Source organism: Streptantibioticus silvisoli (genome assembly GCF_027947535.2).
Taxonomy (GTDB): Bacteria; Actinomycetota; Actinomycetes; order Streptomycetales; family Streptomycetaceae; genus Streptantibioticus_C; species Streptantibioticus_C silvisoli.
Genome location: NZ_JAAGKO020000021.1, coordinates 57,672 through 114,754, shown reverse-complemented (window position 1 = coordinate 114,754; position 57,083 = coordinate 57,672). Strand labels below are relative to the sequence as shown.

Below are 57,083 nucleotides of genomic sequence, written 5' to 3'. Positions count from 1 at the left end.
TCAGCGCCGGCAGCGGGGTCGGCGGCAAGGCCGCGGTGCTGGGCAGGCCGGTCTCCGTCAGCGACTACCGGCGCTCGCGCACCATCAGCCACGAGTACGACACCGCGGTGGCCGCCGAGGGCCTGCACTCGGTGCTGGCCGTGCCCGTCGTGGTGCGGCGCCGGGTGCGCGCGGTGCTCTACGCGGCGCTGCGCCAGCCGCTGTCGCTGGGCGACCGCAGTCTCACCGTCGCGCAGGACGCCGCCCGGGAGCTGGAACGCGACATCGCCGGCCGCGACGAGGTGGCCCGGCCGCCGGCGGCGGGCGCCGGCGACGGCCCGGACCCGGAGTGGGGCGAGCGGGGCGCGCCGCCCGCCGCGTGGGAGGAGGTGCGCACCGCGCACGCCGACCTGCGCGCGCTGGCCGGCCGCGTTCCGGACGCGGCCCTGCGCGCCGACCTGCTGTCCGCGTGCGCCCGGCTGGAGACCGCCTGGTCCCCGGCGACCCCGGCCGCGGCGGCGCTGCTGACCCCGCGCGAGACCGACGTGCTGGCCTGCGTGGCCTCCGGCGCCACCAACTGCGCCGTCGCCGCCCGGCTCGGCGTCCGCCCGGAGACCGTCAAGGCCTACCTGCGCTCCGCCATGCGCAAGCTCGGCGCCCACACCCGGCTGGAGGCGGTGGTCGCCGCCCGCCGCGCGGGACTGCTGCCTTAGCCCGGGGCCGGTGCGGGGCTGCTTCCCCGGGCGGGGCCGTCAACCGCCGGGCGGTGTCGGCGTGTCGCGGGTCAGGGCGTGTCGGTGATGTGCTCCGGGCGGACCGGGACGCGGGTCAGGGCGCGGCCGGTCGCGGCGCGGATGGCGGAGACCACGGCGGGGGTGGAGGACAGGGTGGGGGCCTCGCCGGCGCCGCGCAGGCCGTAGGGGGCGTGGTGGTCGGCGAGTTCGAGGATGTCGACGGGCAGCGTGGGGGTGTCGAGGATGGTGGGGATGAGGTAGTCGGTGAAGGAGGGGTTGCGGACCTTGGCGTCCGGGCCGACCAGGATCTCCTCCATGACGGCCAGGCCCAGGCCCTGCACGGTGCCGCCCTGGATCTGGCCGGCCACCGCCTGCGGGTTGACCGCCTTGCCGACGTCCTGGGCGCAGGCGAGTTCGACGACCTTGACCAGGCCGAGTTCGGTGTCGACCTCGACGACCGCGCGGTGGGCGGCGAACGAGTACTGCACGTGGCCGAAGCCCTGCCCCGTCATGCGGTCGAACGGCTGGGTGGGCCGGTGCCTGAACTCCTGCTCGATGTCGATGGCCTGCCCGTCCAGGACGTCGGCGAGCGCGGCCAGCACCTCGCCGGCCTCGGTGACGACCTTGCCGTCCTCCAGCAGCAGTTCGGCGTGCTCCCAGGCCGGGTGCGTGCCGCCGAACCGGGCGCGGCCGAGGGCGAGGACCCGTTCGCGGATCGCCTCGCAGGTGTGGCGGACGGCGCCGCCGGTCATGTACGTCTGGCGGGAGGCGGAGGTGGAGCCGGCCGAGCCGACCCGGGTGTCGGCGGGCTGGATGGTGACCTGCTGGACGCCGAGTTCGGTGCGGACGATCTGCGCCTGGACGGTGACGCCGCCCTGGCCGACCTCGGCGGCCGCGGTGTGCACGGTGGCGACCGGTTCGCCGCCGGCCACCTCCAGCCGGACCCGGGCGGTGGAGTAGTCGTCGAAGCCCTCGGAGAAGCCGACGTTCTTGATGCCGACCGCGTAGCCGACGCCGCGCACCACGCCCTCGCCGTGCGTGGTGTTGGACAGCCCGCCGGGCAGCGCCCGCACGTCGGGCGCGGCGCCGGCGGTCTCCCACTGGCGTTCCGGCGGCAGGGGCAGCGCCTTGACGCGGCGCAGGAGTTCGGCGACCGGGGCGGGTGCGTCGACGACCTGCCCGGTGGGCAGCCGGCTGCCCTGGGACATGGCGTTGCGGCGGCGGAACTCCACCGGGTCCAGGCCCAGTTCGGCGGCGAGCTTGTCCATCTGGGACTCGTAGGCGAAGCACGCCTGGACCGCGCCGAAGCCGCGCATGGCCCCGCAGGGCGGGTTGTTGGTGTAGAGGGCGAGCGCCTCGATGTCGACGTGGTCGACGACGTAGGGGCCGGCCGACAAGGACGCGGCGTTGCCGACGACGGCCGGCGAGGAGGAGGCGTAGGCGCCGCCGTCCAGCACGATGCGGCACCGCATGTGGGTGAGCAGGCCCTCGCGGGTGGCGCCGTGTTCGTACCACAGGGTCGCCGGGTGGCGGTGGACGTGGCCGAAGAAGGACTGGAAGCGGTCGTAGACCATCTTGACCGGCTTGCCGGTGCGCAGCGCCAGCAGGCAGCCGTGGATCTGCATGGACAGGTCCTCGCGTCCGCCGAAGGCGCCGCCGACGCCGGACAGCGTCATGCGGACCTTGTCCTCGGGCAGGCCCAGGACCGGGGCGATCTGCCGCAGGTCGGAGTGCAGCCACTGGGTGGCGACGTAGAGGTCGACGCCGCCGTCCTCGGCGGGCACCGCGAGCCCGGACTCCGGGCCGAGGAAGGCCTGGTCCTGCATGCCGACGGTGTAGGTGCCGGTGACGATCACGTCGGCGCGGGCCGCGGCGGCGTCCGGGTCGCCGCGCCGGACGGGCTGGCGGTGCACGATGTTGGGGTGCCGCACGTGCGGGGCGTGGTGGTCGTCGCGGTGCGGGTGCAGCACGGGCGCGTCGTCGGCGAGGGCGGTGGCCTCGTCGTGGACGACGGGCAGCGGTTCGTAGTCGACGGCGATCCGGGCGGCGGCGCGGCGGGCGGTCTCGGGGTGGTCGGCGGCGACCAGCGCGACCGGTTCGCCGTGGTGGCGTACGACGCCGTCGGCGAGGACGGGGGTGTCGAGGCACTCCAGCCCGTAGCGGGTCTGCGAGGTGGGCAGGTCGTCGTGGGTGAGGACGGCGTAGACGCCGGGGACGGCCAGGGCGGCGGCGATGTCGATGGACAGCACGCGGGCGTGGGCGTGCGGGCTGCGCAGGGTGTGGCCCCAGAGCATGTCCTCGTGCCACATGTCGGAGGCGTAGGCGAACTCGCCGGTGACCTTCAAGGTGCCGTCGGGGCGGGCGACGCTGACCCCGACGCCCTGGGCCGCGCGGGGGGCGCGGGTCAGCCGGCGCGGGCCGCGGGTGGGCTCGGCGGTCATCGCTCACCCGCCGTCTCACCGCTGCGGGCGGCGGCCAGCCGGACCGCGTCGAGGATCTTCTCGTAGCCGGTGCAGCGGCACAGGTTGCCCGACAGCGCCTCGCGGATGTCGGCGTCGGTGGGCTGCGGGCAGTGGCGCAGCAGGTCGTCGGTGGCGACGAGCAGGCCGGGGGTGCAGAAGCCGCACTGGACGGCGCCGGCGTCGAGGAACGCCTGCTGGACGGGGGCGAGTCCGGTGCCGGGGTCGGCCAGGCCCTCGACGGTGACGACGTCGCGGTCCTGGGCCTGGCCGGCGGCCACCAGGCACGAGCAGACCGGCACGTCGTCCAGCCGGACCGTGCACGAGCCGCATTCGCCCTGTTCGCAGGCGTTCTTCGAGCCGGGCAGCCCGAGGCGTTCGCGCAGCACGTACAGCAGGCTCTCGCCCTCCCAGACGTCGTCGGCCTGGTGCCGGCGGCCGTTGACGGTGAGTGTCACGCGCATGCGGGGCTCCTGTCCTGCTCGCGGTAGGCCTGCCAGGTCCAGCCGAGGGTGCGGCGGGCCAGGACGCCGAGGGCGTGACGCCGGTAGGCGGCGGTGCCGCGGACGTCGTCGATGGGGTTGGCGGCGCCGGCCACCAGGCGGGCGAACTCGGCGGCGACCGACGGGGCGGGCGGGCGGCCGCTGTCCCAGTGGCCGCCGTCGGCGAGGGCGGCGGTCAGGAAGTCCTCGGCGACCCGGGCGCGCACCGGGGTGGGCGCGGCCGAGCCGATGCCGGTGCGCACGGTGCGGCGGTCGGGGTGCAGGGCCAGGCCGAACGCGCAGACGGCGATGACCATGGCGTTGCGGGTGCCGACCTTGGCGAACGCCTGGGGCCCGGTGGCCTTCGGCAGGTGGACGGCGCGGATCAGCTCGTCGGGGGCGAGGGCGTTGCGTTTGACGCCGAGGTAGAAGTCGTCGACGTCGATCATGCGGGTGCCGCGGACCGAGACCGCCTCGATGCGGGCGCCGGAGGCGAGCAGCGCGGGGTGGGCGTCACCGGCCGGCGAGGCGGTGCCGAGGTTGCCGCCGACCCCGCCGCGGTTGCGGATCTGCGGGGAGGCCACGGTGTGCGCGGCCTGGGCGAGGCCGGGCAGTTCGGCGCGCAGGTGCTCCATGATGCGGCTGTACGGCACCGAGGCGCCGAGCCGCACGGTCTGCCGGCCGGTCTCCCACTCCCGCAGTTCGGTGATCCGGTTGAGGTCGAGCAGCGCGTCGGGCCTGCGGTGGTCGAAGTTGATCTCGACCATCAGGTCGGTGCCGCCCGCGATCGGCACCGCGGTGGGGTACTCGGCCTTCGCGGCGAGTGCCTCCTGCCAGCTGGCGGGACGCAGGAAGTCCATGGGGTCTCTTCTCGGCGGGGGTGGGACGCGGGACGCTTCGGCGCCGCCGCGGCGGCTGCCCGGCGGGCGGGCCGGGGCGGGTGCCGGTCGGCGGGCCGGGGTGCCGGGGTGGCCGACGGGTCCGGCGCCTCGCGCGGGGACCGGTTTTTCCGGTCCTGTCAGTCCTCTACACACTGGGTGCCTCCAGTACACGGCCTCACCCCCGGTTGGGTGCAGTCACCGAAGGCACCAATCGCCCGACCGGCCCGGCGGCCGACCTTGTAGATTCCTCCGAAACAGCTATTCGGTCCGGGCGTCCCGCGGGGGCGGCCGGGGGAGGCGAGGCGGACGGCGATGCGGCTGCGTGCGCTGCTGGACGAGGAGGGCCTGGGGCTGCGGCTGCTCGGCGGCGCCGGCGAACTGGACCGGGCGGTGCGCGGGGTGATGACCACCGACCTGCGGGACCCCAGCCGGTACCTGTCCGGCGGCGAGCTGGTGCTGACCGGGCTGGCGTGGCGGCGCGGTCCGGAGGACTGCGAGCCGTTCGTGCGCCGGGTGGCGGCGGCCGGGGCGGTGGCGCTGGCGGCCGGTGAGGCGGAGATCGGCGGGGTGCCGGACGACCTGGTGGCCGCGTGCGCCCGGCACCGGCTGCCGGTGTTCGCGGTGGACGAGCGGGTCGCGTTCGCCACCATCACCGAGTACGTGGTGCGCCGGGTCTCCGGCGGCCGGGCCCGGGAGCTGGCCGCGGTGGTGGAACGGCACCGGCGGCTGATGGCGTCCGGCACCGGCGGCGGCGGTCCGGACGCGGTGCTCGACCTGCTGGCCGGCGACCTCGACCTGCGCGCCTGGGTGCTGTCGTGCACCGGCCGCCCGGTCGCCGGGCCGGTGCCCGGTCCGGCGCCGCAGGTACGGGCGCGGCTGGCCGGCGATCTGCTGGCCGCGGCCCGGGTCGGCCATCCGGTGCCGCTGCGGGTGGAGGCCGGCGGCCGGGTCCACGCGCTCTTCCCGGTCACGCCGGGCGGCGTCCCGGACACGGTCGCCCGGCCGGCCGCCGGGCCGCCGCGGGCGGACTGGCTGCTGGCGGTGGAGTCGGACCCGGCGGACTGGCCGGCCGAGCGCCTGGAGCTGCTGGGCGGGGTGACCCGGCTGATCGCGGCGGGACGCGAACGCCGGGACGCCGCCGCGGCGGTCCGCGACCGGCTGGCCGACGAGGTGCTGGCGCTGGTACGGGCCGGGGCCGCGCCCGCCGAGGTGGACGCGCGGCTGCGGGCCGCGGCCCCGGTGATGGTGCCGGCCGCCGCGCCGGACACCCGCTGGCAGGTGGTGACCGCCCGGCTGGACCCGGCCGGCGAGGGCGCGGCGGCGCGTCCGCTGCTGGAGGAGGTCGTCGCGACGGCGCTGGGACGGCGCGCGGAGCTGGACGGCACCCCGGACGCCGCGGCCGACAGTCGCGGCGTGGTGGGGGTCGACGGCGGTGAGGCGGTGGCGTTGCTCGCGCTGCCGGGGCCGCGGGCGCTGACGGCCGGTGAGGTGCTGGCGGCGGTCGGCGGACCGCTGGCGCGCGGCCTGGAGGGCGTGGGCCGGCTGACCGTGGGCCTCAGTTCGGGGGTGGGCTCGGCGGAGGGGCTGCGCGGGGCGCTGGAGGAGGCCCGGCACGCCCGCAGGGTGGCGGCGGCCCGGCCGGGCGCGGTCGGCGCGGCCGGTCACGAGGAGCTGGCGTCGCACGTGCTGCTGCTGCCGTTCGTACCGGACGACGTGCGGCGGGCGTTCACCGCGCGGCTGCTGGACCCCCTGGCGGACTACGACCGGCGGCACCGCGCCGAACTGGTCCCGACCCTGGAGGCGTTCCTCGACTGCGACGGCTCGTGGACCCGGTGCGCGGCCCGGCTGCACCTGCACGTCAACACGCTGCGCTACCGCATCGGCCGCATCGAGGCGCTCACCGGCCGGGAACTGTCCCGCCTGGAGGACAAGGTCGACTTCTTCCTGGCGCTGCGCGTGCGGTGAGGCTGCGTGCGGTGCGGCGGGGTGCGGGGGCGCCTTGCGGGGGGCGCCTTGTGCGGTGCGGCGTCTTGCGGGCGGTGGGTGCGGGTCGGCAGGGGCGGCCGGGGCTGCGGGGGCGGGCGGCGAGGCGCTGTCAGGTCACGGGGCCGACCGGGTCGGCGGGGCGGGCTCGGGCGATCGTGCCGTGCGGCTGTGCGGCCGCATCGTGCGGGTGGGCGCGTTCCGCGGGTTCGCAGGTCGTCGCGGGGGCGGGTCGGCGGACCGCGCCCGGGGGGCCGTTGTCAAGACCGCGCCGGTCTGGGCGTTTGTGAATCCGTTCACCAAGTTCCCGCACGACCCTATCCGTGGTGGTTCGCTCCGTGCTGAACTGCGTCGGACGCTTCCGGCCGGTTCAGGGAGGGGACTGTGGGGGAATCCTTCTCGGCGTACCCGGAGCGGACCGGCCCGGCCGACGTGGGGGCCGGTCAGGACCCTCCGGGCGTGTGGCGGCTGCGGTCGCGCGGCTGCTGGACCGAGGCCGCGGCCCTGCTGGCGGAACGCGGCGGCACCGACGCGGGGACCGCGCTGCGCCGGGCGCGGCTGCTGATCGAACGGTGCGTGTTCACCGCGGAGGGCTGGGCGGAGGCGGAGGACGCGCTGCGTACGGCCGAGGCGCTGGCGGCCACCGACGCCGAACGCGGCCGGGCCGCCTGCGAACGCGGTCAACTCGCCTACGTCTGCACGCTGTTGAGGGTGCACGACCGGGCCGACGAAGCACGTTCCGCACTCGGGCGCAGCGCGGCGCTGCTGCCGCCGGGGACGCCGGACCGGGCGCTGCTGGACTTCCGGCGCGGCCTGATCACCGAACACCTGGCGCACGATCCGGCCGGCGCCCGTCCGGCGTTCCGGCGCGCGCACGCGCGGGCCACCGCGCTGGGCGACCGGCTGCTGTGCTCCTACACCTGGCGGCACCTGGCCGCGATCGCGCTGCGGGACGGGGAGATCGCGGAGGCCCGGCACGGCTTCAGCGAGTCGCTGCGCCTGCGCGAGGAGCTGGGCTACCTCATCGGCACTCCCCCGGCGCTGGTGTCGCTGGCGGAGGTGGCGCCGGACCCCGAGGCGGCCCGGCTGCGGGCGGAGGCGTCCCGGCTGTACCGGCTGCTGGGCGGCCTGCCGGTCTGGCTGGCGGACGTACTGGGCGGGAACGCGGTCAGCGGGGACGCGATCGGCTGAGGGGCGGTCGGCGCAGGGGCGCCGCCTGACGTAGCGCCGTACGCGGGACGTCCCACCGCACGCAGCAGCAACCGCACCGCACGCAACCGCACCGGGACGTCGGCACCGCACGCCACCTCACCGCACCCCGCAGCACCGCACCGCAAGCAACCTCACCGCACCGCACCCCGCAGCACCGCACGCAGCCGCACCGCACCCCGCGACACCGCCCCCGCAGCACCGCACCGCAAGCCACCCCACCGCACCCCGCAACACCTACCCCCAGGACCCGGCATCGCCCTTCGCACGAACACCGTGCCGGACGCAAGCCGGACGGCGGGAATCCGGCCGTTTCAGCCACCGCGCCGCCGGAGCCGTGGCCGGAGCGGGGGCCGGAACCTGAGCGGAAGTGGGAGCCGGAGCCGGAGCCGCGCGGACCGGTGCGGACCGGTCGCGGTCACGTGCCGGGGACGCCGGAGAAGTGCTCGCGCACCAGCGACTCCACCGTGGGCAGGTCGCGGGCCACCAGCGCGTCGAGCAGGACGGCGTGTTCGGTGGCGTCGGCCAGCAGCTGGGCGGGGTGCGGGCCGGGGCCGTGCGCGGCGGGCCACTGGGCGCGGCCGTGCAGTTCACCGGCGACGGCGACCAGCTGGGCGTTGCCGCCGAGGCCGAGCAGGGCGGCATGGAAGGCCCGGTCGGCGTCGGCGTAGGCGGCCCGGTCGCCGGCGCCGGCGGCGACGACGGTGTCCTGGGCGAGCGGGCGCAGCGGCTCCCAGCACTCGGGCCGCACGGTACGGGCCAGCCGGAGCATGACCGGGACCTCGATCAGCGCGCGGACCTCGGCGAGTTCGGCCAGGTCGCGGACGCTGCGCGAGGCGACGCGGAAGCCGCGGTTGTGCACGACCTCGACGGCGCCCTCGCGGACCAGCTGCTGCATGGCCTCGCGGACCGGGGTGGCCGAGACGTCGAACCGCAGGGCGAGCGCCGGCGCGGAGTAGACGGTGCCGGGGCACAGTTCCCCGGTCACCAGGGCGCCGCGCAGCGCGCACAGCACCTGGTCGCGCAGCGAGTACCGCAGCGGCGGGCGGCGCTCGCCGGGCGCGTCGCTCTGCGCGGGCAGCCGTTCGCGTACCTGGTCCACCGGGTCTCCTCCTCCGTGGCCGGCGTTCCCGTCAAGGCGATCGACCGGCCTTCACCTACATCGTTCGGGCGAATGCCCCCTATTTCACCACTCAACCCCCGGCTCCGCTGCGGCGCGGCCCGTCTCATCACGGCACACCCCGACAACGCGGAGCTGATGTGGAGATTTCATGAAGACATCGGCACGTTCACAACAACACCGGCACCCGCGGGGGGTTTCGGGGCCACCTGATAGGGTGCCGCGGATTGGATCAACTCCCCATTAGTCACACGGGAGTTCGATACTTCGGCAACGCTCCTCCGGTCAAGACCCGCTCATTGGCGTTGTCTTGTCCCGAAACCCCCTCAGGGCCGCGGGGCATTCGTCAGGATGGCGCGCAGCGCGAAGACATAGCGACAGCTAAAGGGACCCACCAGATGAAACTTACGGACATATCGCTGGATTGGACGCTGTCGGGCGCCGTGGGCATCGCGGTGGCGATCGTGGCGGTGATCATGATGCTCAAGGGCCGCAAGGCCAGGGCGGCGGGGGCGTCGATGGATTCCTGGGAGCGCGGCGAGGAACGCCGGCGGCAGAAGGAGGCGCTGTACGGCAGCGCCTCCTACGTGCTGCTGTTCTGCTGCGCCGGGGTGGCCGCGGCGCTGTCCTTCCACGGGCTGGTCGGCTTCGGCCGGGAGAACCTGGACCTGGCCGGCGGCTGGGAGTACCTGGTGCCGTTCGGCCTGGACGGCGCGGCCATGTTCTGCTCGGTGCTGGCCGTGCGTGAGGCGAGCCACGGCGACGCGGCGCTCGGTTCCCGCCTGCTGGTGTGGACCTTCGCGTCGGCCTCGGCGTGGTTCAACTGGGTGCACGCCCCGCGCGGCTTCGGCCACGCCGGCGCCCCCGAGTTCTTCGCCGGCATGTCGATGTCGGCGGCGGTGCTGTTCGACCGCGCGCTGAAGCAGACCCGCCGCGCGGCGCTGCGCGAGCAGGGCCTGGTGCCGCGTCCGCTGCCGCAGATCCGGATGGTCCGCTGGATCCGCGCGCCGCGTGAGACGTACAAGGCGTGGTCGCTGATGCTGCTGGAGAACGTGCGCACCCTGGACGAGGCGGTCGAGGAGGTCCGCGACGACCAGCGCCAGCAGGAGCAGACCCGGCTGGCCCGGCGCGACCACGACCGCATGGAGCGCGCCCGCATCAAGGCCATCTCCCGGCAGCACCGCGGCTGGGGCGGCCGGCCGCGCGGCGGCGGACGCCAGGTGGAACTCCCGTCGGCCCACCAGTCCAGCGCCGCCAGCGGCGAAGTTGCGGAGCCTGCTATAGGCGACTCCACCGAGCTTCCCGCAGCCCAGCAGCGTCCGGCGCTCCAGCCGGTGCGCGGTGAGCGCACCAGCGTCGTCGACCTCACCGCCGAGGACGACACGCAGACCCTGCCCCGCCTGGACTCCCTGGAGGCCAAGCTGAAGGACCTGGAGCGGCAGTTCGGCTGACCGAACCCGCCCCGGAGCCCTGAGAACGCCGAGCCCCGCCGCCGTCACCGGCGCGCGGGGCTCGGCGCTTTCCTGGACCCGTCCGCCAGCGGGCGCACCGGGTCGTCCGGCGCGTTCAGCGACGCGTGCGCCGCGTTCAGCGGTCCGTGCGGGACGTTCACCGGGTCGTCCGGTACGTGCGGCGCCGTGTCCGGCACGTGCAGCGCCGCGGTCGGCGCGTTCACCCGTGCGTGCGGCGCGTTCACCGGCTGACCGGCCGGTATCATCGTGTTCCACAACCGGCTGACCGGCACGGTCCGTCCGCCGCGCCGCTCACCCGGGGTCGCCGGTGAGCTCGAACCAGACGGATTTACCGACCGGTTGCGGGCGTACGCCCCACGCGTCGGCGAGGGCGCGGACGATCAGCAGGCCGCGGCCGCCGGAGGCGTCGTCGGAGGCGGGCCGGGGGTAGGGGCGGTGCGGGGCGTCGTCCTGCACCTCGACCCGTAATCGGGTGCGCTGCCCCTGGGTGAGCAGGGTGGCGGTCAGCAGCGCGCCGCCGCCGGTGTGCACCAGGGCGTTGGTCACCACCTCGCTGAGCAGCAGTTCCGCGGTGTCGCGCAGGTCCGGCACGCCCCAGTCGGCGAGGCGTCGGCGCAGCAGGCCGCGGGCCTCGGCGACCGCGCTCAGGTCGGCGTGCCGCAGCCGGCGCCGTAACTCCCGGGTCACGGTCGTCTCCGCGGCACCCCGGACCGGCCGTGCCTCGGGACGTCTGTCCATCGGTTCCGTTTCGGCGCCCGTCACAAGTCCCCCTTAGAACGGCGTCGCGAGATGCATTTCCCGTCCACACCTCCCCCACGCGCGGTGTCGGCGGGAAATCGCGGGTGCGGACCGCGCGCGGGCGGGGAACGGAAGCACCGCGGGGCGCGCGGTCGGCGAACGGATGCACGGGAGGGCGCACGCCGGGGCGCTCCGGGGGGCGATCCCGGCGGAAATCGCGGCGTGGCGGCGGCCGGTCGGTGCGCGGCGGGCGTGATCGGGGAAGGGTGGCAGGTGCACGCACGCGCCGCCGCAGCCGAAGCGAGGGAACCGCATGCACGACGACCGCACCCTGGTCGAAGGGCGCCTTGAGCGCGCCCTGGACCAGTTCATCAGGCCCGCCCAGTACACCGACCGGGCACCGCTGTCCGTCCGCGCCTGGCACGTGCGCGGTGAACCGGTGCCGGTGGCCGAGGCGTTGCGGGCGGCCTACGAGCCGTTCGAGCCGGGGACCGCGTGGGGCTCCCCGTGGTCGACCAGCTGGTTCCGGATCGAGGGCGAGGTGCCGGCCGGCTGGGCCGGGCGGCGGGTGGAGGCCGTGCTGGACATCGGCTACAGCGCCGAGGAGCCGGGGTTCCAGGCGGAGGGCCTGGTCCACGACGAGGCCGGGGTGCCCATCAAGGGCGTGCACCCGCGCAACCGGTACGTGCCGGTCGGCTCGCCGGCCGCGGGCGGTGAACCGGTGCGGCTGCTGCTGGAGGCGGCGGCCAACCCGGCGGTGCTGAACGGCTTCCGGCCCACCGCGCTGGGCGACGTGCTGACCGCGGGCGACGCGCCGCTGTACCGCTTCGGCTCCGCCACGCTGGCGGTGCTGGACGAGGACGTCTGGCACCTGGTGTTCGACATCGATGTCCTCAACGAGCTGATGCGCGAGCTGAGCGCCGCCGACCCGCGCCGGCACGAGATCCTGCGGGCGCTGGAGTTCGCGCTGGACGCCCTCGACCTGCACGACGTGCCGGCCACCGCCGCCGCGGCCCGCGCCGAGCTGGCCGGCGTGCTGTCCCGCCCGGCCCACGCCAGCGCGCACCGGCTGTCGGCGGCCGGGCACGCGCACATCGACTCCGCCTGGCTGTGGCCGTTGCGCGAGACCGTGCGCAAGGCGTCGCGGACCTTCGCCAACGTCACGCAACTGGCCAAGGAGTACCCGGAGTTGGTGTTCGCCTGTTCGCAGGCGCAGCAGTACGCGTGGGTCAAGGAGCACCAGCCGCACATCTGGGAGCGCATCAAGGAGGCGGTGCGGGAGGGCAACTGGGCGCCGGTGGGCTCGATGTGGGTGGAGTCGGACGCCAACATGCCGGGCGGTGAGGCGCTGGCCCGGCAGATCACGCACGGGAAGCGGTTCTTCCGCGAGGAGTTGGGGGTCGACACCGAGGAGATCTGGCTGCCGGACTCGTTCGGCTACACCGCCGCGTTCCCCCAACTGGCCAAGCTGGCCGGGGTGCGCTGGTTCCTGACCCAGAAGATGTCGTGGAACCAGACCAACAAGATGCCGCACCACTCGTTCTGGTGGGAGGGCATCGACGGCACCCGGGTCTTCACCCACTTCCCGCCGGTCGACACCTACAACGCCACCTTCCACGCCAGTGAACTCGCCCACGCGGTGGCCAACTTCGCGGACAAGGGGCTGGCGACCCGGTCGCTGGTGCCGTTCGGCTACGGCGACGGCGGCGGCGGTCCCACCCGCGAGATGCTGGAGAAGGCCCGGCGGCTGCGGTCGCTGGAGGGGTCGCCGCGAGTGGAGATCGAGAAGCCGGCGGCGTTCTTCGAGGCGGCGGAGGCGGAGTACGGCCAGCGCGCGCCGGTGTGGTCGGGCGAGATGTACCTGGAGCTGCACCGGGCGACCTACACCACGCAGGCCAAGACCAAGCAGGGCAACCGGCGCAGTGAACACCTGTTGCGCGAGGCGGAGTTGTGGGCGACCCGGGCGGCACTGTCCGCACCGGGCTACGTCTACCCGTACGAGGAGCTGGACCGGATCTGGAAGACGGTGCTGCTGCACCAGTTCCACGACATCCTGCCCGGCTCGTCGATCGCCTGGGTGCACCGCGAGGCCCGGCAGACCTACGAACGGGTGCGCGAGGAGCTGGAGGCGATCACCGCGCGGGCGGCGCACGCGCTGGGCGCGGCGGCCGACGCGGCGCCGGGCGACGGCCCGGTGCTGCTGAACGCCTCGCCGTACCCGCGTGCCGAGCCGGTGACGCTGCCGGACGGCGGCACCGGATGGGTCGAGGCCCCGGCGCTGGGCGCGGCCCGGCCGGCGTCCGCACCGCGGGACGCGCGGGTCACCGCGACCGCCGAGGGCGGCGGATACCTGCTGGAGAACGCGCTGTTGCGGGTCGTGGTCGACGGTGAGGGACTGCTGGCGTCGGTGCACGACAAGACGGCCCGGCGCGAGGTGCTGGCGCCCGGCGCCCGGGGCAACCTGCTGCAACTGCACCCGGACCACCCCAACCAGTGGGACGCCTGGGACATCGACCGGCACTACCGGCGCCGGCACACCGACCTGACGCAGGCGGAGTCGGTCGACCTGGTCGAGTCCGGACCGCTGCGCGCGGTGGTGCGGGTCACCCGGGCGTTCGGCGCCGGTTCACGCGTGGTGCAGGACGTCACGCTGAGCGCCGGCAGCCGCCGGATCGACGTGGTCACCGAGATCGACTGGAAGGAGTCGGAGAAGGTCCTCAAGGCCGCCTTCCCGCTCGACGTGCACGCCGAACGGGCCACCTCCGAGGTGCAGTTCGGCCACGTCCACCGGCCGACCCACACCAACACCAGCTGGGAGGCCGCCCGGTTCGAGACCTGCGCCCACCGCTGGACGCACGTCGCGGAACCCGGCTACGGCGTCGCCGTCCTCAACGACTCCACCTACGGCCACGACACCACCCGCGTCCGGCACGAGCAGGGCGCCGGCACCACCGTGCGGCTGACCCTGCTGCGCGCACCGCACAGCCCCGACCCGGAGACCGACCAGGGCACCCACCGCTTCACCTACGCGCTGCTGCCCGGCGCCGACCCGGGCGACGCGGTGGCCGCGGGCCTCGCCCTCAACCTGCCGCTGCGCCAGGTGGGTTGGGGCTCGGAGCCGCTGCCGCAGCCGGTGGTACGGGTCGACCACCCGGCGGTCACCGTGGAGGCCGTCAAGCTCGCCGACGACCGCTCCGGCGACGTGGTGGTCCGGCTGTACGAGTCGCACGGCGGCCGGGCGTCGGCCACCGTGACGGCCGGCTTCCCGGTGGAACGGGCGTCGGTGACCGACCTGTTGGAGCAGCCGCTGCACCTGGCGCCGGCCCCGGACGGCCCGGACGCCGGGATCGCCGTGGAGCTGCGGCCGTTCCAGATCCTCACCCTGCGGCTGTCGGTACGCGCCCGGGCCGGCCGCTGACCGCCGGGACGCGCCGGGTCAGCCCGCCTCCGGCGCGTCCCAGACCGCGACGGCGCTGCGGTCACCGGTGTGGCCGGGCACCGGCAGGCTGAGGTCGGCCAGGAACCCGGCGCCGTTCGGCGGCGCGGCCGGCGGTGCCCAGCGCGCCGCCAGCCGCGCCGCCAGCCGGGGCGCGCCGCGCAGGGCCCCGGCCAGCCCCGGCCCGTACAGCAGCGTCACGTCGCCGGGCCGCCCGAGGTCGGCGGTCAGCCGGAAGGCGCCCTCGGGCGTGCCGGGGGCCAGCGGCCGCCAGACACCGCCGCGCATCCGCAGCGGCACGCCGGGGCCGACCCCGAAGTACACCCGGGCCGCGCTGACGGTGCCGACCGGCAGCAGGGCGGCGGACAGCGGGCTGTCGCCGGAGGTGGACCGCACGCGTTCGGTGATCCGCCGCAGCCCGGCCCGCAGCGCCTGTTCGCGGCCGGCCCGCAGGTCGTCGAGCAACGGCACGCGGTGGTTGCCGACGGCCTCACCCAGCGCCCGCAGCACGGCCGCCGACGCCGGATGGCCACCGCCCGGACCGCCGTCGCCGGCCAGCGCGAGCAGCAGCACGGCGTCCTCCCCCTCGCCGAACCGGGCGGTCAGCAGCGCCTCCCCGCGCGGTGCGCCCAGGGCCCGGGCGTCGTCACCGCGCACGGACAGCGCCCGCACGGTCAGCCGTCCGTAGCCGGCCCCGTCCAGCACGGTGTCCGGCACCAGGTCCGCCAGCCGGTCCGGGTCGGCGGCCGGCCACAGCGCCGGCGCCGTCGGGCGCAGCCCGGCGTGCGCGGTCGCGACCTGCGCCCAGCCGGCCGGCAACGCGGGCACCGGCGAGTCGGCCGCCGGCTCCGGCGGCGCCGGCACCCGCGCCGGCACGTAGGGCCGCGCCGGATCACGTTCCCCGCTGGCCCGCGGCACGGCCCCGACCTGCCACCCGAAGGCCCCGTCCCCGCGCTCACCACCCGCCGGGGACGACGGGACGACCGGCGGCGGGGTTACGGGCCGCGGGGCTATGGACGGAGGCGGGGGCGGGGGCCAGGCGGCGGCGGGGGGATCGGTCGGGGGCACGGTGGGTGAGGCGGCGGGGAGCGGGGGTGCGGTCGGGGGCGCAGTCGGGCCGGCGGGGGGCGTGACCGGCGGACCGGCCGGGGGCGGAGGCGCGTCCGACGGTGCGGAGGGGGAGGCGTCCGCCGGTGAAACGGCCGGGGGCGCGTCCGACGGTGAAACGGCCGGGGGCAGAGGCGGAGCCAGAGCCGGAGTCGGGGTCGGAGCCGGAGACGGGGTCGGGGTCGGGCTTGGGGTCGTAGGGCCGGTCGGAGGCGCGGTCGGAGGTATGGACGGTGAACCGGCGGAGGACGAGGGCGGATTCGGAGGACCGGCCGGGGGCACGGAGGGTGCACCGGCGGAGGCCGGAGGCACGGACGGCCGACCGGCCGGAGGTGCGGACTGCGGACCGATCCGGGTCGGAGGCGGGGTCAGCGGACCGATCCGGGCCGGAGGCCGGATCGGCGAACCGGCCGGAGACGCGGATTGCGGACCGGCCGGCGACGGAGCCGGAGGACCGGCCGACGCCGGAGCCGGAGGAGCGGCCGACGCCGGAGCCGTAGGACCGGCCGGAGCCGATGGACCGGCCGGAGACGCGGCCGGCGGACCGGTCCGGGCCGGAGGCGGAGAGCCGGCCGGGGGCGTGCTCGGCGAACCGGCTGGGGCTGGAGACGCGGCCGGCAACCCGGCCGAAGGCGAAGTCGGAGGCGGAGGCGAAGTCGGAGTCACGGTCGGCGCGGTCGGCGCGGTCGGCGCGGTCGGCGCGGTCGGTCGGCGCAACGTGAGCGGCGGCATGACGGGCGGCCGGCGGACCGCCGGGCGCGGCGGGGCGGAGGGGGATGTCCCGGCCGAGCGCGGCGGATCGGCCGGGGGCGCGGACGCCGCCTGACGCGGCGGATCGGCCTGGACCGGCGGAACGGCCCCGGCCGGCGGCGGCATGGGACCGGGGTCGGCGCCCGCACCGGGAGACGGTGGGGCCGGGGGGCGCGGGGACGCGGGACTCGCTGCCCGGGAGGACGGGGGCGCCGCCTTGTCGAGGGACGTCCTCCGGTCCGCGGAGGGCGGGTCGGGGGGCGGCGGCACGGGCTGCGACGGCACCGCGGGCGGCACGTCGAAGGACGGCGGCGAAGGCCAGGAGGGCGCGGCGGGCGACGCCGGCGTGGTCTCGAAGGGCCCGGAGGAAGGCGGCTCCGCCCAACCGGGAGCAGCGGGAGACGGCGGTGCGGCCTGCCACGACACGTCCGGCGACGGCGACGCGGACCACAGCGGCACGTCCGGTGCAGGCGGGCCCGGCTGCGGCGGCACGTCCGCCGACGGCGGCTTGGACCGGACCGGCGCCGGGGAAGACGGCCCCGGCCGACCAGGAGTGCCCGGAGAGGGCGGCGCGGGCGGCGACGACACGTCCGGCGCTCCCGGCGCAGGCCACGACGACGTCGACCCCGACCGACCAGAAGCAGCAGAACCAGGAGCAGCAGCAGACGATGGCGGCGGCGCGGCCTGCGAGGACACGCCGGACGACCCCGGCACAGGCCACGACGACGGCCCCGACCGACCGGGAGCGGCCGGAGACGGCGACGCGGGCGGCGACGGCGCGTCGGACGACGGCGACGCGGACCACCACGGCGGCACGTCCGACGACGGCGGGCCCGGTTGCGGCGGCCCGTCCGGCGACGGCGGCTCGGAGCGGAACGGCTCCGGCGACCGTGGCCCGGGCCCGTCAGGAGCGGCGGGAGGTGGCGGCACCGGCCCCCACGGCGCGCCCGACGAGGGCGGCGCGGGTTGCGACGGCGCGTCCGGCGGGGGCGCGGACCAGGGCCTGGGGGGCTCGGGGGGCGCGGCGCGGTTGCGGGGCCACGGCAGGACGTCCGGCGCCGACAGCGGGATGTTCTCGCGGAAGGAGAACGTGGGCGGGGTCGGGCGCGGCTCGGGGGCGGCCGGTGGCGGCTCGGCGGACGGGTCACCGTAGAGGTCCCCCCACCATTCGTCCTCGGTCGGATGTCCGCTCTCCCAGGTGGCACTCATCCCTTCATCGTGCCCAGCGTTGGCCATGGCTCAACCGCGACCACGACCGGGCGGGGCGCGGGCTTGTCGGGCAGTCTGGAGGCATGGGGTCGCTGCAGCTGTGCCTGGTGGGTCTGGCCATGCTGGCCGGGCTGCTCGCCGTGGCGGTGCCCGGTGTCCCGGCGCCGCTGGTGTGCTGGGCGGTGGTGCTGTGGTGGGCGTCGGCGGTGCACACCGCGACCGCCTGGTACGTGCTGTTCGGCTCGGCGGTGGTGCTGGCGCTGGGCCAGGTGCTGCGCCGGCTGGCGCCCGGCCGCCGGCTGCGGGACTCCGGGATCGACCGGCAGACCCTGGTCACCTGCGTGATCTGCGGCATCGGCGGTTTCGTCGTGCTGCCGGTCGTCGGCGGACCGCTGGGGTTCGTGGCCGGGATGTACGCGCAGTCGCGGCCCCGCGGCGGCGGCCACCGGGCGGCGGTGGCGGCCACCCGGACCGCGATGCGCGCGGTGGGACTGTCCGTGCTGGCGGAGCTGTTCACCTGCCTGCTGGTGGCCGGCGCCTGGCTGGTCGCAGCGGTGACCAGCTGAGACGGCGGGCGCCGGGACGGCGGACGGCCGGCGCGAAAACCGCCGGTGCGGAGACCGGCGGCACGAAGGACGCCGGTGCGGAGACCGCCGGTGGCGCGGGCATCCGGTGGCGGACGGCCCGTTCATCGCCTGGTTCAAGGACCCGGCGGGCAACGTGCTGTCGGTTCTCCAGGAACGGTGAGCGCCGCAGCGGCAGTTGGTGAGCGTGCCGTCAACAATCCGTGCAGCAGGGATCGTTGACGGCACGCGTGTGCCACGAACGCCAGCGGGCCGTGGCGGCACCCGGGTTGGGGCGGACGTTCCCCCTCCGCCAGGCACCGGCGCCGCGGCGGGAGCGAACCCGCGTGCGAAGGAAAAAGGGTGTGGAACCGCCCCGGCGAGGGAAGGTCACGGGCAGATAGCAACCGTGAAGAGCGCGTGAACGCCCTGTCAATTCGCTGGAGGAGCACATGCTTTACTCGATCGTGCTGGGCATAGTCATCGTCGCGCTGGGCGCCGGCAGCGTGGTCTACACCTTCTGGCACGAAGGTGACCCGATCCAGCCGCGCCGACGGCGCCGCAACGCGAGCTGACCATCCGTCAGCGGCGGCCGTCCCCGGCGCGTCCCGCGCGCCCCTGACGCTCGCCGCGCTTGGCCTCGCCCGTCAGCCGGCCCTCGGCGGAACGCCGCTTCCACACGCGGCGCTGTTCCGCCCGCAGCCGGGCGTCGGTGCGCGAGGCGATCCACGCGTTCTCACGCAGCAGTTTGCGGTAGCTGTCCAGCCGTCGGACCGGCAACGTGCCGTCGCCGACGGCTGCCAGCACCGCGCAGCCGGGTTCCGCGGTGTGGCCGCAGTCGTGGAAGCGGCAGCGCGCGGCGAACTCCTCGATCTCGGCGAAGACCTGCCCGACCCCGTCGCCGGCGTCGAACATGCCGACCCCGCGCACCCCCGGGGTGTCGATGAGGCAGCCGCCGCCGGGCAGCGGCAGCAGGTCCCGGGTGGTCGTGGTGTGCCGCCCCTTGCCGTCGGCGTCGCGGACGTCGTTGACCGCCTGGGCCCGGCTGCCGACCAGGGCGTTGGTGAGGGTGGACTTGCCCGCGCCGGACTGGCCGATCAGCACCGTGGTGCCGCCGGACAGCGCGGCGGTGAGCACGTCCGTCCCGGCGCCGGTGGCGGCGCTGACCGCGAGCACGGTCACGCCGGGCGCGGCCGCCGCGGTGTCGGCGACCAGCTGGCCGAGGCCGGGCTCGGGGAGCAGGTCGCACTTGGTGAGCACGACCAGCGGTTCGGCACCGGACTCCCAGGCCAGGGCGAGGAAGCGTTCGACGCGGCCGAGGTCGACGTCGCCGCAGGCGGCCACCGCGATGACCACCCGGTCGACGTTGGCGGCCAGCACCTGGCCCTCGGAGCGTTTGCTGGAGGTGCTGCGGACCATGACGTTGCGGCGCGGGAGCAGCGCGCGCAGCACGGCCGGGTCGCCGGCGGCGTCCAGCGCCGCCCAGTCGCCGGCCGTGACCCAGTCCAGCGGGTCGCGGGCGCTGAGCGGGGTGAGGTCGGCGCGGACCGTGCCGTGCGCGGTGACCGCGTCGCACAGGGTGCCGAAGACCCGCAGCACGCGGGCCGGGAGGAGTCCTGCCGCGGCGTGCGGGGCGAAGGCGTCAGCGCGCTGTTCGTCCCAGCCGTAGGCGGACAGGGAGATCGGGGTGTTCACGGTGGAAGCCCTTCGAGGCAACGAGATGGGGAGAACGGCTCGAACGGACGCGGGCGGCGTCCGGCAGGGTGACGGCCATGGTCCGCACCTCCCAACTCACCTTGAACGTATGCCCCACTGACCTGGGACGACAGGGACGCTACCGGTCGCCCCCGGGGCCGTCCACCGGTTTTCCACCGGCCCCCTCGCCGCCGTCCCGACCGCCCCGGCGACCGTCCGCCCCGTCCTCCGCCGGCCCCTTCGCCGACCCCTTCGCCGCATCCCCGGCACCGGCCGCACCGGTCTCGGCGCCCCCGCCGCCGTCGCCCCCGTCGGCGGCCCCGCGTTCCGCCCGCTCCGCGCGGGCCGTGGCGGTGGCGGCCGAGGGCCATACGCGGTCGATGGAGGCGTTGACGGCGGCGCCGATGAGCACCGCGAACGCGGAGACGCCGATCCACAGCAGGACGGCGACCGGCGCGGCCAGCGAACCGTAGATCGTCGGGCCCTCCACCGCGTGCTCGAGGTAGATGCGCAGCAGGAAACTGCCCAGCACCCACATCAGCAGCGCCACCAGCGCGCCGGGCACGTCCTCCAGCCAGCGCGAGCGCACCGGGACCGAGACGTGGTAGAGCGTGGTCAGGAAGGCCACCGACAGCACCAGCACCACCGGCCAGTACAGGACCTCGACCGTGCCGGCGCTGTGCGGGATCCAGTCGCGGACCGCGTCCGGGCCCGCCACCACCAGCGGCAGCACGATGGCGCCGACGATCAGCGCGACGACGTACAGCCCGAAGGACAGCAGCCGGGTGCGGACGATGCCGCGGCGGCCCTCCAGGCCGTACATGATGGTGATGGTGTCGACGAAGACGTTGACCGCGCGGGAGCCGGACCACAGGGCGATGACGAAGCCCAGCGAGATGATGTCGGGGCGGCCGCCGCGGAAGGCGGTGTCGACCAGCGGGCGCACCAGCTGGTCCACGCCGTTGTCGGACAGGACGGTGGCCGACGCGCTCAGGATGTTGTCGCGGATGTGGTCGATGGTGTCGGCGCCGACCGCCTCGTCGAGGTAGCCGAGCGCGCCGACCAGGCCGAGCAGCAGCGGCGGCAGCGACAGCAGGACGAAGAAGGCCGCCTCGGCCGCGAGCCCGGTGACCCGGTACTCCACGCAGGTGTGGAAGGTGTCCTTGACCAGCAGCCGGAGCATCCGGCGCTGCCGCAGACCGCGCAGGACCGCGCGGGCGCGGGGGTGGCGGCTGCGACCCGGAGGCGGTGGGGGTGTTCCATCGTCGGCCTGCACCTGCCTACCGTAGCTGTCATGGCAGTCCCCACACATACCGTGACCAACCAGGTCCCGACGCTGGTCGCGTACGACGTATACGGCGGCGACCCGGTGCTGACCGAGGGCGTCGCGCGGCACGCCGCGCCGGAACGCCTCGACGAGATCACCACCGAGCTGAGCGAGCTGGGCCGGTCGGCCGGCTCCGCGCAGGCGCAGCGCTGGGGCGAGGAGGCGAACGCGAACGAACCGGTGCTGCGCAGTCACGACCGCTACGGCCACCGGATCGACGAGGTCGACTTCCACCCGAGCTGGCACCGGCTGCTCGGGCACGCGGTCTCCGCCGGGCTGACCGGGGCCTGGTCGCGGCCGGACGGGCACCTGCGGCGGGCGGCCGGCTTCATCACCTGGACCCAGGCGGAGGCCGGCCACGGCTGCCCGCTGTCGATGACCCACGCGGCGGTGCCGGCGCTGCGCCACGAGCCGGCGCTGGCCGAGCTGTGGGAGCCGCTGCTGACCTCCCGGGTCTACCAGCCCGAGCTGCTGCCGGCCGCGGAGAAGTCCGGCGCGCTGTTCGGCATGGGCATGACGGAGAAGCAGGGCGGCTCCGACGTGCGGGCCAACACCACCCGGGCGGTGCCACTGGCGGAGGACGGCACCTACGCGCTGACCGGCCACAAGTGGTTCTGCTCGGCCCCGATGTCGGACGGCTTCCTGGTGCTGGCCCAGGCCCCCGGCGGCCTGACCTGCTTCCTGCTGCCCCGGGTGCTGCCGGACGGCACCCGCAACACCTTCGCCGTGCAGCGGCTGAAGGACAAGCTCGGCAACCGCTCCAACGCCTCCTCCGAGGTGGAGTTCTCCGACACCTGGGTACGCCGGGTGGGTGACGAGGGCCGCGGGGTGGCCACCATCATCGAGATGGTCGCCGCCACCCGGCTGGACTGCGTGTCCGGCTCGGCGGCCACCATGCGGCAGGCGGTCGCGCAGGCCGTGCACCACGCCACGTACCGCGAGGCCTTCGGCGGCCGGCTCGCCGACAAGCCGCTGATGCGCAACGTGCTGGCCGACCTCGCGCTGGAGTCCGAGGCGGCCACCACGACCGCGCTGCGGCTGGCGGCCTCCTGCGACCTCGACGACGAGCACGAGCGGGCGCTGCGCCGGATCGCGGTGCCGGTGGCCAAGTACTGGGTGACCAAGCGCTGCCCGGCGGTGGCCTACGAGGCGCTGGAGTGCCTGGGCGGCAACGGCTACGTCGAGGAGTCGGGCATGCCCCGGCTGTTCCGCGAGTCGCCGGTCAACGCCATCTGGGAGGGGTCGGGCAACGTCCAGGCGCTGGACGTGCTGCGGGCGCTGGGCCGTGAACCGCGGGCGCTGGAGGCGTTCTTGACCGAGGTCGGCCGGGCGCGCGGCGCCGACCACCGGCTGGACGGCGCCGTCAAGGACCTGCTGCACGAGCTGGCCGACCTGGAGGGCGTCGAGGGGCGGGCCCGGCGGCTGGTGGAGCGGATGGCCCTGGTCCTTCAGGGCTCGCTGCTGGTGCGGTACGCGCCGTCGGCGGTGGCCGACGCCTTCTGCGCCTCCCGGCTGGGCGGCGACTGGGGCAGCGCCTTCGGCACCCTGCCGCACACCTTGGACCTGGCCGCGGTGGTGGACCGGGCGCGGCCGGCGCTGGACTGACCCCGGTGGGGTGGGTGGTGCCGCGCCGACTCGGCACCACCCCGGGCCGCACGACCGGTTCGCCCGGGGGCGAGGGCCGGCGCGAGCCCGGTTCACTCTGCGTCAAAGGCGAGCGGCCGCACAATGGTTGCAGTACGTTGCAACCTTCCCGCGGGACACGGCGGTCGGCGCCGTCGCGCGGGGTGGCGTGGCGTCGTCCGGACCGGAGAGACCGCAGGTGAACCGATCGAACGTCCCTCGGCGCGGCGAGGCCCCGCCCTCCCGGGCCGAGGTGCGGCGCGGAAATCTGACGTATCAGCAACTGATGGACCATGCGGGCCCGTCGGCGAAGCAGAACGGGCAACTACGCCCGCTGATAGGTGAGTCGTGGCACCGGGTGCTGCGGGTGGGGATCGACCCGGACCGCGGCGGCCCGCCCGACGGGCTGCTGAGCGCCGAGGAGTTGGAGCACCGGCGGACCACCAGCCGGATCGGCGAGGTGCTCGGCACGCTGCGCGAGGGACTGTCGGCGCTGGCCGGCACCGAGACGACGATGCTGGTGGTCTGCGACGCCGAGGGGCGGGTGCTGTGGCGGGACGGCGGCCGGGGGATGCGGCGGCAGGCCGAACGGGTCGCGCTGTTCGAGGGCTCGTCGTGGTCGGAGGCGACGGCCGGCACCAACGCCATCGGCACCTCCCTGGTGGCCCGCCGCCCGCTGCGGGTCGACGCCGGGGAGCACTTCGTGCGCGCCCTGCGCGAGATGTCGTGCGCCGCGGCCCCGCTGCACGATCCGCGCGACGGCTCGCTGCTCGGCGTGGTCAACGTCGCCAGCCCGGCGGCGCTGCGGCAGCCCGCCACCTTGGCGCTGGTCAGCGCGGTGGCCCAGGTGGCGGAGGGCGAACTGCGGCTGCGGCACTGGGAGGCGGTGGACCGGCTGCGGTCGGTGGCCGCGCCGCTGCTGGCCCGGATCGGCGGGCGGGCGGTGGCGGTCGACCGCGACGGGTGGACCGCGGCGGTGACCGGGATGCCGCCGGCCGGCCGGATCGCGCTGCCCGCCGATCCGGTCGCGGGCCGGACGTGGCTGCCGTCGCTCGGCCGCTGCGTGCTGGAACCGCTGCCGGGCGGCTGGCTGATCCGCTTCCCCGACGCGGACGAGGCGCCGGGCGGCGCCGGACAGGTCGTGGTCGATCTGACGTCGGCCCGCTCGTGGTCGGTCAGCGTGCACGGTCCCTCCGGTTCGTGGACCCGGCCGCTCAGCCCGCGCCACGCCGAACTGCTGTTCGCGCTGGCGCTGCGCCCCGAGGGCAGCACGGCCGCCCAGCTGGCCGCCGACCTGTTCGGCGACACCGGCCGGGCGGTGACCGTCCGCGCCGAGCTGTCCCGGCTGCGCCGCCACCTGGGCGCCGTCCTGGACCACCGCCCCTACCGGTTCGCCGAGGCCACCCCGGTGCGGCTGCTGCGGCCGGCCGACCCGCGGGACCTGCTGCCGTTCTCCACCGCGCCGGCGGTGCTGGCCGCGCGCGGGCTCACGCCGCCATCGGACGATCGCAGGGGCGGACCGGGGCGGGCAGGTCCGGCTCACCGGTGAGCCGGCGGTGGACGGCCGCCGCCGCGGACCGGCCCTCGGCGATGGCCCACACGATCAGCGACTGACCGCGCCCGGCGTCCCCGGCGACGTAGACGGCAGGACGGCCGGCGGTACGGCGCTCCGCGGTCGCGTCCTCGGCCGGCCCCGGGCCGCTTCCCGGCGCTCCCGTGCCGCTGGCCGGCGGTGTCGCGGGGCCCTCCGGCGGCGCCGTGCCGTACGCCGCAGCCCCCGCGCCGTCCGTCGACGGTGCCGTGGCACCCGCCGGCGCTCCCGCACCGCCGCGCGACGATCCCGCACCGCCCTCCCGCGTCCCCGTACCGTCCTCGCCCGGGCCGGAAGGGGCCGGGGCGTCGTCCGTGGTGAGGGCGGCGTAGTCGTCGCCGCGGGCGAAGGAGCCGTCGGGGGCGAGGCGCAGGCCGAGCTGGGCGAGCAGCCCGTCGGAGGTGTCGGGGCCGGTGAACCCCAGGGCGAGCAGGACGAGTTGGGCCGGCAGGACGCGTTCGGTGCCGGGTGCGGGGCGGCGGGTGCCGGGGTCGGCGTCAGCGATCCGCAGCGCGGTGACGTGTCCGGTGTCGTCGCCCTCGAACCGCAGGGTGGCGGCGGAGAAGACCCGCACGTCCGGCGCGCCGGGCCGCCGGGACAGCACCCGGCCCTCCTCGTACGCCGCCGAGGTGGACAGCACCCGGGGGTGGACGGGCCAGGGCTCGTCGTCGGCCCGTCGCGTCCCCGGGCGCGGGCGGATGTCGAGCTGGACGACGGAGGCCGCGCCCTGCCGGACCACGGTGCCCAGGCAGTCCGCCGCGGTGTCGCCGCCGCCGACGATGACCACGTCCTTGCCGCGTGCGCTGACCGGTGAGGCGGCCAGGTCGCCCTGCTGGACCCGGTTGGCCGGCGGCAGGTACTCCATGGCCTGCCGGACGCCTGCCAACTCCCGCCCGGCCAGAGGCAGTTCACGCCACGCACCGGCACCGGTGGCGACGATGACGGCGTCATGACGCTCCATCAGCTCGTCGGCGGACACATCGACGCCGACGGTGACGCCGGTCCTGAAGACGGTTCCCTCGGCGCGCAGTTGGCGGATGCGGCGGTCGATGTGGCGTTTCTCCAGCTTGAACTCCGGTATCCCGTACCGCAGCAGGCCGCCGAGCCGGTCGGCGCGTTCGAGGACCTCGACGTCGTGGCCGGCCCGGGTCAGCTGCTGGGCGGCGGCGAGCCCGGCGGGCCCGGAGCCGATGACGGCGACCGAGAAGCCGGTGTGCTTGCCGGGCCGCAGCGGGCGGACCAGGCCGGCGTCCCAGGCGTGGTCGGCGATGGCGCGCTCGACGTCCTTGATGGTCACCGGGTCGGCGTTGATCGCCAGCACGCAGCCGGTCTCGCAGGGGGCGGGGCACAGCCGGCCGGTGAACTCGGGGAAGTTGTTCGTGGCGTGCAGGCGTTCCACCGCCGTGTCCCAGTCGTCGCGGTAGGCCAGCGTGTTCCACTCGGGGATGAGGTTGGCCAGCGGGCAGGCGTTGTGGCAGAAGGGGATCCCGCAGTCCATGCACCGCCCGGCCTGGGCACCGACGATGGGCAGCAGTTCCTGGCCCTGGTGGACCTCGTGCCAGTCCGCCACCCGCTCCGGCACCGGCCGGCGCGGGCGGGAGCGGCGTGCGGTGCTGAGGAATCCTGTCGGATCGGTCATCCGATTCTCCCCCCGACCACCACACCGGAACGCGCTCTGACGTTCCAGGGTACGTCGCCGGGGTGCGATAAAAGGCTTATCCACCTATTTGTTCGCCGCGGCCGCCGGGACCGGCCGGATCGCGGGGACCGCCGGTACCGCCGGGGCTGCCCGTACCGGCCGACCGCACGACCGGCCGGACCGCCCGACGACGTGCGGCCGCCCCCTCACCCGGAGGCGAGGGGGCGGCCGACCGCTACGTCAGGTGTACCCGTGGTGACGTCAGATGCCGGCGCCCGGACGACGACGCTTGAGGTACACGCCGCCACCGGCGACCGCGGTGGCCAGAAGGCCGCCACCGAGCGCGGTCTGGGTGGTGTTCATGCCGGTGATGCTGCCGCCCAGGCCGGTGTCGGCACCGTGCGAGGGGTGGTGGGCGCAGTAGCCACTGCGGCCGTGGTTGCCACGGTCGCCGCCGCGGTCGCCACGGTCGCCACCACGGCCGCCGCGGTCGCCGTCACGGCCACCGTCGTCGCCGGCCCACGCCTGCTCACTGTCGTTGTACTGGTTGGCGGAGTCGTCTCCGCCGCCCATCCGGCCGCCACCGTCGCCGCGGTCGCCACGGTCGTCGCCGCGGCCGTTGCCACGGTCGTCCCCGCGGCCGCGGTCGTTGCCGCGGTCGTCGCCACGGCCGTGCTCGTGGCCACCGCGGTGACCGCAGTCACCGTAGGAGTAGGCGGAGGGGGTGAAGTCGTCGGCGAAGGCGATCGGGGCGGAGAGGCCGAACGCCATGCCCGCGAGGGCAGTGGCGGCGAGTGCGCGAGTCACGAACATCTGGGAGTCCCTTCCATGGGAGCGCCTGGGGCGGTTTGCCCCGAGTCGGGGGGTGCGCTTCCACGACGAGATTCACCCGGCCCGGCTGACGCCGCATCCGCAGACCGACCGTCAGATCATCAGCAATCCACCCCCGCCCAGCCGTTGATGCCCAGGTCAGCGGGGTCAAGCGGCCCGCCGCCGGGGCCGTTCATGATCACCCGGACAGCGGCGCTCCCCCGGGGTGAGGCCACCCGTTCGCCCGTCATCGGTCGCTGCCGCCGGGGCCCGGAACTAGCGTCACCGGCAGTGAGAGGGGCGGCCGGCGGAGCGATCCCGCGGCCGGCCGGCCCCCGTCGAGCAACCCAGGAGGCGGTCGTGGCCGGCGGCGACACAACGGATGAGGGACAGCGGCCGGCAGGGCGGCGCTACACGGTTCCGCTGATGATCGCGGCCACCGCGTTCATGGCGGTGTCGATGATCCGGCACGGTGGCGACGGCACCCCGCCCCCGCAGCCCGGCGCGGTCGACGCGCCGGACGCGGTCGCCACCGGGCCGGCCGCCGGCACCCCGCAGACCGACGCCCCGGCGGTGGGTGCTCCGGCGGTGGGCGCCGCGACGGCAGGTGCTCCGCTCGGTGGCGAACCCGCCGACCCCGACCCCGCCCCCGCCCCCGCCACACCGCAGCCGTCCGCTCCGCCGGCGCCGCTGGCGTTCTCCGCGCCGACCGAGGTCCGCATCCCGGCGCTCGGGGTGAACGCGCCGCTCACCACGGTCGCCTCCGAGCCGGACGGCGGCATCGGCGCGCCGCCGCCGGCCTACAAGAACCTGGCCGGCTGGTACACCGACGGCCCCTCCCCCGGCGAGCGCGGCACCGCGGTCATCGACGGGCACGTCGACAACATGCAGGGGCCCGCCGTCTTCTACGGCCTCGGCGCGCTGCACAAGGGCAACACGGTCCAGGTCACCCGCTCGGACGGCAGTACGGCCGTCTTCACCATCTACGGCGTCCAGGTCTTCGCCAAGGACTCCTTCCCCGGCGACGAGGTCTACGGCGACCTCGGCGGTCCCGAACTGCGGGTCATCACCTGCGGCGGCGGATTCACCAAGAAGACCGGCTACGACAGCAACGTCGTGGTCTTCGCCCGGCTGACGGCGGTCCACTGACGGCTCCCCGGGCCCACCGCCGAAGGCACCCGCCGGCACCGCCGGACACGGCACCCGCCGGCCACGGCACCGCCGCCCCGCCATCCGCTCCCACCGCACGCCACCACGCCGCACGCCCGGCACCCCGCCGCCCGCCGGGCCCCCACCCCCGCCCCACCCGTCCCGTCGCGCCGGCCGCGTGGTTGGGTGAGGCGCATGAGCGACGTCACCGTGACCACGTGGTCCCTGGAGCAGACCTCGCCGGGCGATCTGGCGCCGGCGGCGGAACCGGACGCGGCCGCGGGGGTGCGGATCGTGCGGGCCGGGGTGCCGTCGGTGGCGTTCAGCCGGTTCCTCTATACGGCGGTGGGCTGCGACGTCAGCTGGACCGACCGGCTGGAGTGGCCGGCGGAGCGCTGGCGGGAGTTCCTGGAGCGGCCCGGCGCGGAGACCTGGGTGGCGTACGAGGACGGCACCCCGGCGGGCTACCTCGAACTGGACCCGCAGGACGACGGCCAGGTGGAGATCACCTACTTCGGTCTGCTGCCGCAGTTCCGCGGCCGGCGGATCGGCGGGCACCTGCTGTCGTACGGCACCGCCCGCGCCTGGGACCTGGCGTGCCGCGCGCCGGACCGGCCGGACACCCGGCGGGTGTGGGTGCACACGTGCAGCCTCGACGGCCCGCACGCGCTCGCCAACTACCGGCGGCGCGGCTTCCGGGTCTTCGACGTGCGGCGGGAAGCGGAAGGCGGGCCGGCCGCCGGGGACCGGTCGGACGGCGCTCGCGGCCCGGCGTGAGCCAGGCCACATAACGTTCACGCAGTGAGACACGAACGTCCATGATGTGGACAATGGTGGACTGGCCGGAGTTTGCCGTGCCACGCTTCCGTCATGTCTCGCACTGGAATAGCCTTGGTCTGTCGGCTGCACGTCGACCACGGCCGCATGTCCAGCGCCATCTGTCCGGTGAGCTGACCGTCCAGCGCCGACCTGCCACCACGCCCACGTCACAGCGGACGCGCGACGCCCCGCGCCCGTGATCCGCGGGTCGGGCCGCCTTCGTAACGTGTTCCGTTACCGCACCGCAGCCGCAGAAGGACTCGCACCCCATGGCCACCATGCCGGAAAAGCCGCACGACGCCGCTGCCCCGCGCCGCAAGGCGAGCCGCCACCGCGGTGAGGGCCAGTGGGCCGCCGGGCACCTCACGCCGCTCAACGCCAACGAGCAGACCAAGAAGGACGACGACGGTCTCAACGTGCGGACGCGGATCGAGACGATCTACGCCCACCGGGGTTTCGACGCGATCGACGGTGCCGACCTGCGCGGACGCATGCGCTGGTGGGGGCTGTACACCCAGCGCAAGCCCGGGATCGACGGCGGGAAGACGGCGATCCTGGAGCCCGAGGAGCTGGACGACAAGTTCTTCATGCTCAGGGTGCGCATCGACGGCGGCCGGCTGACCACCGAGCAGTTGCGGGTCATCGGCCAGGTCTCGGAGGAGTTCGCCCGCGGCACCGCGGACATCACCGACCGGCAGAACATCCAGCTGCACTGGATCCGGATCGAGGACGTGCCGGAGATCTGGCGGCGGCTGGAGGGCGTGGGCCTGTCCACCACCGAGGCGTGCGGCGACACCCCGCGCGTCATCCTCGGCTCGCCGGTGGCCGGCATCGCCGAGGACGAGATCATCGACGGCACCCCGGCGATCGAGGAGATCCAGCGCCGGGTCATCGGCAACAAGGCCTTCTCCAACCTGCCGCGCAAGTTCAAGTCGGCGATCTCCGGTTCGCCGATGCTCGACGTGGCGCACGAGATCAACGACATCGCCTTCGTCGGCGTGGTCCACCCCGAGCACGGCCCCGGCTTCGACCTGTGGGTCGGCGGCGGTCTGTCGACCAACCCGCGGCTGGGCGTGCGGCTGGGCGCCTGGGTGCCGCTGGAGGAGGTGGCGGACGTCTACGAGGGCGTCGTCTCCCTCTTCCGCGACTACGGCTACCGCCGGCTGCGCACCCGCGCCCGGCTGAAGTTCCTGATCGCCGACTGGGGGGCGGACCGCTTCCGCGAGGTGCTGGAGCGCGAGTACCTCGAGCGGAACCTGGTCGACGGCCCGGCACCCGAGCAGCTGGCCGAGCGGTGGCGCGACCACATCGGGGTGCACCGGCAGAAGGACGGCCGGTTCTACGTCGGCTTCGCGCCGCGGGTCGGGCGGGTGGACGGCAGCACGCTCGGCAAGATCGCCGGGCTGGCCGAGGAGCACGGTTCGGGGCGGGTGCGCACCACCGCCGAGCAGAAGATGCTCGTGCTGGACGTCGAGGAGTCGCAGGTCGCCTCGCTGGTGGCGGCGCTGGAGTCGCTGGACCTGCGGGTCGGCCCGTCCCCGTTCCGGCGCGGCACGATGGCCTGCACCGGCATCGAGTTCTGCAAGCTGGCCATCGTGGAGACCAAGGCGCGCGGCGCCTCGCTCATCGACGAACTGGAGCGCCGGCTGCCCGACTTCGACGAGCCGGTCACCATCAACGTCAACGGCTGCCCCAACGCCTGCGCCCGCATCCAGGTCGCCGACATCGGCCTGAAGGGCCAGCTGGTGCTGGACGGCGACGGCAACCAGGTCGAGGGCTTCCAGGTCCACCTCGGCGGCGCCCTCGGGCTCGACCCCGCCTTCGGGCGCAAGGTGCGCGGCCTGAAGGTCACCTCCGAGGAACTGCCCGACTACGTCGAACGGGTGCTGCGCCGCTACCGCTCCGAGCGGGCCGACGGCGAGCGCTTCGCGACCTGGGCCGCGCGGGCTCCCGAGGAGGCGCTGTCATGACCGGTGGACAGCGCGCCGGGAGGCGGTCATGAGCGAGCGGGCGGCGCCGTTCTACTGCCCCTACTGCGGCGACGAGGACCTGCGGCCCAGCGAGGAGGGGCACGGCGCGTGGGAGTGCGCGGCGTGCAACCGGGCGTTCCAGCTGAAGTTCCTCGGGCTGCTGGCCCGCGGACTGCGCCGGGGCGGCGAGGAGACCGGGACGGCCCGGACCGACGGCAGGGGCGGGGAATGACGGACGCGGCGATACGCACCGACGACGAACTGCGCGACCTGGCGGAGACGGCCGGGCGGGAGCTGGAGGACGCCACGGCGCCGCAGATCCTGAACTGGGCGGCGCAGACGTTCGGTTCGCGGTTCTGCGTGACGTCGTCGATGGAGGACGCGGTGGTGGCCCATCTGGCCTCCCGGGCGCGGCCGGGCGTCGACGTGGTCTTCCTCGACACCGGCTACCACTTCCCGGAGACCATCGGCACCCGCGACGCGGTGGCCGCGGTGATGGACGTGCGGGTGATCACCGTGACGCCGGCCCGCACGGTGGCCGAGCAGGACGCCGAGCACGGACCGCGGCTGCACGACCGCGACCCCGACCTGTGCTGCGCGCTGCGCCGGGTCGAGCCGCTGGCGCAGGGGCTGGCGCACTACGACGCATGGGCGACCGGGCTGCGCCGCGACGAGTCGCCGACCCGGGCGAACACCCCGGTCGTCGGCTGGGACGCCCGGCGCCGCAAGGTGAAGATCTCCCCGATCGCCCGCTGGACGCAGCAGGACGTGGACGCCTACGTCACCGAGCACGGCGTGCTGACCAACCCGCTGCTGGACGACGGCTACACCTCGATCGGCTGCGCGCCGTGCACCCGGCGGGTGCTGGCGGGTGAGGACGCGCGGGCCGGCCGCTGGGCCGGGCGCGGCAAGACCGAGTGCGGACTGCACTTGTGACGGGCCGTCAGAACACCGAGGGGGACCGGACGATGGACGACACCACCGGGGCGACCGTGTGGCTGACCGGGCTGCCGAGCGCCGGCAAGACGACGATCGCCCGCGCACTGGCGGACCGGCTGACCGGCGAGGGCCGCCGGGTGGAGGTGCTGGACGGCGACGAGATCCGCGAATTCCTGTCCGCCGGGCTGGGGTTCAGCCGCGAGGACCGGCACACCAACGTCACCCGGATCGGCTTCGTCGCCGAACTCCTCGCCTCCAACGGTGTGTTGGTGCTGGTGCCGGTCATCGCGCCGTACGCCGACAGCCGCGAGGCAGTCCGCAAGCACCACGCCGCGCGCGGCACCGCGTTCCTGGAGGTGCATGTCGCCACACCGGTCGAGGTCTGCTCGGTCCGCGACGTGAAGGGCCTCTACGCCAAGCAGGCCGCCGGTGACCTGACCGGCCTGACCGGCGTCGACGACCCCTACGACGTCCCCGTCGACCCGGACCTGCGGCTGCTGACCCACGAACAGACGGTGGCGGAGTCGGCCGCCGTGCTGCACGCGCTGGTGACGGGAAGGGGAGCGGCGTGAGCGACGCACGCGCGGCCGCCGGGCCGCAACCGCCGTCCGCGCCCACCCCTTCGCGCCGCACCGGCGCGGACGAGAGCACCTCCACGCGAAGCCGGGCAGAGAACGGAGGGACACCATGACCACCGTGACCGACACCTCCGCCACGACGGAGGACCCCTACGCACTGTCGCACCTGGACGCTCTGGAGTCCGAGGCGGTGCACATCTTCCGCGAGGTGGCGGGGGAGTTCGAGCGGCCGGTGATCCTGTTCTCCGGCGGCAAGGACTCCATCGTCATGCTGCACCTGGCGCTGAAGGCGTTCGCGCCGGCGTCGGTGCCCTTCGGGCTGCTGCACGTCGACACCGGGCACAACTTCCCCGAGGTGCTGGAGTACCGCGACCGCACCGTCGCCACGCACGGGCTGCGGCTGCACGTGGCGCACGTGCAGGACTACATCGACGACGGCCGGCTGCGCGAGCGCCCCGACGGCACCCGCAACCCGCTCCAGACCGTGCCGCTGCTGGACGCCATCACCACCGGCCGCTACGACGCGGTCTTCGGCGGCGGGCGGCGCGACGAGGAGAAGGCCCGGGCCAAGGAACGCGTCTTCAGCCTGCGCGACGAGTTCGGCGCCTGGAACCCGCGCCGCCAGCGCCCCGAACTGTGGCAGCTGTACAACGGCCGGCACGCCCCCGGTGAGCACGTGCGGGTCTTCCCGCTGTCGAACTGGACCGAGCTGGACGTGTGGCAGTACATCGAGCGCGAGGGCATCGAACTGCCCGGCATCTACTACGCCCACGAGCGCGACGTCTTCGCCCGCGACGGCATGTGGCTGACCGCCGGCCAGTGGGGCGGACCGCGCCGGGCCGAACCGGTCGAGCGGCGGCTGGTCCGCTACCGCACCGTCGGCGACATGTCGTGCACCGGCGCGGTCGACTCCGACGCGGTGACCATCGCCCAGGTCATCACCGAGATCGCCGCCTCCCGGCTGACCGAACGCGGCGCGACCCGGGCCGACGACAAGATGTCGGAAGCCGCCATGGAGGACCGCAAGCGTGAGGGGTACTTCTAGATGACGCCCACGGGCCAGACCCTCGCGGCCACCTCCCTGCTGCGGTTCGCCACCGCCGGCTCCGTCGACGACGGCAAGTCCACCCTCGTGGGCCGGCTGCTGCACGACTCCAAATCCGTCCTGACCGACCAGCTCGAAGCGGTCGAGGCCGCCTCCCTGCGGCGCGGCCAGCAGACCCCGGACCTGGCCCTGCTCACCGACGGCCTGCGCGCCGAACGCGAACAGGGCATCACCATCGACGTCGCCTACCGCTACTTCGCCACCCCCGCGCGCCGCTTCATCCTGGCCGACACCCCCGGCCACGTGCAGTACACCCGCAACATGGTCACCGGCGCCTCCACCGCCCAGCTCGCCGTGGTGCTGGTCGACGCCCGCAACGGCGTGGTGGAGCAGACCCGCCGGCACGCCGCCGTCGCCGCCCTGCTGCGCGTCCCGCACGTCGTGCTGGCCGTCAACAAGATGGACCTCGTCGACTACGCGGAGCCGGCCTTCGCCGCGATCGCGGAGGAGTTCACCGCCTACGCCGCCTCGCTGGGCGTGCCGGACATCACCGCGATCCCGATCAGCGCGCTGGCCGGCGACAACGTGGTCACCCCTTCGGCGCACATGGACTGGTACGGCGGCCCGACCGTCCTGGAGCACCTGGAGACCGTGCCCGTCGGCGAGGACCCCTCGGCGCAACCGGCCCGCTTCCCGGTGCAGTACGTCATCCGGCCGCAGACCAGCGACCACCCCGACTACCGCGGCTACGCCGGCCGCATCGCCGCCGGTGTCCTGCGGGTCGGCGACGAGGTCACCGTGCTGCCGTCCGGCGGGCGCAGCGTCATCACCGGCATCGACGCGCTCGGCGAACCGGTGAAGGCGGCGTGGGCGCCCCAGTCGGTGACCGTGCTGCTCGCCGACGACCTCGACATCTCCCGCGGCGACCTGATCGCCCCGGCCGCCGAACCGCCCAGCATCACCCAGGACGTCGAGGGCACCGTCTGCCACCTGCACGAACGCCCGCTGAAGGTGGGCGACCGGGTGCTGCTCAAGCACGCCACCCGCACGGTCAAGGCCATCGTCAAGGCACTGCCGTACCGGATCGACCTGACCGCCGGCCTCGCCCACGTGGCCGACCCCGGGCAGCTCGACGTCAACGACATCGGCGGCATCACCGTGCGCACCGCCGAACCGCTGCCGCTCGACGCCTACCAGGACTCCCGGCTGACCGGCTCCTTCCTGCTCATCGACCCGGCCGACGGCTCCACGCTGACCGCCGGGATGGCGGGCGAGGCGTTCGCCGGGCCGGCCGCGGCGGCCGGGGCGGACCAGGAGGGGTGGGACTTCTAGATGTCCACCGAAGCGTTCTCCGGCTTCGCCAAGGAAGGCGGCCGGGTCGGTAGCGGCACGCTCGGCAGCGGGCAGGGCGGGGTCGGGCGATGTGTGCGCTGACCTGCGCCTTCGCCAGTGCGCGGTGCTCCGCCCCAGCGGCGCCGTGCCCGTTGTCCCCGTACCGAGAACCTGCTGCCTTCCCGGCCTGAGATCGACCCCCCACGCACGGCCGGGCCCTTGAGAGGACCCCTTACCGTGATACGCGTCTCCCCCGCCCGCCGCTCCGCGCGGCGTACCCGTGTGCTGGCCGCCGTCGCCGTCCTGCCGTTGCTGGCCGGCGCGCTGGCCGCGTGCAGTTACGGGTCGAAGTCCACCGCGTCGCACACCGCGGCGCCCGCGCCGGCCGCCTCCGGCAAGAAGCTGTCGGCGTCGACCGTGCGCATCGGCTACTTCGCCAACGTCACCCACGCCACCGCGCTGGTGGGCCTGCAAAAGGGCCTGTTCCAGAAGCAGTTGGGCGCCACGAAGATCGACACCCAGGTCTTCAACGCCGGCCCGTCGGAGGTCGAGGCGCTCAACGCCGGTGCCATCGACATCGGCTGGATCGGCCCCTCGCCGGCCATCAACGCCTACGTCAAGTCGCACAGCCAGGACCTGAGGATCATCTCCGGCTCCGCCTCCGGCGGCGTCGACCTCGTGGTCAACCCGAAGAAGGTCCACAGCCTCAAGGACCTGCGCGGCAAGCGCATCGCCACCCCGCAGCTGGGCAACACCCAGGACGTGGCGCTGCTGAACTACCTGGCGTCGCAGGGCTACAAGGAGGACGCGCAGTCCGGCAAGGGCGACGTGACGGTCGAGCGGATCGACAACAAGACCACGCCGGTCGTCTTCCGCCAGGGCGGCATCGACGGCGCCTGGGTGCCGGAGCCCACCGCCTCGCAGCTGGTCGCCGAGGGCGGCAAGGTGCTGCTCAACGAGAAGTCGCTGTGGCCCAAGGGCCAGTTCGTCATCACCAACATCGTCGTGTCGCAGAAGTTCCTCGCCGCGCACCCGGACGTGGTCGAGGCGGTGCTGCGCGGCTCGGTCGACACCAACGCGTGGATCAAGGCCAACCCGGCCGGCGCCAAGCAGGCCATCAACCAGCAGCTGACGGCGCTGTCCGGCAAGCCGCTGCCGACCTCGGTGCTCGACTCGGCGTTCGCCAACGTGGAGGTCACCGACGACCCGCTGGCCTCCACCCTCCAGGCCGAGGCCGACCACGCGGTGAAGGCCGGCCTGCTCCAGCAGCCGGACCTGAAGGGGATCTACGACCTGGGGCCGCTGAACAAGGTGCTGGCCGCCGAGGGCCGGCCGGCCGTCTCCGACGCCGGTCTGTGACGAGCGCCCGACCCCTCAGGAGGTGAGACCGATGGCCACTGCGGTCACCGAACAGACCGTCCGGCACGACGACGGCACGGCGTACGCGGCCCGCGTGCGGCAGGTGTCGAAGTCCTTCGGCCGGCCCGGCGCGGAACTTCCCGTGCTGGAGGACATCACGCTCGATGTCGCACCCGGTGAGTTCGTCTGCCTCCTGGGGGCGTCGGGCTGCGGCAAGTCGACGCTGCTCAACATGGTCGCCGGCCTGGACCGGCCGACCCGCGGCGGCATCGACACCGCCGGGCGGCCGGCGCTGATGTTCCAGGAGCACGCGCTCTTCCCGTGGCTGACGGCCGGCCGCAACGTCGAGCTGACGCTGCGGATGCGCGGCGTGCCGCGGGCCGAACGCCGCGAGCGCGCCGAGGAGTTGCTGGAGCTGGTCCGGCTCAAGGGCGCCTACGGCAAGCGGGTGCACGAGCTGTCCGGCGGTATGCGGCAGCGGGTGGCGCTGTCGCGGGCGCTGGCGCAGGACAGCCGGCTGCTGCTGATGGACGAGCCGTTCGCCGCGCTGGACGCCATCACCCGCGACGTGCTGCACGAGGAGCTGACCCGGATCTGGGAGCGCACCGGGATCTCGGTGCTGTTCGTGACGCACAACGTCCGTGAGGCGGTCCGGCTCGCCCAGCGCGTCGTGCTGCTGTCCTCGCGGCCGGGACGGATCATCGAGGAGTGGCGGGTGGACATCCCGCAGCCGCGGCGCATCGAGGACACGGGCGTCGCCGACCTGTCGGTGGAGATCACCGGCCGACTGCGGGAGGAGATCAGCCGCCATGGGCAGCGCTGAGACGAAGGCCGCCGGGCCGGGTGCCGCCGAGCCGCGGCCCGCCGAGCCCACCGGCACCGGGTCCTCCGGGTCCGGGACCGCGCTCACCGCGGCGGACGCCGCCGGCGTCACGGCCGCCGGCGGGCGGGGCCGGTCCGACCTGGCCGGTCTGGAGGCGGGGCTGGACGCGCTGGAGACCCGGGCGGCGGCCAAGGTGCCGGTGTGGCACCTGCTGCGGGACAAGGTCGCCCCGCCGGTGCTCGCGGTGCTGCTGGTGCTGGTGGTGTGGCAGCTGGCGTACCACTTCCAGGTCAAGCCGCACTACGAGCTGCCCTCCCCCGCCGACGTGGCCGGCTCGGTGCACCAGATGTGGTTGCAGGGCACCCTGTTCGGCTACATCTGGACGTCGCTGTCGCGCGGCGCCCTCGGGTACGTCGCCTCGGTGGTGATCGGCACGCCGCTGGGCCTGCTGGTGGCCCGGGTCGCCCCGGTGCGCGCCGCGATCGGCCCGATCCTGTCCGGCCTGCAGGCCATGCCGTCGGTGGCGTGGGTGCCGGCCGCGATCATCTGGTTCGGGCTGAACAACTCCACGATCTACGCGGTCGTGCTGCTCGGCGCGGTGCCGTCGATCGCCAACGGGCTGGTGTCGGGCATCGACCAGGTGCCGCCGCTGTTCCTGCGGGCCGGGCGCACGATCGGGGCGACCGGGCTGCGCGGGGTGCGGCACGTGCTGCTGCCGGCCGCGCTGCCCGGCTACCTGTCGGGCCTGAAGCAGGGCTGGGCGTTCGCCTGGCGCTCGCTGATGGCGGCGGAGATCATCGCCACCTCCCCGATGCTGGGCACCGGGCTGGGGCAGCTGCTGGAGAACGCCCGGACCAACTCCGACATGCCGGGTGTGCTGGCGGCGATCCTGCTGATCCTGGTGGTCGGCATCGGCATCGAGCTGCTGGTCTTCAAGCCGGTCGAGCGGCGCGTGCTGCGCTCCAGGGGCCTGCTGGTATGACGCCCGCCGCCGCACCCCGAACCGCCACCGCCGCGCCGGTGCTGCTGCTGGTCGCGCACGGCAGCCGGGACCCGCGGCACGCGGCGACCGTGCGGACGCTGGCGGCCCGGGTGGCGGCGCTGCGGCCGCGGACGCGGGTGGAGACCGCGTTCCTCGACCACTGCGACCCGGCCGTCGGCGCCGTGCTGGACCGGCTCGCCGCCGGGGCGGTCCGTGACGTCGTCGCGGTGCCGCTGCTGCTGACGGCGGCCTACCACGCCCGGTGCGACGTGCCGTCGGTGCTGGCCGCGGCGCGTGAACGGCACCCGGGGCTCACGGTGCGGCAGGCGCCGGTGCTGGGTCCTTCGCCGCTGCTGGTGGAGGCGCTGGAGCGGCGGCTGTCCGAGGCCGGCGCGGCGTGGGACCGGGCGTCGACCGCGGTGGTGCTGGCGGCGGCCGGGACCTCCGACGCCGGGGCGCTGGCGGTCATCGAGGACGTCGCGCGGCAGTGGCGCGAGCGCGGCGGCTGGCGGGCGGTGCGTCCCGCGTACGCCTCGACCGCGTCGCCGCGCACCGGTGACGCGGTGCGGGCGCTGCGCGGCGAGGGCGCCCGGCACATCGTGGTGGCGCCGTACGTGCTGGCGCCCGGGCGGCTGCCGGACCGGGTGGCGGCCGACGCCGCGGACTCCGGCGCGGACCTGCTGTCGGGGGTGCTGGGGCCGGCGCCGGAGGTGGCGCGGCTGGTGCTGCGGCGGTTCGACGCGGCGCTGTGACGGCCGGGGCCGCCCGGTCGGGGGCCCGGCGGCCGGTGCTACGGTCCGATCATGGACGACGGCAGTGTGTACGTGGGCAACGCGGGCAAGGACGCCCCGCTGGACCGGGGCTGGCTGCTGGGGCACTTCAAGGACCCCGGCGACCCCCGGCACAGCACGGACGTGGAGATCAAATGGGGGATCCACCCGCCGGGCGACGAACGGAGCGAGTGGGTCACCGGTGAGGACCGCACCGCGCTGCTGGTGCTGATCAGCGGCCGCTTCCGGGTCGAACTGCCCGGCCGCAGCGTCCTGCTGGCCGAGCAGGGCGACTACGTGGTGTGGGGCCGCGGCGTCGACCACTCCTGGATCGCCGAGCAGGAGTCGGTGGTGCTGACGGTCCGCTGGCCGTCGATCCCGGGATACCGCACGGCGGAGGAGTGACGCACGGCGTGCCGGGCCGCTGACGGCGGCCCGCACCCGGGGCCCACGCCCAGGGCCCTGGCCCGCACCGAAGACCGTGGCCGGCCGTGCGCGGGACCGCGGGCGGCCGGAGAAGGAACGCGCGGCGGCGGGACGTCTGCGGAGGAACACCGGCGCCGCCCCGCCGGTCCGCGCGGGCGGCCGGGACGTCACGAGACCGGTCTGGAGTCCGCCCAGACGCCTTCGAACTCCTCGCGGTAGATCTCGAAGAGTCCGCCGTCACGGTCGGCGTGGCCGTGGTCGGGGTGGTGGACGAGGTGGCGGGTGCCGCCGCGCAGGACGATCACGGGGGACTCGATGCCCCGCGAGCGGCGCAGGTAGTTCTGCACCACGGCGAGCCCGTCGGCGCCGTCGCCGTCGACGAGGTAGGCGCTGAAGCGCGGGGTCTCGTCGTAGACGCGGATCTCGAAGGCGCCGGGATCGCGCAGCCGGGCGCGGACCCGGCGCATATGGATGATGTTCATCTCCACGCCGCGGCTGATCTCGCCGCGGCCCAGGCCCAGTTCCCGTTCGCGGCGGCGCACCGTGCTGCTGGCCGGGTTGAGGAACAGCAGGCGGATGCGGCTGCCGGACTCCGCCAGCCGTACCAGGCGGCGGCCGGAGTAGTTCTGGACCAGCAGGTTGAGGCCTATGCCTATGGCGTCCAGCCGGCGGGCGCCGCCGAACAGCTCCTCGGCGGGCAGCTGCCGCATCAGCCGGACCCGGTCGGGGTGGACGCCGATGACGTCGGCGTAGCGGTCGCCGACGATCTCCTCGACCGCGTCGACCCGGACGCGGTCGCCGGGTACCGAGCGGTGGTCGGCGCCGAGCATGCCCAGCAGCCGGCCGGCGGCGCGTTCGGCCTGGGCCAGCACGGTCTCCGACAGCGCGCGGTTGCGGTTGACGACGTGCCGGGCGACCTCCAGCTCGTCGAGGACGAGTTCGAGTTCGCGGCGTTCGTCGAGGTAGGGGTCGAAGCAGGGCCAGTGCTGGACGATCAGCTCACGCAGCTGCGGCAGGGTGAGGAAGCTGAGGATGTTGTCGTCGGCCGGGTCGAGCAGGTAGCCCTTGCGGCGGCTGACCTCGCGGACCGCGGAGGCGCGCTGCACCCATTCGTGGCCGGCCGGCCCGGCGGCGGCCACCACCCACTCCTCGCCGTGCACCGGCTCGTAGATGGGCCGCAGGACCGCGTTGACGACGGCCCGCAGCCGCTGCTCGACCAGGTTGAGCCAGACGTAGGCGCGGCCGGCCCGGCGGGCACGGTCGCGCACCTCGTCCCAGTCGCGGGCGTCCCAGTCCAGCTCGGTGCCGATCTGCAGGGCCGGCCCGGTCCTGGCGAGGGAGACCGTCACGGTCCGCGCCTCGGAGCCGGCCAGGTCCCCCTGGTCGCCCCCGCCCGGCACCACCAGGCCACCCGACGTCTCCACCGCACCGCCTCTTCGCTCCAGCTCGATCCCCCCGTCCACGATCAAGGAGACTACTGCGGCCGGGGGAGCCGTGCAGCCCAACACCGCGCGCGGTTACGGAGTTTCACGTCTTCGACACCCGCGCCCTTCGTGGGGCGTACGGCGGCGACCGCCGGAAACACTCCTCGCATACCCTCAGTGGTACGTGAGGACCGCGGTTCGGCCACCCGTTCAGGGGGAAGATTCGCGGAAATTCGCCGGAACACGGACACGCGACCGGACGACCGGGCACCCAAGTGGAAGAGTCGTGGACATGCAGGTCTGGCCAGGACAGACGTATCCCCTAGGCGCCACCTACGACGGCGCCGGGACCAATTTCGCGGTCTTCTCCGAGGCCGCCGAGCGGGTGGAGCTGTGTCTGCTGCACGACGACGGTTCGGAGACCGCCATCGAGCTGCGGGAGAGCGACGCCTTCGTCCGGCACGCCTTCCTGCCCGGCGTGATGCCCGGCCAGCGCTACGGCTTCCGGGTGCACGGCCCCTACGATCCCGTACAGGGGCACCGCTGCAACTCCGCCAAACTGCTGCTGGACCCCTACGCCAAGGCGATGAGCGGCCGGGTCGACTGGGACGAGGCGGTCTACGGCTACCGGTTCGGCAAGCCGGAGACGCGCAACGACCTGGACTCCGCGCCGCACACCATGGCGTCGGTGGTGATCAACCCGTTCTTCGACTGGGCGAACGACCGGCCGCCGCGGGTGGACTACCACCGCACGGTGCTGTACGAGGCGCACGTGAAGGGTCTGACCATGACCCATCCGGGGCTGCCGCCGGAGATCCGCGGCACGTACGCGGCGCTGGCGCACCCGGCGGTCATCGAGCACCTGGTGGAGCTGGGGGTGACCGCGCTGGAGCTGATGCCGGTGCACCAGTTCGTCACCGACCACCGGCTGGTCGACGCGGGGCTGAGCAACTACTGGGGCTACAACACCATCGGGTTCTTCGCCCCGCACAACGCGTACGCCTCGATGGGTGACCGCGGCCAGCAGGTGCTGGAGTTCAAGACGGCGGTGCGCGCGCTGCACACCGCAGGCATCGAGGTCATCCTCGACGTGGTCTACAACCACACCGCCGAGGGCAACCACCTCGGGCCGACGCTGTCGTTCCGCGGCCTGGACAACGCTTCGTACTACCGGCTGGAGCAGGACCAGCGGTACTACACCGACACCACCGGCACCGGCAACTCGCTGCTGATGCGCAGCCCGCACGCGTTGCAGATGATCATGGACTCGCTGCGGTACTGGGTCACCGACATGCACGTGGACGGCTTCCGGTTCGACCTGGCGGCGACGCTGGCGCGGCAGTTCCACGAGGTCGACCGGCTCTCGTCGTTCTTCGACCTGGTCCAGCAGGACCCGGTGGTCAGCCAGGTCAAGCTGATCGCCGAGCCGTGGGACGTCGGCGAGGGCGGCTACCAGGTGGGCAACTTCCCGCCGCTGTGGGCGGAGTGGAACGGCAAGTACCGCGACACCGTGCGCGACCTGTGGCGCGGGGAGCAGGCCCGGCTGGCGGAGTTCGGCTCCCGGCTGACCGGCTCCTCCGACCTGTACCAGGACGACGGGCGGCGCCCGCTGGCCTCGATCAACTTCGTCACCTGCCATGACGGCTTCACGCTGCGCGACCTGGTCAGCTACAACGACAAGCACAACGAGGCCAACGGCGAGGACAACCGGGACGGCGAGAGCTTCAACCGGTCGTGGAACTGCGGTACCGAGGGCCCCACCGACGACCCCGCGGTGCTGGAACTGCGCGGCCGTCAGATGCGCAACATCATCGCCACCTTGATGCTGTCGCAGGGCGTGCCGATGCTCAGCCACGGCGACGAGTTCGGCCGCACCCAGGTCGGCAACAACAACGCGTACTGCCAGGACAGCGAGCTGACCTGGGTGCCGTGGCCCGAGCCGGGCGAGGACGGCCCGGACGCGGAGGCCACCCGGATACTGGAGTTCACCCGCACGATGGTGTGGCTGCGCCGCGACCACCCGGTCTTCCGGCGCCGCCGCTTCTTCCACGGCCGCCCGGTGGAGGGCACCGGCGACGAACTGTCGGACATCTCGTGGTTCACCCCGGAGGGCGAGGCGATGACGCAGCGCGACTGGCAGGCGGCGCAGGCCCGGTCGGTGGTGGTCTTCCTCAACGGGCACGCCATCTCCGAGCCGGGGGCGCGCGGCGAGCGGATCACCGACGACTCCTTCCTGCTGATGTTCAACGCGGCGCCGCAGGAGCTGGACTTCGTGGTGCCGGTCGACCACGGCAAGGAGTGGCAGGTGGTGGTGGACACCGCCCGGCCCGACGGGGTGCCGCCGGGCACCGGCCGGGAAGTGGGCGCCGGCGACCGGCTGCGGCTGGCCGACCGCAGCCTGACCGTGCTGCGGCGCCCGGCGTGAGCGCCGCCGCGGTCCCCGCACCGCCCACCGCCACCTACCGGTTGCAGATCCAGCCGGGCTTCGGGTTCGCCGCCGCCGAGGCCGCGGTGCCGTACCTGGCGTCGCTGGGCGTCTCCCACCTGCACCTGTCGCCGGTGCTGGAGGCGGTGCCGGGCTCGCCGCACGGCTACGACGTGGTGGCGCACGACCGGGTGCGCGAGGAGCTGGGCGGTGAGGCGGGACTGCGGTCGCTGTCGGCGGCGGCCCGGGCGCACGGTCTGGGCCTGGTGCTGGACTGCGTGCCCAACCACATGGCGGTGCCGGCCCCGGAACGGCTCAACGCCCCGCTGTGGGACGTGCTGCGCAACGGGCCCGGCAGCGCGTACGCGCACTGGTTCGACATCGACTGGGCGGCCGGCGGCGGCACGGTGATGCTGCCGGTGCTGGGCGGCGAACCGGCCGACGAGGCGGCGGCGATGCGGGTCCAGGACGGTGAACTGCGCTACTACGAGCACGCGTTCCCCTTGCGACCCGGCACCGAGCAGCTGCCGCTGCCGCGGTTGCTGGCCGCGCAGCACTACACGCTGGCCTACTGGCGCCGGGCCCGCACCGAGCTGAACTACCGGCGGTTCTTCACCGTCTCGGAGCTGATCGGCGTGCGCGTCGAGCACCGGGACGTCTTCGACGCCACCCACGGCACGCTGCTGCGGCTGCTGGCGCAGGGGGTCGCCGACGGCCTGCGCATCGACCACCCCGACGGGCTGGCGGATCCGGCCGGCTACCTCGACCGGCTGCGCGAGGGCTGCGGCGGGCGGTGGACGGTGGTGGAGAAGATCCTGTGCGGTGACGAGGCGCTGCCGGACGGCTGGAGTTGCGACGGCACCACCGGGTACGACGCGCTGCGCCGGATCGACGGGCTGTTCACCGACCCGGCGGGCGTGCGCGAACTGGTCGGCGTCTACCGGGAGTTCACCGGTGCGGCCGCCGACCGCGGCGGTGAGTGGGCGCCGACCGCGCGCCGGGCGGCGTACCGGGTCGTCACCGGTGACCTGGCCGCCGAGGTGGCACGGCTGGGCCGCGCGGCCGGCACCGCCCGCCCGGACCTGCCGCCGGCGGCGCTGGGCGACGCGATCCGCGAGGTGCTGGTCCGCATGCCGGTCTACCGCCCCTACGACGGCGACCCGCGCTCGGCGGCCGTCATGAACGCGGTCGCGGCCTCGGCGGGCGCGGCGGCGGCGGACGAGGCGGGCGTGCGGGCGGTGGAGGCGGTGCGCGACCTGGCGCTGCGCCGCGCCGGGGCGGGGGCGGCGGCCGAGGACTTCGCGGTGCGGTTCGCGCAGGTCGCCTCAGCGGCGCACGCCAAGGCGGCGGAGGACTGCGCGTTCTACCGGTACGTGCCGCTGCTCTCGCTCAACGAGGTCGGCGGCGAGCCGGGTGAGCCGGGCACGTCGGTCGCCGGCTTCCACGCGTTCTGCGCCGATCGGCAGGCCCGGTGGCCGCTGACCGGGAACGTGCTGTCCACGCACGACACCAAGCGCAGCGCGGACGTGCGGGCCAGGATCGCCGCGCTGTCGCAGGACCCGCCGGCCTGGGCCGGGCTGCTGGCGCGGGCCACCGCGCTGACCGGTGAGCGCGGGCCGGACCCGCACGTGGAGTACCTGGCGTGGCAGACCGCGTTCGGCCTGGGCTCCCCGGACGCGGCACGGCTGAAGCCGGCGATCCTGAAGTCGGTGCGGGAGGCGGCGCTGCACACCTCGTGGACCGACGGCGACCCGGCGTACGAGGCGGCCGTGGAGGCGTTCGTCGAGGCCGGTCCGTGCGGTCCGGCCCGGCACGACCTGGCGGAGCTGGCCGGCGCGCTGCGCACCGCCACCGAGGCCAACGCGCTGGGCGCCGCGCTGGTGCACCTGACGATGCCGGGCGTGCCGGACGTCTACCAGGGCACCGAGGACGACTACGCGGCGCTGGTCGACCCGGACAACCGGGCGCCGGCCCGCTTCGGTCCCCCGCTGCCGCGGGCGCTGTCCGGCGGGGCCGACGACGGCATCACGGCCGGGTCACCGGTGAAGGTGCGGATGACGGCGCTGGCGCTGCGGCTGCGCCGTGAGTGGCCGGCGGCGTTCGGGGCGGACGGCGGCTACCTGCCGCTGACGGCGGACGGCCCGGCCGCCGACCACCTGGTGGCGTTCGCCCGGGGCGGCCGGGTGGTCACCGCGGTCACCCGGCTGAGCCGGCGGCTGGCGGACGCGGGCGGCTGGCGGGAGACGGCGCTGACGCTGCCGCCGGGCCGCTGGCACGAGCTGCTGACCGGCCGTGACCTGGAAGGCACCGTGACCGCGCGGGAGTTGTTCGCCGGCCATCCGGTGGCGCTGCTGCGGGCCGGGTGAATTCCCGGCCGCGACGCGGTGGTTCGCGTAGCGTGCGGCCATGAGCGATGAGCGATCGATCCGCGTGGAGTTCACCAAGTACGACGGCTCGCTGCACTGGCACCATACGGCGCGGCTGCTCGGCGAGGACGTGCACGGGGTGTGGGCCGGCTGCCCGGCCGGCGCCTCGATGCGGCGCGGCCAGGAGCCGCCGGTGGTCTTCCCGCAGGCGTTCGTCATGCTCTTCCCGCGCGACGGCTGGTGGACCGCCTCGTTCAACGCCGCGCCGCACAAGACCGAGGTCTACTGCGACATCGCCACCGTGCCGTCCTGGCCCGCCCCGGACACCGTCACCATGGTGGACCTGGACCTGGACGTCATCCGCAAGCGCAACGGCCGCATCTACCTCGACGACGAGGACGAGTTCGACGAGCACCGGGTGCGGTACGCCTATCCGCCGCAGGTCGTCAGCGCGGCGCGGGCCAGCGCCGAGCGACTGCTGAAGGCGGTACGCGTCAACGCCGAGCCGTTCGCCACCGTCTCGCGCGACTGGCTGGCACGGGTGGACTGACCCGCAGCCCGGCACGCCCGCCCCGCACCGCCGGGCACTCGGCCTGGCACCACCGCACCGCCCCGCGGGACGGCCGGCGTCAGCCCCGCACCGCACCGCCGCGCAGCGCCTGCCCGCCGCGCAGCACCGCCGCCGTCCAGCCCGGCAGCGTCAACGCCGCCTCTCCGTGCGGCAGTTCGGCCGACGACGCGAGGACCTCCCCGCCGTGCAGCGGCAGCGTGCGGGGTACGTCGGCGAAGTTGACGGCCACGTGCAGCGATCCGCGCCGCACCAGCAGCCAGCCGTCGGCCTCGTCGTAGGTCACCGCGGTGGCCGCCAGGTCGGGAGAACCGAGGTCGGGTTCGGCGCGGCGCAGGGCGATCAGGGTGCGGTACCAGGCCAGCAGGCGGTCGTGCGGGGCGCGTTCGGGCTCCTCCCAGTCCAGGCAGGAGCGCAGGCGGGTGGCCGGGTCCTGCGGGTCGGGGATCTCGGCGGCGTCCCAGCCGTGCGCGGCGAACTCCCGGCGCCGTCCGGTGCGCACCGCCTCGGCGAGCGCCGGATCGGGGTGGTCGGTGAAGTACTGCCACGCGGTGGCGGCACCCCACTCCTCCCCCATGAAGAGCATCGGCGTGAACGGCGAGGTCAGCACCAGCGCGGCGGCCAGGGTGAGTTGACGCGCCGTCAGGCGGTCGCCGAGGGCACGGTTGCCGATCTGGTCGTGGGTCTGGGCGTACCCCAGCAGCCGGTGGCCGGACGCGCCGGCCGGCCAGGGGCGGCCGTGCCCGCGGCCGCGGAAGGAGGAGTGGCTGCCGTCGTGGAAGAAGCCGCCGCTCAGCGTCCTGGCGAGCGCGGCCAGCGGGGCGCGGGCGAAGTCGGCGTAGTAGCCGCCGGACTCGCCGGTCAGCGCGGTGTGCAGCGCGTGGTGGAAGTCGTCGCTCCACTGCGCGTGCAGGCCCAGGCCGCCCGCCTCGCGGTCGGCGGTGGTGCGCGGGTCGTTGAGGTCGGACTCGGCGATCAGGAACAGCGGCCGGCCCACCTCGTGCGCCAGCGCGTCCACCGCCCGCGACAGCTCCTCCAGGAAGTGCACGGCCCGGGTGTCGACCAGCGCGTGGACCGCGTCGAGCCGCAGCCCGTCGAGCCGGAAGTCCCGGATCCAGGCCAGCGCGCTGCCCACCAGGTACGCCCGCACCTCGTCGGAGCCGGGCGCGTCCAGGTTGACCGCCGCGCCCCACGGGGTGGTGTGGGTGTCGGTGAAGTACGGCCCGAAGCGCGACAGGTGGTTGCCGGACGGGCCCAGGTGGTTGTGCACCACGTCCAGCACCACGCCGAGCCCGTGCCGGTGCGCCGCCGCCACGAACCGCCGCAGCCCGGCCGGGCCGCCGTACGGCTCGTGCACCGCCCACAGCGACACCCCGTCGTACCCCCAGCCGTGCGTGCCGGGGAACGGGCAGACCGGCAGCAGTTCCACGTGGGTGACGCCGAGCGCGGCCAGGTGGCCCAGCCGGGCGGCCGCCGCGTCGAAGGTGCCCTCGCGGGTGAAGGTGCCGACGTGCAGTTCGTACAGCACCGCGCCGGCCAGCGGCCGCCCGTGCCACGGCTGGGTCCCCGCCCAGGTGGGCGGCGCCACGACCGCGCTCGGCCCGTCCGGGCCCTGCGGCTGGCGGCGCGAGCGCGGGTCGGGCAGCGGTTCGCCGCCGTCCAGCCGGAACGCGTACCGCTGCCCGTCGCCGCCGTCGGGGCCGGCGTCGGCCGTCCACCAGCCCTCCCGGACCGGATCACGCCGCATGGGGTGGTCCGCGCCGTCCACCACGACCTCGACCCGGCCCGCCAGGGGCGCCCACACCTCGTACCTCATCAGGCGACCTCCGCTAGCGGCAGCACGGACACCGGTGACGCTACGTACCGCGCCGCCCGGATTCAAGGCGGCACCCGGCAGGCGGGCGCCGCGGCCGGCGGGTGCTCCCCCGCGCCCGGCACCCCGTCGGGCGCCGGACCTACAGCCCCTTCGCCTCGCGGGCCAGCGCGGTCAGGCGGGAGATCGCCCGGAAGTACTTCTTGCGGTAGCCGCCGGCCAGCATCTCGGCGCTGAAGACCTCGCCGAACGGCACGCCGGAGGCCATCACCGGGACCTCGCGGTCGTAGAGCCGGTCGGCGAGCACCACCAGGCGCAGCGCGGTGGCCTGGTCGGTGACCGGCGTGACGCCGCGCAGGAAGACCGCCTCGACACCGTCGCACAGCGCGCCGTAGCGGCTGGGGTGGACCCGGGCGAGGTGGGCCAGCAGCGCGCCGAAATCGTCCAGCGCGGCGCCCTCGCAGCGCAGGGCGGACTCCTCGACCCGCTCGTCGCTGAACGGCACCGGCGCCTCGGGCAGCCCGCGGTGCCGGTAGTCCTGGCCGTCGATGCGCAGCGGGCGGAAGCGGGCGGACAGGCCCTGGATCTCCCGCATGAAGTCGGCGGCGGCGAACCGGCCCTCGCCGAGCTTGCCCGGCAGCGTGTTGGAGGTGGCCGCCAGCTTCACCCCGGCGTCGGCGAGCCGGCCCAGCAGGGAGGAGACCAGCACGGTGTCGCCCGGGTCGTCCAGCTCGAACTCGTCGATGCACAGCAGCCGCAGGCCGGACAGCGCGGTGACCGCCTGCTGGAAGCCGAGCGCGCCGACCAGGTTGGTCAGCTCCACGAAGGTGCCGAACGCCTTCGCCTCGCGCGGCACCGGCGCCGCGTGCCACACCGACGCCAGCAGGTGGGTCTTGCCGACGCCGTAGCCGCCGTCGAGGTAAACCCCGCCGGGGCCGGCCGGCGCCGCGCTCTGCTTGCGGAACCAGCCGCGCTTCGCGGCCGGCGCCGCGCCCAGCCCGGCCGCGAACCCCTCCAGCACCCCGACCGCCTCGGTCTGGCCGGGCTGGTCCGGGTCGGGCCGGTAGGTGTCGAACCGCACGGCGTCGAAGCGCGGCGGCGGCACGAGTTCGGCGACCAGCCGGTCGGCGGGCACCTGCGGCTGCCGCTCGCACAGCGAGACGGGCGCGCCGGCGGCGGGCCGCGGTGTGAAGGGAGAGGCGGGGGGCGTCACGGGTGACAAGCCTACGGGCCGTGCGAGACTGCACCGCATGCGCCGCCTGCTGCCCGTCCCGCCGGACGATGAGACGTTGGACACGCTGGACGCTCTCGCGGACGCCTACGCCTACCCGCTGCCGCGCCCCGGGCGCGGCGCGGTACTGCGGGCCAACATGGTCGCCTCGCTGGACGGCGCCGCCTGGCACGACGGCGCCTCGGGGCCGCTGTCCAGCGCCGCCGACATGCGGATCTTCGGTGTGCTGCGGGCGCTGGCCGACGCGATCGTGGTGGGCGCGCAGACCGTCCGGGCCGAGGGGTACCGGCCGGCGAAGGCCCGGGAGGCGTTCCAGCGGCGCCGGGCGGCCCTGGGCCAGGCGCCGGCCGCGGCGATCGCGGTGGTCAGCTCGGGGCTGGACCTGGACTTCTCGGCGCCGCTGTTCACCGCGGCCGTGGTGCCGACGCTGCTGCTCACCGGGGCCGGCGCCGATCCCGGCCGGGTCCGGGCGGCCCGGGCGGCCGGTGCGGAGGTCGTGGTGGCGGGCGACGGTGCGCTGGCCGACCCCGGCGCGGTGGTGCGGGAGCTGGCGGCGCGCGGTCTGACCCGGTTGCTGGCCGAGGGCGGCCCCCGGCTGCTGGGGCAGTTCGCGGCCGCCGGCGAGCTGGACGAGCTGTGCCTGACGGTCGCGCCGGTGCTCTGCGCCGGCGGCGCCCCGCGGATCGTGACCGGCCCGCCGCTGGCCGTTCCGGACCGCATGACCGCGGTGGGCCTGCTGGAGGAGGACGGCTTCCTGTTCACCCGGTACGCCCGCACCGCGCACTGATCCCGGACCGGGCGCCGGCCGCCACCGGTGCGGCCCCGTTCACCCGGCGGGCGGCTCTTCCGTCTGGTCCGCGCCGTTCGGGGCAGGATGGGGTGGTGGGGGCGACGTTGCAGGTCACACACCGGTGGAAAGAAGGACGAGCCCGTTGATCAGGACCGTACTCATGATCGAGAAGCCGCTCGCGCCCGTGGACGTGCAGCTGGTGACGACGCTGCACCCGGACGAGGAGGTCGCCTACCTGGTGCTCATGCAGCCGCGCGGTGACCAGGAACGGCTGCTGCGGGCGCTGGACGACGTCGCGCTCGGCGAGCTCCAGCAGGCCACCCGCGAGGAGGCGGAACCGGAGGGCGACCAGGCGCTGCCGCCGGCGGTCTTCGCGCTGGAGCACAGCCTGAAGGCGCTGCGCGAGACCGGCGCGGCGGCCACCGGCGAGATCGTCGAGGAGCACCCGCTGGACCTGCTGAAGTCGGTGGTGGCACGGTCGAAGGCCGACGAGGTGCTGGTGCTGACCGCGCCGCACCTGGTCGAGGAGTTCTTCCACCGCGACTGGGCCTCCCGGGCCCGGCACACCGTCGGCGTGCCGGTGCTGAAGCTGTACGCGCACAACGACTGACCGGCGCCGCCACCCGCGAGGCATCCCCGCCACGTGCGGGGATGCCGGCCTCGACTTGGCATACTCGGAACCCGCACCCACGTCCGCGCCAGGGAGAGTCACGTATGGCATCCGCAGTCCCCACCGCCATGGAACGACCGCACTTCATCGGCATCGGGGGGGCCGGGATGTCGGGCATCGCGAAGATCCTGGCCGCCCGCGGCGCGGCGGTGGCGGGCAGCGACGCCAGGGAGTCGGCGACCGCGGAGGCGCTGCGCAACACCGGCGTGACCGTGCACATCGGCCACGCCACCGGGCACCTGGCCGACGACGCCAGCTGCGTGGTGCTCTCCAGCGCCATCCGGCAGGACAACCCGGAGCTGACCGCCGCCCGCGAGCGCGGGCTGCCGGTGCTGCACCGCAGCGACGCGCTGGCCGCGCTGATGGCCGGCCGCCGCACCGTCGCGGTGGCCGGCACCCACGGCAAGACCACCACCACCTCGATGCTGGCGGTGGCGCTCAGCGGCATCGGCCTGGACCCGTCCTACGCCATCGGCGGCGACATCCACGGCCCCGGCTCCAACGGCCACCACGGCGAGGGCGAGATCTTCGTCGCCGAGGCCGACGAGAGCGACCGCAGCTTCCACAAGTACGCCCCCGACGTCGCGATCATCCTCAACGTCGAGCTGGACCACCACGCCAACTACGCCTCGATCGACGAGATCTACGACTCGTTCGAGACCTTCGCCCGCAACATCCGCCCCGGCGGCACGCTGGTGCTGGGCGAGCACCCGGGCGCCGACGTGGTGGCCGCCCGGGTCGCCGACCGCGACGACCTGACCGTGGTGCGGGTCGGCCGGGGCGCCGGCGCCGACCACCGCATCACCTCGATCGTGGCGCACGGCATGACCAGCGAGGTCGGCTACGCCGTCGACGGCACCGAGCACCGCTTCACCGTCTCGGTGCCCGGCCGGCACTACGCGCACAACGCCTGCGCCGCGGTCACCGCCGGCGTCGCGGCGGGCGGCGGCGCGGTCGCCGAGCTGGCCACCGCCGTCACCTCCTACACCGGGGTCGGCCGCCGCCTCCAGCCCAAGGGCACCGCGGCCGGTGTCCAGGTCATCGACTCCTACGCCCACCACCCCACCGAGATCACCGCCGACCTGGAGGCGGTACGCGACGCGGCCGGCGACGGGCGGGTCCTGGTGGTCTTCCAGCCGCACCTGTTCAGCCGCACCCAGCAGCTCGCCGACGAGATGGGCGCCGCCCTCACCCTCGCCGACGCCAGCGTGGTGCTGGACATCTACCCGGCCCGCGAGGACCCGGTGCCCGGCGTCACCAGCGCGCTGATCGTGGACGCCGCCCGCCACAAGGGCGCCGACGTCGTCGCCGAACACGACAAGAACCGCGTTCCCGACCTCATCGCCGGAATGGCCGAGCGGGGTGATCTCGTTCTCACCATGGGGGCCGGCGACGTGACCGACCTCGGTCCGCGCATCGTCGCCCGGCTGGCCGGGCCACAAGCTTGAGGAGTGTTTCCATGGCGTACGAGATCGACAAGCCGGAAGAGCAGTGGCGTGCGGAGCTGAGCCCCGCCGAGTACGCGGTGCTGCGGCAGGCGGGCACCGAGCCGGCGTTCCGCGGCGAGTACACCGACACCACGACCGAGGGCGTCTACTCCTGCCGGGCCTGCGGTGCCGAGCTCTTCCGGTCCGACACCAAGTTCCCCTCGCACTGCGGCTGGCCGTCCTTCTACGACCCGCGGGACAGCGAAGCCGTCGAGCTGGTCCACGACCGCTCGCAGGGCATGGACCGCACCGAGGTGCGCTGCGCCCGCTGCGGCTCCCACCTGGGCCACGTCTTCGAGGGCGAGGGCTACCCCACCCCCACCGACCAGCGCTACTGCATCAACAGCATCTCGCTGAAACTGGAACCCGCCCGCAGCTGACCCCGTCCCCGGCCCCGCCCCGCGTCCCCACCGGACCGCGTGGCGGGGCCGGGCGCCGCGCGGCGGACGGGGTCACGCACCGCAGTCGGGGGCGGCACCGGAGGGGTGGGTGGCTTCTGTCGTGGGCAGCACCGGCGCGGTGGTCGGCACCGGAGGGGTGACGGCCCCGGAGCCGTGGGCGGCACCGGGGCGGGGGCCGGCGCGGCCTGCCGGGGCGACATGGTTCCCGAGCGCGGCGGCGGGATCACGCACCGGAGGGGTGACGGCACCGGAGGTGGACGGTCCCGGAGAGGTGACGGCACCGGCGTGGTGGGCGGCACCGGAAATCGTGCGCGGCCGGGCGGTTCACAGGGCGCGGTACATGATGTGCAGGCCGACGTAGCCCAGGGTGGGGTGCAGGAAGCCCTCGGGGAGCGTGGTCATGACGGCGAAGCCGAGGGACCGCCACAGGCCGACCGCGCGGGTGTTGGACTCCACGACGGCGTTGAACTGCATCGCCCGGTAGCCCTCGCCGCGGGCCCACTCCAGCACGTGTTCGCCCAGGGCCCGGCCGGTGCCGTGGCCGGCATGGCGAGCGTCCACCATGAAGCTGGCGCTGGCGATGTGCGACGAACCGCCCATGTGGTTGGGGTTCATCTTGGCGGTGCCGAGAATCGCCCCGTCGTCGCCCACCGCGACGACCGTGCGTCCCGGCGCCGCCAGCATCCACATCTCACGCGCCCGCTCCTCGCCCAGGTCGCGCGGGTAGGTGTACGTCTCACCGGCCGCCACGATCTCCCGCATGAACGGCCACACCCGCGGCCAGTCCGCACCGGTCGCCTCTCTGATCATCATCCGCCCAGCATGCCGCGTTACCGCTCCCGGGAGCCACCGGTTTCCCCGCCGCGCGCTGTGGGCGCCGGGCGGCACGGAACGCCGGGGGCTCCGGACTCCGGGAACTCTGACTCCGGGAGCTCCGGACTCCGGGCAGCACGGATCGGGCCGCGCCCGCCCCGAACGCCTGGGCCGCGCCGAACGCCCGGCCCGGGCCTCCGCCCGGCCGCGCCCAGCGCACCGCCGGCCACCCGCCCCGAACGCCGGCCACGGACGCCCGCACCGCGGCAGGCCCAGCACCCGCACGGACCGCGGGGCCCGCGCCGCCGAGGGCCGCAACGCGCCCGCCCCGAACGCCCGGACCGCGCCGGCCCGCCCGCCACGACCGCCCCGCCCCGGCCGCGCCGGCCACCCGCCCCGAACGCCTGCCCCAGCAGCCCCGCCCGCCCCGAACGCCTGACCCAACAGCCCCAACAGCCCCGGCCAGCCCGACCACCGGCCCCAACAGCCCCGCGCACCCCACCCCGGCCCCCGTCCGGCGCGGCGTCCCTCAGCGGCGTGCGACCAGTCGGCAGGTGACCGCCGTGGCCGCCGCGCAGGCCAGCAGGGACAGGCCCAGCGGCAGCAGGGGCAGGGTGACGTGGCCGGAGGCGGAGCCGGTGACCAGGCCGGTCACCGCCGCGTTGGCCGGGGAGCCGGAGGCGACCAGCACCAGCAGGGCCGCCAGCGCGGTCACCGGTACCGGCCAGCCCCGGCGGCGCAGCACCGGCGGGTTGCACAGCGCACCGGCCGCCGTGCCCAGCAGGGCGCACGCCAGCACCGACAGCAGCCCGTCGAGGACCGCGGAGCCGGTGGGTATGCCGACCGTCAGGTCGTCGTTGTAGGGGGCGCTGACGGCGGCGACGACCGGGACGGCGACGCAGCCCGTCGCGGTGGCGGCGGCCGACGCGACGGCGAGGCACGCCAGGTGGACCCGGCCGGGGCCCGCCGCGGCGGCGGTGACGGCCCGGGCGGCCGGCGGCTCACCGGTGACGCACACCCGCACCAGCCAGGCGGCCGTCGGGAGCACCGCCACAGCGACGACCCCGAGCGACCCCAGCACCGGTTCGCCGGACCGCACGCCGACGGCGAGGATGATCGCGTAGAGCAGCAGCGGGGGCAGCCAGCGGTAGGACCGCAGGAGCAGCGCGGCCTGGTAGCGCAGCAGCGCGGGCAGCCGGGAGGTCATCGTCCGTCCTCCTTCGCGAGGGCCCCGCCGGGCGCCGGGCCGGGTGCCGGGGCGACCGACCGGATGTGCCAGGCGGGGTCGGCGGCCAGCAGCGCGCGCAGGACCGCGTCGGAGTCGGCGGCGGCGACCGTGACGCGCAGCCCGGCGTCGCCGGGGCGGGCGGGCAGCGTGCGGGCGGAGGCCGGCAGCGCGGGCGGGACGGTCCGGGGGCCGCCGGGGCGGTGGGCGTCGATCAGCACGGCCGCCGGCGCGGTGTTGGGCGCGGTGGCCGCGGCGGGGGTGACGGCGACCAGTGCGGCGCCCTCGACCCGGTGGACGGCGGTGGCGGCGCCGGCCAGCCGGGCCGGGTCGTGGTCGACGAAGACGGTGGTGGTGCCGGCCGCGACCCGGGCGGTGACCTCGGCGTCGAGCTGGGCGCGGGCGGCGGTGTCCAGGCCGGTCCACGCCTCGTCAAGGATCAGCAGCTCGGGTTCGGCCAGCAGGGCCTGGGCGACGGCCACCTTCTGCGCGGTGCCCTTCGACAGCACCTCCAGCGGGGTGCGGGCGTGTTCGCCGATGCCGAAGCGCTCCAGCCACTGCGCGGCCCGCCGCTGCGCCAGCGGGCCGGGCAATCCGTGGATGCGGCCGCAGTGGACGAGGTAGCCGGCGGCGTCGAACGGCAGCGCGGCGGCGAACCGCTCCGGGACGTAGGCGGTGGCGGGGCGGCCGGTGATCCGGCCGGCCGTCGGGGCGTCGATGCCGGCCAGCAGCCGCAGCAGGGTGGACTTGCCGGTGCCGTTGCGCCCGTCGATCCGCAGCAGGGCGTGCCGGGGCACGTCGAGGTCGATGTCGCGCAGCACCCAGCGTCCGCGCAGGCCGTAGCGCCGTCCCACCCCGTGAAGTCTCATCGCCGTCTCCCCCGGTCCTCGCCCGCCGGCCCTCCCCCGGCCTGTGTCGGTGTCAACGGCCCCTGGCCCCGCGGCGTTCCCGGCTCGGGGGGCTTCACTCGTTCGTGCTACGGCCCGTGGCATGCTGGCCCGGTGACCAGCACTGACCCATTCGCCGCTGCCGAGGCCGCCACCGCGGCCGACCGGGACGCGGCGCCGCAGTTCGTCCTGCCGCTCGTGGTCCGCCTCGAACGCGAGGCTCCCCCGGCCCGCACCGATGCCCTGGAGACGTCCGCCCGCGCGGTGCTCACCTTCTTGTCGGACGAACGCACGACGGGCGACGGGGAGTGGGCGCCGGCGCGGCGGGACTGGGAGGACGCGCGGATCCGCAAGGTGGTGCGGCGGGCGCGAGGTGCGGAGTGGCGCAGGGCGGAGGCGCTGCCGGGCATCACGGTGGGCGGCCGCGAGGCGCTGGTGCGGGTCTATCCGCCGATCCCGCTGGACGGCTGGCCGAAGGAGCTGGCGAAGCTCCAGGTGTCGGGCACCGAGCTGTGCGATCCGCATCCGTCGGCGGCCGGGACGCTGCTCGTTCCGGAGCTGCCGGTGCTGTGGCTCAACCCGCGGGTGGAGATGTCGGCGGGCAAGGCGATGGCGCAGACCGGGCACGCGGCGCAGCTGGCGTGGTGGGAGCTGTCGGACGAGGAGCGCACGGTGTGGCGCGATCAGGGCTTCGCGCTGGCGGTGCGCACGGCGAGCGCCACGCGCTGGGCCGAACTGACCGCGTCCGGGCTGCCGTTGGTGCGCGACGCGGGGTTCACCGAGATCGCGCCGGGCTCGGCCACGGTGATCGCCGACCACCCGGCGCTGCGTTCCTGACGGCGTCGCGGACGGCGCCGGCCGGCCGGCGGAGACGGGCGGGCGCGGTCACCACGTGCCGGGCGGTGCGGTGCGGCTGCCGGGCGGCAGGGCGGGCCACAGGGCGATGACCCGGCGGGAGACCTCGCTGACGGTGAGCCCGTCGGTGGCGACGGTCAGGGTGCCGGACGGGTCGAAGACCGCGATGTCACGCGACTGGCGGGTGCTGCGCACCAGTTGGTCGTCCGCCGCGGTGCCGATCTCGCGGCGGCGCACCCGGGTCTCCAGGACGCCGAGCTTGGCGGTGAGGCGGACCACGGTGAACGCGGCGTCCGGGACGGCGTCGGCGATCCAGTGCAGTTCGTGGCGCAGGTCGGCGAAGACGCCGCACAGCACCAGGCGGTGGTGGCCGAGTTCGGCGTAGTTGCCCCACACCGAGGCCAGGTTGCGCCGGGCCATCTCCCACCGGGGCAGGCCCGGCACCGGCCAGGGGTGGACGCGGTCGAGTTCGTCGCAGTCGACCAGGGCGTGCTCGACACCGTCCTCGGCCAGCCGCAGGGAGACCTCGTAGGCGGTGGAGGTCTTGCCGACGCCCGCCGCGCCGCAGATGACGAGCACGTCCACGGTGTCCGTGGAGTGCCTGCCGTTGTCGCGTTCCGTGTCCGCCCCCATGCCGCGCCAGTGTGGTCCGCCCGTGGCCGCACCGCCAGAGTCGGCACCGGATTGCCCGGGAAACCCCTGGGCTCCCCGGTGCACTTCCCGTGCAGGCGAAGGTTACGCCAGTCCTGTGACGAGTTCAGCCACCGAGCGGCGGCGCCCGGTGTAGAACGGCACCTCCTCGCGGACGTGCATCCGGGCCTCGGAGGCACGCAGGTGACGCATCAGGTCGACGATGCGGTACAGCTCGTCGGCCTCGAAGGCCAGCAGCCACTCGTAGTCGCCGAGCGAGAACGACGCGACGGTGTTGGCGCGCACGTCGGGGAAGCCGCGGGCCATCTTGCCGTGGTCGGCGAGCATCCGGCGCCGGTCCTCGTCGGGCAGCAGGTACCAGTCGTAGGAGCGGACGAACGGGTAGACGCTCACGTAGGCGCGCGGGTCCTCGTCGGCGAGGAACGCCGGGACGTGGGACTTGTTGAACTCGGCCGGGCGGTGCAGCGCCATGTTGGAC

Annotated in this window: 50 protein-coding genes (2 of these 50 cut by a window edge); 31 read left to right on the top strand and 19 right to left on the bottom strand. The window is 75.1% G+C overall.

Going from position 1 to position 57,083, the window contains the following annotated elements:
* A protein-coding gene (locus tag POF43_RS16145) for a response regulator transcription factor (protein WP_271323749.1) crosses the window boundary here: on the top strand, positions 1 to 692 show its 3' portion. The gene continues 151 nt to the left of window position 1, outside the view; only the last 692 of its 843 coding nucleotides appear in the window; its start codon lies beyond the left edge, outside the window; the stop codon is at positions 690 to 692.
* A gap of 71 nt (positions 693 to 763) precedes the next feature.
* Here POF43_RS16145 and pucD read toward each other — a convergent pair whose 3' ends face one another.
* From pucD to POF43_RS16130, 3 genes are read right to left on the bottom strand one after another with little or no spacing between them, the layout of a single operon-like run.
* Positions 764 to 3,154, bottom strand: a complete 2,391-nt coding sequence (gene pucD / locus POF43_RS16140; protein ID WP_271323748.1) for a xanthine dehydrogenase subunit D — start codon at positions 3,152 to 3,154, stop codon at positions 764 to 766.
* Complete coding sequence (locus tag POF43_RS16135) at positions 3,151 to 3,636, bottom strand: (2Fe-2S)-binding protein (RefSeq protein WP_271315762.1); 486 nt, start codon at positions 3,634 to 3,636, stop codon at positions 3,151 to 3,153. Before POF43_RS16135 ends, pucD begins: the two co-directional genes overlap by 4 nt.
* Positions 3,627 to 4,514, bottom strand: a complete 888-nt coding sequence (locus tag POF43_RS16130) for an FAD binding domain-containing protein (protein ID WP_271315763.1) — start codon at positions 4,512 to 4,514, stop codon at positions 3,627 to 3,629. The genes POF43_RS16135 and POF43_RS16130 overlap by 10 nt, the downstream gene beginning before the upstream one ends.
* A gap of 333 nt (positions 4,515 to 4,847) precedes the next feature.
* Here POF43_RS16130 and POF43_RS16125 point away from each other — a divergent pair, with 333 nt between their 5' ends.
* Together POF43_RS16125 and POF43_RS16120 are read left to right on the top strand one after the other, a co-directional pair.
* Positions 4,848 to 6,500, top strand: a complete 1,653-nt coding sequence (locus POF43_RS16125) for a helix-turn-helix domain-containing protein (RefSeq protein WP_271325827.1) — start codon at positions 4,848 to 4,850, stop codon at positions 6,498 to 6,500.
* Between the two features lie 402 nt (positions 6,501 to 6,902).
* A complete protein-coding gene (locus tag POF43_RS16120; RefSeq protein ID WP_372516031.1) occupies positions 6,903 to 7,709 on the top strand; it encodes a hypothetical protein in 807 nt (268 codons plus the stop codon).
* Between the two features lie 436 nt (positions 7,710 to 8,145).
* Here the strand turns inward: POF43_RS16120 and POF43_RS16115 are convergent, their stop codons facing one another.
* Positions 8,146 to 8,829: a GntR family transcriptional regulator gene (locus POF43_RS16115; protein ID WP_372516030.1), complete on the bottom strand. Its 684-nt coding sequence runs from the start codon at positions 8,827 to 8,829 to the stop codon at positions 8,146 to 8,148.
* A gap of 416 nt (positions 8,830 to 9,245) precedes the next feature.
* Between POF43_RS16115 and POF43_RS16110 the strand changes: the two genes are divergently transcribed.
* The gene (locus tag POF43_RS16110) at positions 9,246 to 10,298 is read left to right on the top strand and encodes a DUF2637 domain-containing protein (protein WP_271317729.1); all 1,053 of its coding nucleotides are present in this window, start codon (positions 9,246 to 9,248) and stop codon (positions 10,296 to 10,298) included.
* A 44-nt stretch (positions 10,299 to 10,342) separates the two neighbouring features.
* Here POF43_RS16110 and POF43_RS16105 read toward each other — a convergent pair whose 3' ends face one another.
* On the bottom strand, positions 10,343 to 10,543 hold the full coding sequence (locus tag POF43_RS16105) for a hypothetical protein (RefSeq protein WP_271324458.1): 201 nt from the start codon (positions 10,541 to 10,543) through the stop codon (positions 10,343 to 10,345).
* Positions 10,544 to 10,610: 67 nt separating this feature from the next.
* Complete coding sequence (locus tag POF43_RS16100) at positions 10,611 to 11,057, bottom strand: ATP-binding protein (protein WP_282698882.1); 447 nt, start codon at positions 11,055 to 11,057, stop codon at positions 10,611 to 10,613.
* A 313-nt stretch (positions 11,058 to 11,370) separates the two neighbouring features.
* Between POF43_RS16100 and POF43_RS16095 the strand changes: the two genes are divergently transcribed.
* Entirely contained in the window at positions 11,371 to 14,475 is a 3,105-nt protein-coding gene (locus POF43_RS16095; RefSeq protein ID WP_271324460.1) for an alpha-mannosidase, read from the top strand.
* A gap of 18 nt (positions 14,476 to 14,493) precedes the next feature.
* On the opposite strand, the gene POF43_RS16090 is transcribed toward POF43_RS16095, so the two are convergent.
* Positions 14,494 to 15,411 (bottom strand): protein phosphatase 2C domain-containing protein, encoded by a 918-nt coding sequence (locus tag POF43_RS16090; protein ID WP_271317408.1) that lies wholly within the window; start codon positions 15,409 to 15,411, stop codon positions 14,494 to 14,496.
* Positions 15,412 to 16,567: 1,156 nt separating this feature from the next.
* Between POF43_RS16090 and POF43_RS16085 the strand changes: the two genes are divergently transcribed.
* The 3 genes from POF43_RS16085 to POF43_RS16075 all read left to right on the top strand — a co-directional run bounded on the left by POF43_RS16085 (position 16,568) and on the right by POF43_RS16075 (position 18,697).
* Positions 16,568 to 17,503: a hypothetical protein gene (locus POF43_RS16085; protein WP_282704611.1), complete on the top strand. Its 936-nt coding sequence runs from the start codon at positions 16,568 to 16,570 to the stop codon at positions 17,501 to 17,503.
* A 139-nt stretch (positions 17,504 to 17,642) separates the two neighbouring features.
* Complete coding sequence (locus POF43_RS16080) at positions 17,643 to 18,125, top strand: DUF456 family protein (protein WP_271323967.1); 483 nt, start codon at positions 17,643 to 17,645, stop codon at positions 18,123 to 18,125.
* 449 nt (positions 18,126 to 18,574) lie between these two features.
* The gene (locus POF43_RS16075; RefSeq protein ID WP_271315443.1) at positions 18,575 to 18,697 is read left to right on the top strand and encodes a hypothetical protein; all 123 of its coding nucleotides are present in this window, start codon (positions 18,575 to 18,577) and stop codon (positions 18,695 to 18,697) included.
* A gap of 7 nt (positions 18,698 to 18,704) precedes the next feature.
* Here the strand turns inward: POF43_RS16075 and rsgA are convergent, their stop codons facing one another.
* Positions 18,705 to 19,817 (bottom strand): ribosome small subunit-dependent GTPase A, encoded by a 1,113-nt coding sequence (gene rsgA, locus POF43_RS16070; protein ID WP_271323966.1) that lies wholly within the window; start codon positions 19,815 to 19,817, stop codon positions 18,705 to 18,707.
* Positions 19,818 to 19,956: 139 nt separating this feature from the next.
* Positions 19,957 to 21,093: a YihY/virulence factor BrkB family protein gene (locus POF43_RS16065; protein WP_271323965.1), complete on the bottom strand. Its 1,137-nt coding sequence runs from the start codon at positions 21,091 to 21,093 to the stop codon at positions 19,957 to 19,959.
* 18 nt (positions 21,094 to 21,111) lie between these two features.
* On the opposite strand from POF43_RS16065, the gene POF43_RS16060 reads away from it, so the two are divergent.
* A complete protein-coding gene (locus POF43_RS16060) occupies positions 21,112 to 22,749 on the top strand; it encodes an acyl-CoA dehydrogenase family protein (protein ID WP_271323964.1) in 1,638 nt (545 codons plus the stop codon).
* A 304-nt stretch (positions 22,750 to 23,053) separates the two neighbouring features.
* On the top strand, positions 23,054 to 24,316 hold the full coding sequence (locus POF43_RS16055; RefSeq protein WP_271323963.1) for a helix-turn-helix domain-containing protein: 1,263 nt from the start codon (positions 23,054 to 23,056) through the stop codon (positions 24,314 to 24,316).
* On the opposite strand, the gene POF43_RS16050 is transcribed toward POF43_RS16055, so the two are convergent.
* Positions 24,255 to 25,997: a glutamate synthase subunit beta gene (locus POF43_RS16050; RefSeq protein ID WP_271323962.1), complete on the bottom strand. Its 1,743-nt coding sequence runs from the start codon at positions 25,995 to 25,997 to the stop codon at positions 24,255 to 24,257. The two genes, POF43_RS16055 and POF43_RS16050, sit on opposite strands and share 62 nt — an antisense overlap.
* Positions 25,998 to 26,258: 261 nt before the next feature.
* Entirely contained in the window at positions 26,259 to 26,810 is a 552-nt protein-coding gene (locus tag POF43_RS16045; protein WP_271315449.1) for a GVDTG sorting domain-containing protein, read from the bottom strand.
* Between the two features lie 423 nt (positions 26,811 to 27,233).
* Here POF43_RS16045 and POF43_RS16040 point away from each other — a divergent pair, with 423 nt between their 5' ends.
* From POF43_RS16040 to POF43_RS15980, 13 genes are all read left to right on the top strand, one after another.
* Complete coding sequence (locus POF43_RS16040) at positions 27,234 to 27,956, top strand: class F sortase (protein ID WP_282704610.1); 723 nt, start codon at positions 27,234 to 27,236, stop codon at positions 27,954 to 27,956.
* A gap of 195 nt (positions 27,957 to 28,151) precedes the next feature.
* Positions 28,152 to 28,733: a GNAT family N-acetyltransferase gene (locus POF43_RS16035; protein WP_271322493.1), complete on the top strand. Its 582-nt coding sequence runs from the start codon at positions 28,152 to 28,154 to the stop codon at positions 28,731 to 28,733.
* Positions 28,734 to 29,044: 311 nt separating this feature from the next.
* Positions 29,045 to 30,745, top strand: a complete 1,701-nt coding sequence (locus POF43_RS16030; protein WP_271322494.1) for a nitrite/sulfite reductase — start codon at positions 29,045 to 29,047, stop codon at positions 30,743 to 30,745.
* A 28-nt stretch (positions 30,746 to 30,773) separates the two neighbouring features.
* A complete protein-coding gene (locus POF43_RS16025) occupies positions 30,774 to 30,977 on the top strand; it encodes a hypothetical protein (protein ID WP_271313064.1) in 204 nt (67 codons plus the stop codon).
* Positions 30,974 to 31,681 (top strand): phosphoadenylyl-sulfate reductase, encoded by a 708-nt coding sequence (locus POF43_RS16020; RefSeq protein WP_271313065.1) that lies wholly within the window; start codon positions 30,974 to 30,976, stop codon positions 31,679 to 31,681. Before POF43_RS16025 ends, POF43_RS16020 begins: the two co-directional genes overlap by 4 nt.
* A gap of 32 nt (positions 31,682 to 31,713) precedes the next feature.
* Positions 31,714 to 32,256 (top strand): adenylyl-sulfate kinase, encoded by a 543-nt coding sequence (gene cysC, locus POF43_RS16015; RefSeq protein ID WP_271313066.1) that lies wholly within the window; start codon positions 31,714 to 31,716, stop codon positions 32,254 to 32,256.
* 115 nt (positions 32,257 to 32,371) lie between these two features.
* Entirely contained in the window at positions 32,372 to 33,307 is a 936-nt protein-coding gene (cysD, locus tag POF43_RS16010) for a sulfate adenylyltransferase subunit CysD (protein ID WP_271322495.1), read from the top strand.
* Positions 33,308 to 34,639, top strand: coding sequence for a sulfate adenylyltransferase subunit 1 (locus POF43_RS16005; protein WP_271322496.1), 1,332 nt, complete (start codon positions 33,308 to 33,310; stop codon positions 34,637 to 34,639).
* A gap of 237 nt (positions 34,640 to 34,876) precedes the next feature.
* Positions 34,877 to 35,998, top strand: coding sequence for an aliphatic sulfonate ABC transporter substrate-binding protein (locus POF43_RS16000; protein ID WP_271313069.1), 1,122 nt, complete (start codon positions 34,877 to 34,879; stop codon positions 35,996 to 35,998).
* A 31-nt stretch (positions 35,999 to 36,029) separates the two neighbouring features.
* The gene (locus tag POF43_RS15995; protein WP_271313070.1) at positions 36,030 to 36,821 is read left to right on the top strand and encodes an ABC transporter ATP-binding protein; all 792 of its coding nucleotides are present in this window, start codon (positions 36,030 to 36,032) and stop codon (positions 36,819 to 36,821) included.
* Entirely contained in the window at positions 36,808 to 37,803 is a 996-nt protein-coding gene (locus POF43_RS15990) for an ABC transporter permease (RefSeq protein WP_271322497.1), read from the top strand. The genes POF43_RS15995 and POF43_RS15990 overlap by 14 nt, the downstream gene beginning before the upstream one ends.
* Positions 37,800 to 38,555, top strand: coding sequence for a sirohydrochlorin chelatase (locus POF43_RS15985; protein WP_271322498.1), 756 nt, complete (start codon positions 37,800 to 37,802; stop codon positions 38,553 to 38,555). Before POF43_RS15990 ends, POF43_RS15985 begins: the two co-directional genes overlap by 4 nt.
* Positions 38,556 to 38,606: 51 nt before the next feature.
* A complete protein-coding gene (locus POF43_RS15980; protein WP_271313073.1) occupies positions 38,607 to 38,978 on the top strand; it encodes a cupin domain-containing protein in 372 nt (123 codons plus the stop codon).
* Positions 38,979 to 39,166: 188 nt separating this feature from the next.
* On the opposite strand, the gene POF43_RS15975 is transcribed toward POF43_RS15980, so the two are convergent.
* The gene (locus tag POF43_RS15975; RefSeq protein WP_372516026.1) at positions 39,167 to 40,462 is read right to left on the bottom strand and encodes a DUF5919 domain-containing protein; all 1,296 of its coding nucleotides are present in this window, start codon (positions 40,460 to 40,462) and stop codon (positions 39,167 to 39,169) included.
* A gap of 253 nt (positions 40,463 to 40,715) precedes the next feature.
* Between POF43_RS15975 and glgX the strand changes: the two genes are divergently transcribed.
* Genes glgX through POF43_RS15960 form a run of 3 tightly spaced genes read left to right on the top strand, consistent with a single transcriptional unit; the run spans position 40,716 to position 45,764 of the window.
* A complete protein-coding gene (gene glgX / locus POF43_RS15970) occupies positions 40,716 to 42,848 on the top strand; it encodes a glycogen debranching protein GlgX (RefSeq protein WP_271313083.1) in 2,133 nt (710 codons plus the stop codon).
* Positions 42,845 to 45,214, top strand: a complete 2,370-nt coding sequence (gene treY / locus POF43_RS15965; protein WP_271322499.1) for a malto-oligosyltrehalose synthase — start codon at positions 42,845 to 42,847, stop codon at positions 45,212 to 45,214. The genes glgX and treY overlap by 4 nt, the downstream gene beginning before the upstream one ends.
* Positions 45,215 to 45,254: 40 nt before the next feature.
* On the top strand, positions 45,255 to 45,764 hold the full coding sequence (locus POF43_RS15960; protein ID WP_271322500.1) for a DUF402 domain-containing protein: 510 nt from the start codon (positions 45,255 to 45,257) through the stop codon (positions 45,762 to 45,764).
* A 79-nt stretch (positions 45,765 to 45,843) separates the two neighbouring features.
* Here the strand turns inward: POF43_RS15960 and treZ are convergent, their stop codons facing one another.
* Positions 45,844 to 47,598 (bottom strand): malto-oligosyltrehalose trehalohydrolase, encoded by a 1,755-nt coding sequence (gene treZ / locus POF43_RS15955; RefSeq protein ID WP_271322501.1) that lies wholly within the window; start codon positions 47,596 to 47,598, stop codon positions 45,844 to 45,846.
* A gap of 139 nt (positions 47,599 to 47,737) precedes the next feature.
* Positions 47,738 to 48,847 (bottom strand): cell division protein ZapE, encoded by a 1,110-nt coding sequence (gene zapE, locus POF43_RS15950; protein ID WP_372516025.1) that lies wholly within the window; start codon positions 48,845 to 48,847, stop codon positions 47,738 to 47,740.
* Between zapE and POF43_RS15945 the strand changes: the two genes are divergently transcribed.
* The 4 genes from POF43_RS15945 to msrB all read left to right on the top strand — a co-directional run bounded on the left by POF43_RS15945 (position 48,846) and on the right by msrB (position 52,153).
* Positions 48,846 to 49,613, top strand: coding sequence for a pyrimidine reductase family protein (locus POF43_RS15945; RefSeq protein WP_271313078.1), 768 nt, complete (start codon positions 48,846 to 48,848; stop codon positions 49,611 to 49,613). The two genes, zapE and POF43_RS15945, sit on opposite strands and share 2 nt — an antisense overlap.
* Before the next feature lie 145 nt (positions 49,614 to 49,758).
* Positions 49,759 to 50,226 (top strand): indole-3-glycerol phosphate synthase, encoded by a 468-nt coding sequence (locus POF43_RS15940; RefSeq protein WP_271313079.1) that lies wholly within the window; start codon positions 49,759 to 49,761, stop codon positions 50,224 to 50,226.
* A 104-nt stretch (positions 50,227 to 50,330) separates the two neighbouring features.
* Positions 50,331 to 51,734, top strand: coding sequence for a UDP-N-acetylmuramate--L-alanine ligase (murC, locus tag POF43_RS15935; protein ID WP_271313080.1), 1,404 nt, complete (start codon positions 50,331 to 50,333; stop codon positions 51,732 to 51,734).
* Positions 51,735 to 51,745: 11 nt separating this feature from the next.
* The gene (gene msrB, locus POF43_RS15930) at positions 51,746 to 52,153 is read left to right on the top strand and encodes a peptide-methionine (R)-S-oxide reductase MsrB (RefSeq protein ID WP_282704609.1); all 408 of its coding nucleotides are present in this window, start codon (positions 51,746 to 51,748) and stop codon (positions 52,151 to 52,153) included.
* A 345-nt stretch (positions 52,154 to 52,498) separates the two neighbouring features.
* Here msrB and POF43_RS15925 read toward each other — a convergent pair whose 3' ends face one another.
* From POF43_RS15925 to POF43_RS15915, 3 genes are all read right to left on the bottom strand, one after another.
* Positions 52,499 to 52,987: a GNAT family N-acetyltransferase gene (locus POF43_RS15925; RefSeq protein WP_271326029.1), complete on the bottom strand. Its 489-nt coding sequence runs from the start codon at positions 52,985 to 52,987 to the stop codon at positions 52,499 to 52,501.
* 529 nt (positions 52,988 to 53,516) lie between these two features.
* Entirely contained in the window at positions 53,517 to 54,182 is a 666-nt protein-coding gene (locus POF43_RS15920; protein ID WP_271318852.1) for an ABC transporter, read from the bottom strand.
* Between the two features lie 8 nt (positions 54,183 to 54,190).
* Positions 54,191 to 55,081 carry an ATP-binding cassette domain-containing protein gene (locus tag POF43_RS15915; RefSeq protein ID WP_282704608.1) on the bottom strand — a complete coding sequence of 297 codons (891 nt, stop codon included), beginning with the start codon at positions 55,079 to 55,081 and terminating at the stop codon, positions 54,191 to 54,193.
* 132 nt (positions 55,082 to 55,213) lie between these two features.
* On the opposite strand from POF43_RS15915, the gene POF43_RS15910 reads away from it, so the two are divergent.
* Positions 55,214 to 55,936, top strand: a complete 723-nt coding sequence (locus tag POF43_RS15910) for an aminoacyl-tRNA hydrolase (RefSeq protein WP_271316959.1) — start codon at positions 55,214 to 55,216, stop codon at positions 55,934 to 55,936.
* A 48-nt stretch (positions 55,937 to 55,984) separates the two neighbouring features.
* On the opposite strand, the gene POF43_RS15905 is transcribed toward POF43_RS15910, so the two are convergent.
* A complete protein-coding gene (locus POF43_RS15905) occupies positions 55,985 to 56,587 on the bottom strand; it encodes an ATP-binding protein (protein WP_271316960.1) in 603 nt (200 codons plus the stop codon).
* 102 nt (positions 56,588 to 56,689) lie between these two features.
* Positions 56,690 to 57,083: the 3' portion of a hydrogen peroxide-dependent heme synthase gene (gene hemQ / locus POF43_RS15900; protein ID WP_271316961.1), read on the bottom strand. Its footprint extends 332 nt past the window's final position; 394 of the gene's 726 nt are visible here — the last part of the coding sequence; the start codon falls outside the window, past its right edge — the gene reads right to left on this strand; it ends in the stop codon at positions 56,690 to 56,692.

Coding starts and splice junctions, on each gene's coding strand:
- POF43_RS15915 (WP_282704608.1), bottom strand. CDS start 55,081: ATGAGACTTCACGGGGTGGGACGGCGCTACGGCCTGCGCGGACGCTGG.
- POF43_RS15960 (WP_271322500.1), top strand. CDS start 45,255: ATGAGCGATGAGCGATCGATCCGCGTGGAGTTCACCAAGTACGACGGC.
- POF43_RS16095 (WP_271324460.1), top strand. CDS start 11,371: ATGCACGACGACCGCACCCTGGTCGAAGGGCGCCTTGAGCGCGCCCTG.
- POF43_RS16030 (WP_271322494.1), top strand. CDS start 29,045: ATGGCCACCATGCCGGAAAAGCCGCACGACGCCGCTGCCCCGCGCCGC.
- POF43_RS15990 (WP_271322497.1), top strand. CDS start 36,808: ATGGGCAGCGCTGAGACGAAGGCCGCCGGGCCGGGTGCCGCCGAGCCG.
- POF43_RS16125 (WP_271325827.1), top strand. CDS start 4,848: ATGCGGCTGCGTGCGCTGCTGGACGAGGAGGGCCTGGGGCTGCGGCTG.
- cysD (WP_271322495.1), top strand. CDS start 32,372: ATGACCACCGTGACCGACACCTCCGCCACGACGGAGGACCCCTACGCA.
- POF43_RS16055 (WP_271323963.1), top strand. CDS start 23,054: ATGGACCATGCGGGCCCGTCGGCGAAGCAGAACGGGCAACTACGCCCG.
- murC (WP_271313080.1), top strand. CDS start 50,331: ATGGCATCCGCAGTCCCCACCGCCATGGAACGACCGCACTTCATCGGC.
- POF43_RS16025 (WP_271313064.1), top strand. CDS start 30,774: ATGAGCGAGCGGGCGGCGCCGTTCTACTGCCCCTACTGCGGCGACGAG.
- POF43_RS15945 (WP_271313078.1), top strand. CDS start 48,846: ATGCGCCGCCTGCTGCCCGTCCCGCCGGACGATGAGACGTTGGACACG.
- POF43_RS16050 (WP_271323962.1), bottom strand. CDS start 25,997: ATGACCGATCCGACAGGATTCCTCAGCACCGCACGCCGCTCCCGCCCG.
- POF43_RS15995 (WP_271313070.1), top strand. CDS start 36,030: ATGGCCACTGCGGTCACCGAACAGACCGTCCGGCACGACGACGGCACG.
- POF43_RS16060 (WP_271323964.1), top strand. CDS start 21,112: ATGGCAGTCCCCACACATACCGTGACCAACCAGGTCCCGACGCTGGTC.
- treZ (WP_271322501.1), bottom strand. CDS start 47,598: ATGAGGTACGAGGTGTGGGCGCCCCTGGCGGGCCGGGTCGAGGTCGTG.
- POF43_RS15905 (WP_271316960.1), bottom strand. CDS start 56,587: ATGGGGGCGGACACGGAACGCGACAACGGCAGGCACTCCACGGACACC.
- POF43_RS16045 (WP_271315449.1), bottom strand. CDS start 26,810: ATGTTCGTGACTCGCGCACTCGCCGCCACTGCCCTCGCGGGCATGGCG.
- zapE (WP_372516025.1), bottom strand. CDS start 48,847: ATGCGGTGCAGTCTCGCACGGCCCGTAGGCTTGTCACCCGTGACGCCC.
- cysC (WP_271313066.1), top strand. CDS start 31,714: ATGGACGACACCACCGGGGCGACCGTGTGGCTGACCGGGCTGCCGAGC.
- pucD (WP_271323748.1), bottom strand. CDS start 3,154: ATGACCGCCGAGCCCACCCGCGGCCCGCGCCGGCTGACCCGCGCCCCC.
- POF43_RS16040 (WP_282704610.1), top strand. CDS start 27,234: ATGATCGCGGCCACCGCGTTCATGGCGGTGTCGATGATCCGGCACGGT.
- POF43_RS16110 (WP_271317729.1), top strand. CDS start 9,246: ATGAAACTTACGGACATATCGCTGGATTGGACGCTGTCGGGCGCCGTG.
- POF43_RS16075 (WP_271315443.1), top strand. CDS start 18,575: ATGCTTTACTCGATCGTGCTGGGCATAGTCATCGTCGCGCTGGGCGCC.
- POF43_RS16005 (WP_271322496.1), top strand. CDS start 33,308: ATGACGCCCACGGGCCAGACCCTCGCGGCCACCTCCCTGCTGCGGTTC.
- POF43_RS16020 (WP_271313065.1), top strand. CDS start 30,974: ATGACGGACGCGGCGATACGCACCGACGACGAACTGCGCGACCTGGCG.
- POF43_RS16035 (WP_271322493.1), top strand. CDS start 28,152: ATGAGCGACGTCACCGTGACCACGTGGTCCCTGGAGCAGACCTCGCCG.
- POF43_RS16100 (WP_282698882.1), bottom strand. CDS start 11,057: ATGGACAGACGTCCCGAGGCACGGCCGGTCCGGGGTGCCGCGGAGACG.
- POF43_RS16130 (WP_271315763.1), bottom strand. CDS start 4,514: ATGGACTTCCTGCGTCCCGCCAGCTGGCAGGAGGCACTCGCCGCGAAG.
- POF43_RS16135 (WP_271315762.1), bottom strand. CDS start 3,636: ATGCGCGTGACACTCACCGTCAACGGCCGCCGGCACCAGGCCGACGAC.
- POF43_RS16080 (WP_271323967.1), top strand. CDS start 17,643: ATGGGGTCGCTGCAGCTGTGCCTGGTGGGTCTGGCCATGCTGGCCGGG.
- glgX (WP_271313083.1), top strand. CDS start 40,716: ATGCAGGTCTGGCCAGGACAGACGTATCCCCTAGGCGCCACCTACGAC.
- POF43_RS15985 (WP_271322498.1), top strand. CDS start 37,800: ATGACGCCCGCCGCCGCACCCCGAACCGCCACCGCCGCGCCGGTGCTG.
- POF43_RS15925 (WP_271326029.1), bottom strand. CDS start 52,987: ATGATGATCAGAGAGGCGACCGGTGCGGACTGGCCGCGGGTGTGGCCG.
- msrB (WP_282704609.1), top strand. CDS start 51,746: ATGGCGTACGAGATCGACAAGCCGGAAGAGCAGTGGCGTGCGGAGCTG.
- POF43_RS15980 (WP_271313073.1), top strand. CDS start 38,607: ATGGACGACGGCAGTGTGTACGTGGGCAACGCGGGCAAGGACGCCCCG.